The organism is Phenylobacterium terrae (genome assembly GCF_042681205.1).
Classification (GTDB): domain Bacteria; phylum Pseudomonadota; class Alphaproteobacteria; order Caulobacterales; family Caulobacteraceae; genus Phenylobacterium; species Phenylobacterium terrae.
The window spans coordinates 1710112-1766307 of the sequence record NZ_JBHUEY010000001.1 but is presented as its reverse complement, the minus strand read 5'-3'; the positions used below and the strand labels follow the sequence as shown (position 1 = coordinate 1766307).

Sequence of the window (56196 nt, the reverse complement as noted above, 5' to 3'; positions counted from 1 at the left end):
GGCGTCCCAGCCGCGGCTGCGCGCCGCCTTCGCCCAGCTGCTGCAGACCTACGCCACCGGCTTGCCGCCCGGCGCGCCGCCCAACGCCGACACCCTCAGCCGCGAGATGCAGCGCGAAACCGACCGCGTCCTCGGCCGCGCCGGCGCCCGGCTGCTGCTCGGGACGGTGATGGTGAACTGAGCAAGGGGACAGGTCGTCCTGTCGGACGCTTCCATTCTCGGCCTGGCGCCGCGCCGGGACAGGACAACCCGTCGCCGGCGGACTTTGGTGACTGGTTGCGGCGGCGAAGCCGGCGCTACCTGTCACCCCAACCTCACATCGCCGAGATGCCGCCGTCGAGCTTGAGTTCGGCGCCGGTCATGAAGCGGCTCTCGTCGCTGGCCAGGTAGAGGACGGCGTTGGCGATGTCGGACGGATCGCCGATCCGGCCGATCGGGATCTGCCGGGCCAGCTTGGCCTCGGCCTCCGCCTTGCCGAACTGCTGGCGGATCGGGTCGAGGATCGGCGTGTCGATGAAGGTCGGGTGGATGGAGTTCGACCGGATGTCGAGGCCCTGCTTGGCGCAGTGCAGGGCGATGCCCTTCGACAGCAGCCAGACCGCCGCCTTGGACGCGTTGTAGGCCGGGCTGTTGTGGGCCGCGATCAGGCCGGCGATCGAGGAGACGTTGATGATCGAACCCGGCTGGTTCTGGCGCATGTAGCGCAGGGCGTGCTTGGTCCCGAGGAACACCGAGTCGACGTTGACGCTCATCACCAGCTTCCAGTCGTCGAGGGTGAGCTGCTCGATGTCGCCGCCGCGGCTGATGCCGGCGTTGTTGATCAGCACCGAGATCCCGCCCATGGCCACGTCGGCCTCCTCGAGCGCGTAGATCCACTGGTCCTCCTTGGTGACGTCCAGGGGGAAGGCGAAGGCGTTCCCCTCGCCGAAGCCGAGGTTGATCTCGGCCGCCAGGTCCTGGACCCCGCCGTGGTTGATGTCCGCCAGGCTGACCACGGCGCCTTCGGCGACGAGCGCCCGGGCCATGGCCGAGCCGAGGCCGCCCGCGGCTCCGGTGATGAAGACCTTCTTGCCCGCCACGCGCCCGGTCATTTCGCCGCCTCCTTCGCGCACGCGTCCATGAACCTGGCGAGCTTCACGTCGAGCTCGGTCACCCCATCGGCGTCATGGGTGGCGAGAGTGACCTCGACCCGGTTGTAGACGTTGAACCACTCCGGATGGTGGTCGAGCTTTTCGGCCATCAGGGCGACGCGGGTCATGAAGCCGAAGGCTGCGTTGAAGTCGGCGAAGCGGAAGGTGCGGGCGATGGCGTCGCGGCCGCCCTCCACCGCGGTCCAGTCGGGCAGCTGCCTGAGCGCCGCCTCGGCCCCGATCTTCGCCGGCCGGGTCATGCGCCCGCGGGCTCCTCTGTGGGGAAGGACAGGCCGGTGGCGTCGGCGAGCTCGGCCAGGGTCTGGTCGACGTCCACGACCTTGATGGCCCGCATGCCGAGTTGGGCGGCCGGTTTGCAGTTGACCCCCAGGTCGTCGAGGTAGACGCAGGCCGCCGGCTCCACCGCCAGCAGCTCGCACATCATCTGGTAGATCTTGGGGTCCGGCTTGCGCACGCCCGCCTTGGAGCTTTCCAGGATGGCGTCGAACAGCGGCATGATCTCGCCGAAGGTCGAAGTCGAGCGGCTGGCCGCGCGGTCGCCCGGCGAATGGCTGGAGACCATGTTGTTGGTGATGCAGCCGACCTTGAAGTGCTGCTTGCAGATCTTCAGCGCCTCGACCATCCGCGGCCGCACGCGGCCGGCCAGCAGGGGCAGCACGTCGCGGCCCGGGATGGGGAAGCCCAGCGCGGTGGACTCCTCCAGGAACAGCTGGTCGAACCTCGCCGCGTCGATCTCGTTGCGCTCGAACAACGCCCAGGCGTTGTCGTGATGGTTGGTGGCGTTGACCCGGCGGATGATGTCCTTGGGCGCGCCCTTCTCCTGCTCGTAGCGGGCGAAGGCCTCGAACGGCGAGGAGGTGAAGACCCCGCCGAAATCCCAGATAACCGCCTCGACCGCCATGGACTGCTCCGACTTTCCGATAGCGGCGGACGCTAGTGAGCGGGCGGACGGGGCGCAAGCCGGGGCGATCTGCTAATTCACGCCGATGCTCTACCTGTTCCTGAAGGCCGCGCTGTCGGGGGTGATCGTGGCGGCGGCGTCGGAGGTGGCCCGGCGCAACGCCGGCCTCGGCGGGCTGATCGCCTCCCTGCCGCTGGTCTCGGTGCTGGGGATGATCTGGCTGTGGCGGGACACCCGCGAGACCGCGCGGCTCGCCGCCCACGCCGAGGCGACCTTCTGGTACGTGCTGCCCTCGCTGCCGATGTTCCTGCTGATCCCGCTCCTGCTCCGGCGGGGGGTTCCGTTCTGGGCCGCGCTGGGCGCCGGCTGCGCGCTGACGATGGTCCTCTACGTGCTGATGACCTGGCTCGGCCCCAAGGCGGGCCTGAAGGTCTGACCGTGGCGCTGCGCCACGCCCCCTGGGAGGACGGCGCCGACTTCGCCATCGGCCTTGCGCCCGTCGACGAGGGCGGCTGGCTGGAGGGCGGCGAGGCCGACCCGGCCGCCCGCAAGGACCCGCTCACGGCCGCCCACCGCGACCTCGTCTGGGCCGAGACGGAGGGCTCGCGCCCCGGACAGCAGGAGGCGCTGGAGCTCGTCGAGCGGGCCACCGGCCTTGCGGGCCAGCCCGACCTGCCGCCGCTCCTGGCCGCCGCGCGGCTCGTCCCCGACGACCTGGTGCTGATGGAGAAGGCGGACCGCGAGTGGCGGCTGACCGCCCTCAGCCTCACGGCCCCCACCTTCTTCTCGGCCGGCGAGGTGATCGGCCGGAGCCTCGCCGAGCTGCACGGGCCGGTCGCCGGCTTCGAGACCCGTTTCCTGCGCCGCGTGCAGCGGATCTTCGACGGGTTGCGGCCGGACCTCATCCTGCAGCGGCGCAACTGGACGCTGGTCAATTCGTCCGAGAGCTTCACGCCCCAGGCCGGCCCGATCCGCGCCCGCATCGGCGAGATCGCGCCGGAGGCGGCGGGCGAGGCCCTGTTCCTGCGCGTCGAGCGCCAGTCGCTGAGGCGGCTGCCGCGGACCGGCGGCGCCCTCTTCACCATCCGTGTCTGGCTCACCCCGCTCGGCGAGCTGGCCGCCGAGCCGGCGCGGCTGGCGGCCTTCGCCCGGGCCTGGCGAGGGGCGGGCGAGGATTTCCGCGCCTACAAGCAGCTGCACCTTTACGACGAGCTGGTGGAGGCGTTTCTTCGCGCGGCGGGTGAATCCGGCGCCCATGGCCGAGCTCCTTCCCCACACTAGGCGGCCAACAAGGACGTGTCCGAGATGCGCATCAGCTGGTTGATCCCCCTCGCCGCCCTGGCGCTCGCAGGCTGCCAGGCCCGCGAGCCGCAGGCTCCGGGCCGCCCCGGAAGCCAGGCCGCCGCCCCGCCGGCCGCCACCGCGCCGGTCCCGCCGCCGCCGACGCTCGAGCCGGCGCCGCAGACCGCCGCCGCGCCGGCCTGCCCGCCCGCCAAGGTCCAGCCCGCCTGCCCGCCCGCCGCCCGGCCGGCCGCCCGCAAAGCCCGCGCCGTTCGCCCGGCCCGGTCGGCGCCGGCCCGTGCGCAGCCGGTCGCCCAGCGCCGCGAGCGCAGCGGCCAGGTCCGACGCGAGGTCGATATCCCGCCCTACGGCGGCTACCGCTACGAGGAGCTGGAGGATCGCGAGATCCAGCGCCGCTACGCCGAGCGCCGTTACGAGGCCGAACGGCGCGCCGAGCGCCGCGAGCATGAGACGTACGGCTATCGCGAGCGCTCCGAGCCGGCGCCCTATGCGCGCAAGCCGCTTCCGCCGCCGCCGCCGCCGCGCCAGGACGACTACGAGCGGCCGCCGCACTATGAAGACCGCTACCGCGAGGACCGCTACGGCGGCGGCCAGGCGCGGCGCGAGCGCCAGGACGGCTACGCCGAGGGCGGCTACGTGCGCCGCGAGGGATATGTCGAGCGCAGGCCGGTCAAACCCGAGGTGCGGCGGGAGGCGCGCATCTACGGCGGCGTGCGGCGCTACGAAGAGCGCAGCTACGAGGAGAGCAGCCGCTTCCGGGAAAGCTATCGCGAGAGCGGCGGGTCGTATCGCGAGGGCGGCCGCGGCCCCTGCTGCGTCTCGCCCAGCGTCGAGGCGGCGGGACGGGACGCCAACGGCTTCCTGACCTGGCCCGGCAAGGTGCCGGCGATCCCCTAGGGGCTTTTCCGCCGCCCCGGCCCGGCCCATAGGAGCGGCATGCCCGCGGACGCGCCGTCGATCTTCCTCGCCACCCCCTGCTACGGCGGGGAGGTCACGATCGAGTACATGAAGAGCGTCATGGCCCTGCAGGCGGCCTGCGACGCCCGAGGGATACGCCTGCACGTGGAGCTGCACGGCGGCGACTCGTTGATCCCCCGGGCCCGGGGCACGCTCGCCACCCGCTTCCTCGCCAGCGGCTACAGCCACCTGTTCTTCTGCGACGCCGACATCGGCTTTGCGCCCGAGGCGGTGTTCCGGCTGCTGGACGCCGGCAAGGACCTGATCGGCGGGATCTACCCCCTGAAGCGCACCGAGTGGGAGAAGGTCCGCAAGGCGGCGCTGGCCGGCGCGGCCGACCTGCAGACGGCCTCCCTCGGCTTCGTGGTCCGCTTCATCCCCAATGCGCGCAACGAGGTGGAGGTGGAGGACGGGCTGGCGCGGGTCGCCTATGTGGGCACCGGCTTCATGATGGTCGCCCGGCAGGTGGTCGAACGGCTCGCCGCCGCGCACCCGGAGCTCAAGGTCAGGATGGGCGACATGTCCTCGGCCGAGGAGACGCACATGCTGTTCGAGACCATGGTCGAGCCCGAGACCCGGGAGTACCTCTCCGAGGACTACGCCTTCTGCCGCCGCTGGCGCGACCTGGGCGGGGAGGTCTGGGCGGACCTGTCTCCTGTACTGGTCCACGTGGGCCGGGCGTCCTACGCCGGCAGCCTGCTCTCGGCGCTGGGCGGGACGCCCTGAGGCGGCGCTAACCTTCTGTAACGACGTTTGGTTTTAGGCTCTCCTGGGCTCCAAGCGCGCTCAGTCGCGCATCCGGGGGGAAAACGAGACCATGGCGCCATCCAGCCGCCCGAAGAGGCGCGCGAAACCGGCCTCCGATCGGCGACAGAGCGCGCCGGAGACGGTGCTCGACGCGCGGCGCATCAACGCCAGCCTGATCTATTCCGAGACCGTCGCGCTGTGCATCACCGACCTGGAGATGCGGATCATCGACGCCAGCCCCCGCTGGCGGGCCGAGCGGCGCCTGGAAGACGTCGAGATCATCGGCCGCCGCCTCTACGACGTCGTGCCCAACACCATCCGCTGGAAGGACGTCTACGAGAACAACCTGCGCGGCGAGGTGCTGCGCGAGGACCGGGTGCGGCTGATCCTGCCGGACGGCGCCCACCGCTGGGTGCGGCCGGAGATCACCCCCTGGCGGGATGCGGACGGGAAGATCGGCGGGCTGCTGATCCTGACCACCGACATCACCGAGATGGTCGAGGCGCTGGAGGAGGCCAAGCGCTCCGAGGAGCGGCTGAAGCTGGCGCTCGAGATCGGCCAGATGCGGATGTGGGCGCTGGACTTCCAGCGCCGCGAAGCCGCCTTCAGCGGTCAACCGCGGTCCGGCGAGCCGACGACCTACAAGGACCTGAACGCCAACATCTGGAACGCGGTCCATCCGCAGGACCAGCCGGCCGCCCGCGAGGCCTGGCGCCGGCACCTGGAGGAGGGCGCGCCCTACCGCCAGATCTACCGCGAGCTGCAGATCGACGGCCCTCACCGCTGGGTCGACACCTCCGTCGAGGCGGTGCAGGACGAGGCCGGCAAGCTGCTGCGCGTGGTGGGCGTGATCCGCGACATCGACGACCAGAAGCGCGCCGAGCTGGAGCTCGTGAAGGCCAAGGAGGCCGCCGAGGCCGCCAACAAGGCCAAGAGCGAGTTCCTGGCCAACATGAGCCATGAGATCCGCACGCCGCTGAACGGGGTGATGGGCGTCGCCGGAGCGCTGGCCCGGACCCGGCTGGACGCCCAGCAGGCCGAGATGGTCCAGCTGATCGAGACCTCGGCGAAAACCCTGGAGGCGCTGCTCAGCGACGTGCTGGACCTGGCCCGCATCGAGGCCGGCCACTTGGACATCAAGCCCGAGCCGTTCGACCTGACGGCCTCGGTCAACGCCTGCGCGGCGCTGTTCGAGCCCTCGGCCGAGGCCAAGGGCCTGCACTTCCAGGTGGCCGTGGCGCCGGCCGCCGAGGGCGCCTACCTGGGCGATGCGCCCCGCCTGCGGCAGATCCTCTCCAACCTGCTGGGCAACGCGGTGAAGTTCACCGACCAGGGGCATGTGCGCCTGTCGGTCGACGCCGAGCCGTCCGAGGGCGGGCGGCGGCTGGTCTTCCGCGTCGCCGACAGCGGCATCGGCTTCGACGAGGAGACGGCCTCACGCCTGTTCGGCCGCTTCCAGCAGGCCGACGGCTCGATCACCCGCAAGTACGGCGGCTCGGGCCTGGGCCTGGCCATCTCCCGCTCGCTGGCCGAGGCGATGGGCGGCGCGCTGACGGCCGAGGGGGCGCCGGGCGCGGGGGCGATCTTCACCCTGACGCTGGAGCTGCCGCGGGTGGACCCGGTCCAGACCGGCCGGACGGAGACGGTCGCCCGCCCCGGGACCGCCGAAATCGGCGCCATGCGGGTGCTGCTGGCCGAGGATCACCCGACCAACCGCCGGCTCGTCGAGATGATCCTGGGCGCGGCCGGCGTCGAGCTGACCTGCGTCGAGAACGGGGCGCAGGCCGTCGAGACGGCGGAGCTGACCGAGTTCGACCTGATCCTGATGGACATGCAGATGCCGGTCATGGACGGGCTGACCGCGATCCGGCGGATCCGCGCCCTGGAGGCCCGGACCGGACGGGTGCGCACGCCGATCTTCAGCTTGACCGCCAACGCCATGCCCGAACACACGCGCGCCTCGAAGGAGGCGGGCGCCGACGGTCACCTGTCCAAGCCGATCACCGCCGACGCTCTGCTCGCCAAGGCCGAAGAGGGCTGGGCGCTGTCGCTGGCGCGCCGGGGCGCCGGGCCTGCCGAGCACGCCGCGAGCGCCTGAGGCATCCACTCGCCATCGCCGGGTTCATCCCGGCGACCCAGCGGCCGAAGCCTGCTCGGCGAGGGACTCCGTCAAGTCGGGCGCCCGACTTATTGACGCAAAAAAGCGTGACGTCCGGCTGTCGCAATCCGGGGCTATAGTCCTGGCTAGAGGGGGCGCTGCGAGGACGTCGCATAGACCGGGAGAGCCCCATGACCCAGTTGATCACGGTGAAGCCGGTTCAAGGCGGTTGGGCGGTCGAGGCCGGCCTGAACGCCTACCCGCTGGTCTTCCTCTCCGGCGGGCACGCGGAACGCAAGGCGCGCCAGCTGGCCCAGGTGGTCGCCGCCCAGGGCCACGACGCCGAAGTGCGCATCCATGACCGTCTCAGCGCGCCGGTCGGCTCCTTCCTCTACCGGGCGGACCTCAACTAGCGCCGCCGCCACCTGGGCGTGAAATCGCAAGCGGGACGGCAACCCTGAGAGCCGTGTAGAGGTTGCCCCCGCGAGGCGGCGGACGCGCCGCCGCGCGTCCCATCTGTGCTTAAGGAGACCGCCGTGGCCATTCAACTCCCTCCCCTGCCCTATGAGCCCCACGAGCTGGAGCCGCACGTCTCGGCGGACACGCTGGGCTTCCATCACGGCAAGCACCACAAGGCCTACGTCGACAAGACCAACCAGCTGATCGCCGGCACGGACCTGGAAAACGCCGACCTGGAGACGATCATCGTGCGCGCCCGGCAGAAGGGCGACCAGACGCTGCTGAACCAGTCCGGCCAGGTGTGGAACCACGACTTCTTCTGGCGCTGCATGACGCCCGAGAAGGCGCAGCCGGAGGGCCGCCTGGCCGAGATGATCCAGCGCGACTTCGGCGGGCTCGACGGCTTCAAGGACGCCTTCAAGAAGGAAGGCGTCGGCCACTTCGCCTCGGGCTGGGCCTGGCTGGTGGTCAAGGACGGCAAGCTGGTCGTCACCAGCTACCATGACGGCGATGCGCCCGTGGGCAAGGACGTCCAGCCGCTGCTCACCTGCGATGTCTGGGAGCACGCCTATTACCTGGACTACCAGAACGACCGCGCCGGCTTCCTCGACGCCTTCCTCAATCACCTGGCGAACTGGAAGTTCGCGGCCCGGATGCTGGAGAAGGCGCAGGCGACTCAGGCGGCGTGACGCCCCTCTAGCCGTTCCACTCGGCGAGCACCGCCCCTGTCGCCGCATCGACGAAGGCCACCCGGTCGAACGTCACGGCGACAAGGCAGGCCGGCGGCTCGCCGGGTGGGGTTCGGCAACGGATCGCCGGTCCCTCCTCGAACAGGGCCACCCGGCCGGACAGCACCAGGTTGTAGGGCGCCGGGCCGGTGGGCGGCGGCGCCTTGCGCGTCACCCGGTACGGCCGGTCGCGACGCTGGGCCGCCCGCGAGCCGCCCGGCTCGAAGAAGGTCGCCAGGGCGACTTGCGGCGGCGGCGGCGCCGGCTCGCTCTCCGCGGCCGCCTCTTCCTTCTCCGCGCCGGCGGCCTTGCCGGGTTCGGCCTGAGCGCCCTCGGGCGGCTCGGCGGCCTGCGCCGGCGGACTCGGCGCCCGGGCGCAGACCGGCGCAGCCAGCGGCAGCGGATTGATCCAGAACCCCTCGACGGCCTCGAAGGCCTCTGCGGGCGCAAGGGCCGCCAGCAGCGCCGTGCCCTGCCAGCTCTGCGGCCGGGCGGTGAGGGTCACCGCCGACTGAACGGTGTCGTAGGTGTAGGTGAGGTTGGCGCCGGTCGCCGCGCCGAGCGCTTCGGGGCAGCGCACCGGCAGGGTCACCTCGAACCGCTGGCCGGGGATCGACGGCGGCCGCACGCCGCCATCGTCGGTGAGGGGCGGCAGGAGCGCGGTCTCGACGGCCTGCACAATGTCCTCGCGCGTCAGGGCTTCGGTGACGGGCGCCGGAGCCGCCGGCGGCGGCGCGGGGGGCGGCGCGGGAACAGGCGCCGGGTCGTCCGGACGCGCAAGCCAGATCGCAAGGCCGGCGAGGGCCAGCAGGGCGAAGGAGGCGGCGAGCCAGGCGAGACGACGGCGCAGCGCACTGCGGTCGGGTAGGGCCATCGGCGCACGATAGCAGATGAATCTGCGCGCGGCGCCCCACTGCGACACTTGACGCGAATAACTTTCGCCGTTCGATGGCGCGATGAGCTTCGACCAGATCGCCGCACTCCTCGTGCTGGTCGCGGTGATCGCGGCCCTGGTCTGGGGCAAGATGCGCTCGGACATCATCGCGCTCACCGGCGCGGCCGTCCTGCTCGCCACCGGCACGATCCGACCTGTGGAGGTGCAGTCCGCGTTCGCCAGCCCGGCGCTGATCGCGCTCGCCTCGCTGTTCGTGATCGCCTACGCGATGGAGCTGTCGGGCCTGCTCGACCTGTTCATCCGCAGCGGAACGGCGCTGTGCCGGCGGCTCGGGGCCGCGGGCCTGTGGATCGTCATCTTCCTCTGCGGCGGCGCCTCCGCCTTCCTGAACAACACGCCCATCGTGGTGCTCTCCGCGCCGGTGGTCCGCGATGTGGCGACCTCGATGAACCTGTCGCCGCGCCGGTTCCTCATCCCGCTGTCCTACGCCGCGGTGCTGGGGGGCTGCTGCACCCTGATCGGCACCTCGACGAACCTGCTGGTCAACGACATGGCGCGGGCGGCCGGCCAGCCGACCTTCGGAGTCTTCGAGATCTCCGGCGTGGGCCTGGCGGTCGCGCTGGCCGGCGGCGCCTTCCTGTTCCTGGTCGGCGGCCGCATGCTCGACAACCGCAAGAACCAGCCGGGACCGGGGCCGGAGATCGACGCCAGCCTGCTGGAGGCCGCCGACACCGGCACCGTGGGGCACGCGGAGGTGTTCACCAAGAGCCGGCCGCTCAGCCCGATCAAGGCGGTGGTCTCGCTGCTGGTCTTTGTGGGCGTGGTGACGGCGGCGGGCCTCGGCTGGGCCCCGATCGCCGCCGCGGCCTTCGCCGGCGCGGTCATCCTGATCCTGGCCAGGGTGATCAGCCCGGAAGAGGCCTACGCCGGCCTGCGCCCGGAGATCCTGCTGTTGATCGCGGGGATGGTGGTCATCGGCCTGTCTTTGGAAGTCACCGGCCTGGCGGCGGCGGCGACCAACGGACTGGTTTCCTGGGTGCAGCCGCTCGGCCCGCTTGGCGCGCTGGTGATCCTCTACGGCGTCACCCTGTTCCTGACGGAGGCGCTGTCCAACGCCACCGTCGCAGTGCTCGTCACGCCCGTCGCCGTGGCGCTCGGCGAGAGCCTCGGGGTCGACCCCCGGCCCTTCCTGGTCGCGGTGATGATGGCCGCCAGCGCGGCCTTCGCCACCCCGTTCGGCTACCAGACCAATGTGCTCGTCTACCAGTTGGGCGGCTACAACTACACGGACTTCCTGAAGGTCGGCCTGCCCCTCAACCTCGTCACCTGGGCCGCCGCCGCCATCGCCATCCCGGTGTTCTTTCCGTTCTAGCCGGACCAGCCCGGCGATGACGACTTAGGGGGATAGGGCTGCCGGTCACCCTTCCCAGATGCCCCGCTCCCCGTCCGTCCGCTCGAGCCATTCGTCGAGGACCTGCAGGATCTGCTCGGCCGGAGCGCAGCCACGGGTGACGACGCCGTAGACGCCGGCCTCGTTGGGGCCGCCGACCAGAGTCGGAAAGCCGGTCACCCCGGCGTTCTGGCTGAGCGCATAGTCGCCCCAGGTCTCGCGCATCAGCGCCGGGTCCGCGAGCGCCTGCAGGAACCCCTCGCGCGGCAGGCCGAATTCGGCGGCGAGGTCGGCCAGCACCGGGTAGGAGGTCACATCCCGCGCCTCGGCGTAGAAGGCCCGCTGCACCCGGTGCAGGAAGGCGAGCGCCCGGCCGGGCTGAAGCCGGCGGACCAGCACCACCGCCCGCGCGGCCGGGTCGGTGTCGTAGATGAACCGCTCGGTCAGCACCTGCTCGTCGAACGGCTGTCCGGTCGCCTCGCGCACGTGGGCCCAGTGCTGCAGGATCTCGGTGCGGGCCTGCTCCGTCATCGGCCGGTCCGTGCCCGGGCGCAGGCCGCCCATCACCAGCTGGATCGGCAGCCGCTCGCCGAACCTGGCCGCCACCTCTTCCATCACCGGCGCGAAGCCGTAGCACCACGAGCACATCGGGTCCGAGAAGTAGATGAGATGGCGCCCTTGCATGCTAGGCTCCTGGCCAACCGGAACCGCATTCTAGCGCCGATGCGGCCGCAGTCCGAAGCCGAAGGAGGGGGCCATGCACGCCGGCCAGACGCGGCGGGCCGTGTTCGCCGCAGGATTTGCGCTGACAGCCGCCGCCGCATCCGACGCCGCCGCGCAATCGGCCGAGGCCGCAGGGGCCGGCCCGCGCAGCGATCTCTACGCCGTGCTCTCCCGCCCCGGCCCCGCCTGGCGCGCCGGCCGGCCGATGCAGGAGCAGGATTTGAAAGGCCACGTGGCCTACATGCAAAAGCTCGCCGATGCGGGCGTGCTGCTGGCGGCGGGCCCGCTCGCCAGCCTGGACGGGGGGCTGATCGTGCTGAGCGCGGTGTCCCTGGAGGCCGCGCAGGCGATCATGCGCTGGGATCCCGCCGTGGAGGCGGGCGTATTCTTAGGAGAGGTCAGCGCCTGGCTGCCGGTGTTCGACCCGGGCGGCCGCTACCGGACGCCGACGTAAGGAGCTGCCGATGGGCCGATGGGTGCTGATCCTGCTGGCGGTGATGGTGGTCGCCGCCATCGTCGGCTTCGTGGTCGACGCGGTGCGGGTCCTGGCGGGCTTCGCCTTCGTGGTCGCCCTGGCGCTGCTGGTCGGCCAGTGGCTGATGAAGAAGCTGCGCCGCTAGCCCTCGACGAGGATCAGGAACACCGCGTCCTGCACCTGCGCCGCCGCGTTCTGGCCGGGCGCCACCGACCACTCGCCGGCGTGGCCGCCCAGGTCCGGCAGGTCGGCCATCAGGGTGCGGACATAGGCCGCCTTCAGCGCGAAGTTGACGTTCTGCGGCAGCTCATCGCCCAGGCCGGTCAGGCCGCTGGTGACGATGCCCACCACCTTGCCGGCCTGGTCGACCACCGGACCGCCGCTGTTCCCGCCGTGCACCGGGGTGGAGATCTGCAGGAAGCGCGGATCGTCCGGCCGCCCGTCGATGCGCCCGGCGAGGGCGTTCACCTCTCCGCCGGTGGCCTTGATCGCCAGGCCCAGACGGTCGGGCGCGGGATAGCCCAGCGCGACGACGCCGGCGCCCAGCGGCGCCGGCTGGGCGGCCAGGCCCAGGATGCGGCGCGGCGCGCCGTCCAGCTTCGGCCTCAGGACCGCCACGTCGTTGGCCGGGTCGGCGGCCACGAGCTCGGCCGTGCCGACCCGCTCGCCGTTCTGCAGCAGCACGAACCGGGCGCCGCCCTCCACCACGTGGGCGGCGGTGACGAGATAGCCCTTCGGCCCCAGCCAGGCCGTGCCGCTTCCCCGCGCCTGCGCCTCGCGCTGCATCGGCTGGGCCAGGCCCGGCGCACAGGCGGCGGCCAGCAGAGAGGCGGCGGTCGAGCCGGCCAGCGCAGGCGTCGGCCGCAGCTTCTCCCGCGGCGTCGTCTCGGTGCTGATCAGCTTGCCCTCGATGTCGTAGTAGTCGGTGGCGAGCACCGCCCACTGCCGGCCCCCGCAGTCGTAGATGTGGGAGGCGATGGTCTGGGTGTAGGCCTCGCCGGTAGGCAGCGGCTCCAGGGCCGTCCCCACCCGCTTGACCAGGGCCATGACCAACCCCGGCCGCATCAGCACCACGCCCTCCTCCAGCAGGTAGTGGTCGGCCTGCGAGCCGGCCGGCCCGATCCGGCCCCACTCCGCCCCGTCCGACAGGCCCACCGGGTTGGCCGCGACCAGCGCCGCCCGCCTGGCCGCCACCGCGCAGACGATGTTGCGGTGAGCCTCTCCCATCGTCCCGGAGACGACCGGCCCCGGCACGGGCGGAAACTCGTCCACGGACACGGTGCGCCCGGCCGCATCCACGCGAACGGCGGAGATGTAGTGGAAGGTGTCGGTGCGGCAGTCGTCGACGCGCCGGAAGCGGACTTCGATCCAGCGGACGCCGTCGTCCACCTGGGTCTTCGGCCACGCGTGCCGGCTGACGGAATAGATCTTGCCGTCGTCGCGCACGACGATGCTGGCCATGTCGATATCCATCCGGTCGCCGGCGACGCCCGTCGCCACGTGCCGCCAGGACTCGTTTCCGGTGACGCGCGCCGGGGCCGCCTCCCGGGCGGCGGCCGGGCTGCAGAGCCCGAGCGCCAGGGCCAGGAAGAGCAGCACCCGCCGCATCAGCCTTCCTCCGCGTCCGCTTCGGCCACGAGCAGGAAGACCGACCCCTGCAGCAGCTCGGCCGCGTTCTGCCCGGGGACGAGCGCCCACTCGCCGCCGTGGCCGCCGACGTCCGGCAGCTCGACCAGCATGTTGCGCACGTATCCGGCCTTGAGGGCGTAGTTGACGTTCTGCGCCGGCTCGTCTTCGGCCAGCAGGTCCATCTTGGTGACCACGATGCCGACCACCTGGCCGGCCCGGTTGATCACCGGCCCGCCGCTGTTGCCCGAGTGGGTCTGGGCCGAGATCTGCAGCAGGCGCGGATCGGTCCGCTGGTTGTCGGACGCGCCGGCCAGGGCGTTCACCTCGCCGGCGGTGGCCTTGATGGAAAGCCCCAGCACGTCCGGCGCGGGATAGCCCAGCGACAGGATCGGCTCGCCCAGGATCGCCGGCCCGGAAGCCAGCCCCAGCACCCGCCGCGGCGGCCCCTCAAGCTTCGGCTTCAGCACCGCCACGTCGTTGGCGGGATCGTTCAGCACCAGCTCGGCCGTCCCGACGGGCTTGCCGCCCTGGTAGAGGGTGAAACGGCTCGCCCCCTCGACCACGTGGCTGGCGGTGACGAGATAGCCCTTCGGGCCGAGCCAGGCCGTGCCGGTGCTGATCGCGGCCTGGCGCCGGTCGCCGACCGCGCGTGCGACACCCGGCTGGCAGCTGTTGCGCCACAGGACGTCCGCGGCCGAGGTCGGCGCGCCCTTGGAGGCCTTCAGGGTCTCAGGCGGCGAAGTGAAGGTGAAGATCAGCTGTCCGTGGCGGTCGTAGTAGTCGGACGACAGGATCACATACTCGCCCGACTGGCAGTCCACGGCGAAGGCGCTGACGACCGAGCGGTACGGCTCGCCGGAGGCCAGCGGCGGGGCGGTCAGCGAGTCCTGGCGGACAATCGCCAGCACCGTGCCCTCGCCGGCGTCGATCACCGCGCCATCGAGGCTGAAGTGGTCGGTCCCGGCCTTCTCGTCGTGGGCGAGCAGCGTCCAGGAGATCTCGCCGGCCTCCGGCAGCGGCACGGCCGGCTTCATCGCCGCGCGCCGAACGTCGATGGCGCAGACCGTGTCGTGGTACTGGGCCGCGGCCGTGCCGGGCTTGATGTCCATCGTCCGCGGCCGGTCCGAGCCGTCCGCCCGCCCGACCACCGCGCCCCTGGCGTCATAGCTGGCGACCGCGACCAGGGTCATCACCCCGTTCGCACAGTCGTCCAGGCGCTGCATGCGCAGCTCGACCCAGGTCTTGCCGTCGGTCTTCTGCGGCTTCTTCGGGACCATGCGCATGGTCGAGGCGACATGGGCGCCCTCGCGCTTCACGCTGCCCAGGTCGATGTCATGGCGCGCGCCTTCGATCTCGCCGACGGTCTTCCACGCCTGGGCCTGCGCGCCGCCCGCCAGGCCCAGCGCCATGGCCAGTGCGCATACGAACGCGCGCATCCTGAACACCCCCCAATGTCCTTCGCGCCATAGTAGGCCGCTGAAAGCAAAGCACAACTCAAGGACAAGCCTGGGGCGAGCCGGCGCTCAACGGGCAGGCGATCCGGATATGGCGCGATCTCGCGCGGGTTTTTTGCGGGGCGGGCGGTTGCGTTGTGCGATGCTTCGCCCCAGTTGGAGAGCTTCGCCACATCGTGAAGACGGAGACCGGATGCCGCACGCCGACAGCCTGATCATGACGCTCGTCGGCGGCTTCGTGCTCGCCTTCATCTTCGGCATGGTCGCCAACCGGCTGAGGCTCTCGCCCCTGGTGGGCTACCTGCTGGCCGGCGTGGCCGTGGGCCCCTTCACGCCGGGCTATGTGGCCGACACCGAGCTCGCGCCCCAGCTCGCCGAGGTGGGGGTGATCCTGCTGATGTTCGGGGTCGGGCTGCACTTCTCGCCGCAGGACCTGATGAAGGTGCGCAAGCTCGCCCTGCCCGGCGCGCTGGTGCAGATCGGGGCGGCCACCCTGCTCGGCTGGGGCCTCGGCCGGCTGATGGGCCTGCCGGACGTGGAGGCGGCGCTGCTCGGCTTCGCCCTCTCCGTGGCCTCCACCGTGGTGCTGATCCGCGCCCTGGAGGAGCGCAAGCAGATCAAGTCCGAGGCCGGCAAGATCGCCGTCGGCTGGCTGATCGTCGAGGACCTGGTGATCGTCGTCGCCCTGGTGCTGCTGCCGCTGCTGGCCGGGGCCGGGCAGGCCAGCGGCGGGGGCCTGGCGGTCCAGCTCGGCTGGACGCTGATCAAGGTCGCCGCCTTCGTCGGGCTGATGCTGGTGGTCGGCGGCCGCGTCCTGCCGTGGATCCTGGTGCGCATCGCCCACACCCGCTCGCGCGAGCTCTTCACCCTCGGCGTGCTGGCCATCGCGCTGGGCATCGCCTGGCTGGCCTACGAGGTGTTCGGCGCCTCGTTCGCGCTGGGCGCTTTCGTCGCCGGCCTGGTGCTCAACGGCTCGCCCCTGGGCCACAACGCCGCCGAGCGGGCCATCCCGCTGCGCGACGCCTTCGCGGTGCTGTTCTTCGTCTCGGTGGGGATGCTGTTCGACCCGACCATCCTGTGGCGCGAGCCGCTGGCGGTGACGGCCGTGCTGGCCATCGTGCTGCTCGGCAAGTCGTTGGCGGCCCTGGCCATCACCGCGGCCTTCCGGCTCGAGCGGGGGGCCAGCCTGACGGTCGCCGCCAGCCTGGCGCAGGTGGGCGAGTTCTCCTTCATCCTCGCCGGCCTCTCGGTCGCCCTGGGCGCCATGAGCCGCGAGACCCACGACCTGATCCTGGCCGCCGCCCTGCTCTCCATCAGCCTCAACCCGCTGGTGTTCGCCCTGGCCGACCGGCTGGGCGGGGCGCCGAGGCAGAACGCCGCCGCCCCAAGCTGAGCCGTCGACAGGGGCGGCGGATCACCCGACAACCGGCGCACGAATCGCTGCGTCGGATCTGCGCCACATGCTCAACTGGATCTATTCGGCCGTGGGCGAGGCCTGGGGGCCGCTGCGGCTCTTCAACTCCTTCTTCTTCCTGGCCGGCATCGGCTTCGCCGCCTGCGCCCTGGTCACCTGGATGGTGCTGCCGAAGCTGTGGAGCCGGCTGCCCACCGACCGCGGCCGGGCCTTCGCGGTGAACGCCGAACTCAGCGTCGGCAAGCCGGTCAGCGCCGGGCTGATCTTCATCTCCATCTTCTGCATCGCGGCGGTGATCTTCGTGCCGCTGACCTCACGGGCCCTGCTGACCGTGCCGTTCGTGCTGGCCGCCATGGTCGTGGGGTACCTCGACGACCGACGCGGCGGCTTTTCGGAGTACCAGTTGGCGGTGATGGACGCGGCCATCGCCGTCGGCGCGGCGATGGTGATCTACGGCATGCAGCCGGCCACCCTGTGGCTGCCCCTCTGGAAGGATCCCATCGTCCTTTCGCCCTGGCTGGCGACGCCGCTGGCCACCGGCGTCATCTGGCTGGCGATCAACGCCACCAACTGCTCGGACGGGGTGGACGCCGTCTCCGGCAGCCTGACCGGCACGGCCATCATGCTGCTGGGCGGCCTGCTCTACGCGGTGATCGGCAACGAGGTGGTGGCCGGCCACCTGCAGGTGCCGTTCAACCGCGAAGGCGCCAGCTGGGCGATCATGGCCTTCCTGATGGTCGGCTGCATCGCCGGCTACCTCTGGTACAACGCCCCGCCGAGCCTCGTCCTCATGGGCGATGCGGGCTCGCGGCCGATCGGGCTGATGATCGGCATGCTGGTGGTGGCCACCAACAACCCCCTCTTCCTGGTGCTGGTCGGCTCGATGCTGCTGCTGAACGGCGCCACCGGTCTGATGAAGGTCGCCCTGATGCGCTTCTTCGGCCTGAAGATCCTCTCCGGCGTTCGCTTCCCCCTCCACGACCACTGCCGCAAGGAGCTCGGCTGGTCCAACAGCCAGGTCCTCGTGCGCTTCATGCTGGTGCACCTGGGGGTGTCGGCGCTGCTGGTGATCCTGGCGCTGAAGGTGAGGTAGGGCGGGCGGGGCCAATCGCATGCGAGGCGGCGCCGCATCGCGCCTAATCTACCTTATGACGCGCGCACCGAGATGCGCGGGCGATGCGGGGCTACACCTGCACAGCAAGCACGTAAGTGATGCAGGGGTGACATGACGAAAGCGAAGTTGGGAGAAAACATTGTCGCGCGGCTGGCAGATATACAGGGCCTGTCGCCACAAGGCATCTCGCACGGTGATGACTTCCAGCTGCCGCGGCTCATTGGTGTGGGTGATGGGCGAACGCTCCAGATCACGAAAGAGATTGATGAATTGATTTCAGCGCTCGCGGCAGAGCTAAAACTGGCCCGGCCCGCCTCAAGAAAGGTGGTCAAGCAGCGCGAGTGGCGCAGTTGGGTGCGTAGCGCGACGGGTCCAGTGCTGGCGCGACTAGATCTTTCACGGCCGTTCGCTGAAACCGGTGCCGAATTGGTTGCAGCCGTAGAAGCAGCAGTCGATGAGCAACTCGCTGGCTTGCCCGGTCGGGAGCACGCCTTTGGAGTCACTCTCTTCGGAGATCCCGGAGTTCCGCCATTCACGATCGGGCCCGTGACGTTCGAAGACACGAATGACTGGCTGACCCGCAAAACTGAGGAGCGTGATCTCACACCCGTGACCGCCAGGCGCCTCCGCAAGACATTCCGCGGCGGTAGCGTGGCAAAACGGAAGCCCGGTGCCTCGTCGGTTCACGAGCTTAGCATCGTCAGCGCCATCGCCCGAGCGCCGTACGTGGCGAGCGTAAGGATCGAAGGCTTTGGCTCAGACGCTGGTTTGGAAGCCGCAGCCACAGCGGCGCGCCTAGCGCTGGTCGTCGTCGCGCTCCAATGGCCCGTAGCATCTCGCGCTTTGGAGGGCATGCGGCTGCGCTTCGATGCAAAGCACTACTTGCAGCAGGCGATCACTTTCATCCCCGGCCGCTTAGTAATCGGTGGTTCGAGGCTGCGCGGGACGCCGTTCGGGCCCTCTATCAATGTTGAGGATTGGGTTGCTGAATTGCCGACCGCCGCGCCGGTGTTCGGCGCTGCAGGTGAAGCAATTGGCTTGCTGACCAGCATTGGCGACGCCTCGCCCCGACTCAATTTGCTTCGGGCCCTAGTTCAGGCGCTTCAGTGGTTCTACGCCGGATGCCGTGAGGAGAGCGACGCAATCGCAGTGGTTAACTTCATGGCGAGTCTTGATGCATTGGCTGGCGGAACCCGCGCCAAAGGCATCTTAGAGTTGCTAGAGGCGCGGTTCCGTTTGAAGCGCGTGGATCCCATTCACCCCGGCGGTCCAAGTTTCAAATCGACTGTCGAAGAACTATACAATTCAGGACGTAGCCGGCTCGTACATGGTACCAGTGAATGGATCGGCCATGACTTTACAGAGAGACGGGCCCTTGCCGAGGAGCTAGCGCGATTGGCACTCTTGGAATGTCTTTACGTGGCAGGATCGAACCCGCACGTAATTCTGGCGTCGCAACTGAAGAAGTAAAAGCAAGCTTCTGGCCCGGCAGGTGAGATCTGCCCGCGGGACGTAAGGGCGGAATGCCGCTGGCGCACCCGACACGATTCGAACGTGGTGACCTTTGCGTGCGAGGATGGAGGCTGGGTTTAGGCCGTCTCGGGTCAAGCGCCTCGCTCTCCTGACGCATGACGCGCCGCACGCGCCACAGCGTTCTCGAACAACGTCTTGTGGGTGATCTCATTCAACCCCAGAAGCGTTAGCGCGGAGGTTAAGCTATTCACGGTTGGATATGCGGCGGGCGGCCCATCCTCTTCGCCCCGCGCATATGCAAAGAGGTCATTGCATCGCGCAAACACCTCCGCCGTTCGAAGCTGATAGGAATCGAGATCAAACGTAGTGAGGGATGTATGAAACGGGGTAACTCTCTTAGGTATTGTCCGCAGATTTGCGTCTAGCACCTGAAAGTCGCGAATGACCTGCGCGACCCGTTCACCTATTTCCTTCGAGGCGCCCTCGATTACATCCCTAAGCGCGCCTATTATCTCTGCGTCCAACTTAGGCGCGGCAAAGGGCGGGACTGTTCCGCCCCTTACACGATGACCCGCCGCGGTCGCCCGGAGCGCCTCGAGCTCGACGGTCGCTTGCTCGACGTATTCGACCATCCCGCTCAGGGCCAGTGGCAGAACGGCACGCGCGGCGGCGTGGTGGCGAGTCACCCGTTCCTTTTCCTGCCGCCTTGCAACGGCCGTCTGGTTATAGACAAAGCTGCCGCCCACGACGGCAGCGACGATTGCCAACACACCGCCTACCAAGGTCTGCCAATCCTTGAGCGTTTGTACGCCGGCCGTTTTCAGCGGGAGCCACAGCGCGAAGACGCCAAGCGCCAATGGCACAGTCAGGGCGTAAATCGCGAAGAACACTTGCGGCGAGAAACACCCGCGTCCGCCGTCCTTGTTACCATCTGACTCAGCCATGCCTTTCGATAGGCTTCGGATTGCGGGCGAAGCAATGGTCGAGATACTTCGACACGATCAGGGGAGAGGCTGAGCCGGCCGCTTGCGCATTCAGATCGTGTCGAGAAGCTGCACTCTGCCGAAGGGTGCCGAGAGCGCCCCCCCTAAGCCGCACCTCCTAACATCAGTGGATCGGTTTCGGCGATGACTCCCCGCCGCTCTCTGCGCACTATTGCACCGGGAGGCCGACGCTACGCGCTGCGCCGGTAGCGTCCGACTAGCTCATCTGGGGTTCGGTGGGCGTTGCCAGGCCGCATGCACCTGTCTTTGCTGGCAAAACGCTGGCGCACCCGACACGATTCGAACGTGTGACCTTTGCCTTCGGAGGGCAACGCTCTATCCAGCTGAGCTACGGGTGCGTCTTCAGCGGAGGGCTCACATAGCCGAAAGGGGCGGCGGCCGCAAACGCCCGGTTGGGGTCAGATCGCCGCCGCGTCTTCGGCCTGGTAGGTGAGGGCCAGGAAGACGTCCTCCAGGTCCGGATCCTCGGTGGCGATGTCCTTGATGTGCAGGCCCGAGGCGCGGATGGCGGCCAGCACCTGTTCGACGCTGGACTCGCCGGTCTTGTAGCTGACCGAGAAGCCGCCGGCCGGGCGCAGGGCCACCTCGAAGCCGGGCAGGTCGGGGGCGCGCTCCACCGGCTCCAGGGGCGTGACGATCACGTGGCGGGTGTCGAGGCGCGAGAGGAGGGTCGTGGTCGGCTCGTTGGCCACCACCTGGCCGCGGCTGATGATGGCGATCTGGTCGCAGAGCTCCTGGGCCTCTTCCAGGTAGTGGGTGGTAAGCACGATGGTCACGCCCTTGCGGTTCAGCTCGAGCACATAGCTCCACAGCTGGCGGCGCAGCTCCACGTCGACGCCGGCGGTGGGCTCGTCGAGGATCAGCACCGGCGGGTTGTGGACCATGGCCTTGGCGACCATCAGCCGCCGCTTCATGCCGCCGGAGAGCTGGCGCACATAGGCCTGGGCCTTGTCGGAAAGGCCGAGGGCGGCCAGCAGCTCGGCGGTGCGCCGCTCGTTCGGGGGCACGCCGTACATGCCGGCCTGGACGTCCAGGCTCTCCTTGGGCGTGAAGAAGGGGTCGGCGGCGATCTCCTGGGGCACCACGCCGATGGCCGCGCGGGCGTCTCTCGGCCGCTCGTCGATGTCGCGGCCCCAGATGCGGACCGTGCCGCTCGTCTTGCGGCAGAGGCCCGCCAGGATGTTGATGAAGGTCGACTTGCCCGCCCCGTTGGGCCCCAGCAGGCCGAAGATCGACCCGCGGGGGATCTTCAGGTCGACGCCCTTCAGCGCCCGCATCTCAGGCGCGGTCTTGGTGGCCGGATAGGTCTTGATGAGGCCCTCGGCCTCGATGGCGAAATCGGGTAGGTCCATGAGGCCTTTGCGCGAATTGACGGCGAAAGCCGTGCTCGCATACCTAGTGCGCGCAAGGGCCAAGTGGAAGCCGGTTGCCCGTCCGGCGCGCTCTATGCTCTTGGACTTCGAGCCTGTCTGATCGGCTCAGGCGTTCCGCCTGAACCGGACAGGCTCGGGGGCGCGCCCGGCCGGGGCGCCAAGCTTGCCCGGCCGCGATGAGGAAGATGGCCCGATGGCTCGACGCGTACGCAACCTGGGATCCGAGGCGCAGAAGCGGCCCGAGCCAGCCCCGCAGCGGCCGGCGCTGACGCCCGACCTGCCGCCCCCCGAGGTGATCACCGTCCGCTCGGGCCGGGTGGCCTGCGACGGGGTCGGCGGGGCGCTGGGCCATCCGCGCGTCTGGCTGGAGATGGGCGAGGCGCGGTTCGTCGAATGCCCCTACTGCGACCGCCGCTTCGTGCTGGCGGCCGACGCCGGCGAGGGCGCCGAGGACGAACGGCTGGCGCCGGGCGTCTACGAGGGCCCGCACGGGCACTGAGGGCGGGGCGCGCGCCCTCCGTCATCGCCGGGCTTGTCCCGGCGACCCAGCCGTTGGCGCGGTTCGGACTCAACGGGATGGGTGGCCGGCATGAAGCCGGCCATGACGAGTTGGAGAGCGTGCGCCTTAGCGCGCCGCCAGCCGCGGCGAGGTGCGCTCGAGCTGGGCGAGGGCGGCGTCGCGGCCGGCGTCGACGCAGCGGCCGAAGGCGTCGAGCTTGAGGGTCTGGCCCTCGATCTCGCGCAGGCAGACCCGGCGCACCGCCGCGTTCAGTTCGGCCTCGACCTGGGCCCGGCTCTTGCCGGCCACGGAGACGCGGATGTCGCCCGCGAAGGCGGGCGCGGCGACGGCGGCGGCCAGGGCCGCCACGGCGATGATCTTCATCATGATGTCTATCCCCTGAAAGTCAGTCGGCCGGGCGCGGCGAAGGTTGGGAGGGGCCGCGCCTGGACGGCCGGAATGATGCACCGCAAGGCTTGCGGTATTGCGTCGCAACATTGCGCCGGCGCCACGGGCGCGACGCCGGACGCCGACAGCAAAGAGGGCCGCCGCTCCCCCGAGCGCCGGCCCTCTCCGGTCCGCCGAAGCGGCGAAACTCAGCGCTGGGCGAGTTGCTGCAGCTGCGGCTGCATGCTCTCCAGGGTGTCCTTCATGCAGCGGCTGAAGGCGTACAGGCGGAAGCTCTCGTCCTGGACTTCCTTCACGCAGACGGTGCGGGCGGCGTAGGCGACTTCGGCCTGCAGCTGCTCTTGAGACTTGCCGGCGACCGAGATGCGGATTTCCTGCGCGAAGGCCGGAGCGGCGGCGAAGGTGGCGGCCAGGGCGGCGGCGGCGATCAGCTTGTTCATGTCTATCCCCTTCTGGAAAGTGACGGCGCCGCGGCCGCGAGATGAGGCCTTGGCGAAATGGGTACGCTTCAATGCGCGCCCTATTGCCGCCACCTCGGTTAAGGGGGGGTGAGGCGATGTGGTTAAAGTTTTGCACTGCAGCATGCGGGCGCTCAGGGTGACCCGGCGGCGTGCGCGCCTTATGTTGGGCCGATGAGCGACGTCCTGGATCCCGCCCCCGAAACCCTCGCCGAGATCCCCCGCGAGCCGACGCAGGACGGGCCCAAGGTCCGGCTCTACCTGGTCGACGGCTCGGGCTACATCTTCCGCGCCTACCACGCCCTTCCGCCGCTGACCCGCAAGAGCGACGGCCTGCCGGTCGGCGCGGTCGCCGGCTTCTGCAACATGCTGTGGAAGCTGCTGGTGGACATGCGCAAGGAGGCCGACGCGCCGACCCACCTGGCGGTGGTGTTCGACCACTCCGAGAAGACGTTCCGCAACGACCTCTACGACCAGTACAAGGCGCACCGTCCGCCGGCGCCGGAGGACTTGGTCCCGCAGTTCCCGCTGGTGCGCGAGGCGACCAAGGCGTTCGGCGTCCCCTGCCTGGAGCTGCCCGGCTACGAGGCCGACGACCTGATCGCCGCCTACGCCTGCAAGGTGCGCGACGGCGGCGGCGAGGTGGTGATCGTCTCCTCCGACAAGGACCTGATGCAGCTGGTCGGGCCGAACGTGTCGATGCTCGACACGATGAAGAACGTGAAGATCGGCCCCGAGCAGGTGCTCGAGAAGTTCGGCGTGCCGCCGGAGAAGGTGGTCGACGTCCAGGCCCTGTGCGGCGATAGCGTCGACAACGTGCCGGGCGCTCCGGGCATCGGCATCAAGACCGCCGCCCAGCTGATCCAGGAATACGGCGACCTCGACACGCTGCTGGCGCGGGCCGGCGAGATCAAGCAGCCCAAGCGGCGCGAGACGCTGATCGCCTTCGCCGACCAGATCCGCCTCTCGCGGGAGCTGGTGAAGCTGGACTGCGACACCCCCCTCCCGGCCCCGATCGACGAGCTGGCGGTGGAGGACCCGGGCCCGCCGCTGGCCGAGTTCCTGGAGAAGATGGAGTTCCGGACGCTGGCTCGCCGGGTCGCCGAAGGGTTCGGGGGCGCCGAGGCCCGCGCCCCCTCGCCCGCGCCGGAGATGCGGGCGCCGCCGAAGCCGCAGCACGGGCCGATCGACGTCGAGGCCTACCAGTGCGTGCGAGACATCCCCACGCTGGAGGCCTGGATCGCCCGGGCCCGCGAGGCCGGGATCGTCGCCTTCGACACCGAGACCGACGCCCTGTCCTCGGCCAGCGCGGCGCTGTGCGGCGTCTCGCTGGCGGTCGCGCCGGGCGAGGCCTGCTACATCCCCGTCGGCCATGAGCACGACGGCGACGGCGGGCTTGAGTTCGAACGCAAGGAGGACCTGGCCCAAATCCCCTGCGAGGAGGTGATCGCCCGGCTGAAGCCGCTGCTGGAGGACCCGTCCGTCCTCAAGGTGGCGCAGAACGCCAAGTACGACCTGGCCGTCCTGCTGCGACACGGCATCGACGTCGCGCCGATCGACGACACCATGCTGGTCAGCTTCGCCCTGGAGGGCGGGCTGCGGAAGAGCCACGGCATGGACGAGCTCTCCAAGCAGTGGCTGGAGCACGAGCCGATCAGCTTCAAGAAGGTGGCCGGGACCGGCAAGACGCAGAAGAGCTTCAAGCACGTCGATCTCGCGGCCGCGACCTGCTACGCGGCCGAGGACGCCGACGTCACCCTGCGCCTTTACGAGCACCTGCGGCCGCGCCTGGCCGCCGAAGGCCTGCTGACCGTCTACGAGACCCTCGAGCGGCCGATGCCGAAGGTGCTGGTCGAGATGGAGCTGGCCGGGGTCAAGGTCGACCCGGAGCAGCTGCGCCTGCTGTCCAACGACTTCTCGGTGCGCATGGCCGAGCTGGAGGCCGAGGCCCACCGGCTGGCGGGCCGGCCGTTCAACCTGGGCAGCCCCAAGCAGATCGGCGACATCCTGTTCAAGGAGATGGGGCTGGCCTCCGGCCGGACGACCGCCACCGGGGCTGCGTCCACCGACGCCTCGATGCTGGAGGACCTGGCGGCCCAGGGCCACGAGCTGCCGCGGGTGCTGCTCGACTGGCGCCAGCTCTCCAAGCTCAAGGGCACCTACACCGACGCCCTGGTCGAGGCGATCTCGCCGGCCACCGGCCGGGTCCACACCTCGTTCCAGCTGGCCGCCGCCAGCACCGGGCGGCTGGCCTCCACCGATCCCAACCTGCAGAACATCCCGATCCGCACGGAGGAGGGCCGCAAGATCCGCCGCGCCTTCATCGCCGAGCCGGGCAATGTGCTGATCAGCGCCGACTACAGCCAGATCGAGCTGCGCCTCCTGGCCCACATCGGCGACATCCCGCAGCTGAAGAAGGCCTTCCAGGAGGGCCTGGACATCCACGCCATGACCGCTTCGGAGATGTTCGGCGTGCCGGTGGAGGGGATGCCGGCCGAGACCCGCCGGCGGGCCAAGGCGATCAACTTCGGGATCGTCTACGGCATCTCGGCCTTCGGGCTGGCCAACCAGCTCAACATCCCGCGCGAGGAGGCCGGGGCCTACATCAAGACCTACTTCGAGCGCTTCCCCGGCATCCGCACCTACATGGACCGCCAGCAGCGGCAGGTGCGGGCCGAAGGCTTCGTCACCACCATCTTCGGCCGCAAGGTCCATATCCCCGCCGCCCGCGGCAAGAGCCAGGCCGAGCGCAGCTTCGCCGACCGGGCGGCGATCAACGCCCCGATCCAGGGGGCGGCGGCCGACGTCATGCGCCGGGCGATGATCCGCATGCCGGGCGCGCTGAAGGCCGCGGGGCTGAAGGCCAGAATGCTGCTGCAGGTGCACGACGAACTGGTCTTCGAGGCCCCCGAGGCCGAGGCCGACGAGGTGATCCGCATCGCCTGTCAGGTGATGGAGAAGGCCGCCGAGCCGGTCGTCTCGCTCAGCGTGCCGCTGGTCGTCGAAGCCCGCGCCGCCGCCAACTGGGACGAGGCGCACTAGGCGCCGGCCGAACGGGGCTCCGCTAGCGCGCGCAAGGACCACGCCGGCGGGTTGAGCCGCACCTCGAAACGAGCCCGTTTAGGTTGATTCGACGGCCGTCGCACGACCGAAAATACGATTTCGCCGTTCTCCGACGCAACTTCGGCCGCCGATTCCGGTTTGAGACCGCCGAGCAAAAAGAGGGGGCCGGCGCGTAGCCCCCGCTTGCGCAGTGTGATTCGGGGGACGAGCTGGATGGCCACCTACAACGTCATGGACTTCGGCGCGGTCGGTAACGGCCTCGTCAACGACCGAGCCGCGATCCAGGCCGCGCTGGACAAGGCCTACCAAGACGGTGGCGGCGTGGTCTACATCCCGGCCGGGGTCTACGCCATCGACGGCGGCGCGGCGACGCGCACCTACGCCGGCCTGCAGGTCCGCGACAACGTCACCATCATCGGCGACGGCATGGGCGAGACCATCATCAAGGCGATGGACGGCAACACGGTCGGCTTCACCGGCCTGATCCGCACGCCGGTCGGGGAAGAGACCCACAACGTCACGATCAAGGACCTCACGCTCGACGGGAACCGGGCGAACACCAGCGGCAAGGTCGACGGCTTCTTCTGCGGCACCGAACCCGGCAGCCCGGAGAAGTGCTACGACATCACCCTGCTGAACGTCGAAGCGATGAATTGCTCCGGGTACGGCATCGACCCGCACGAGCAGACCGTCCGGATGTGGATCGAGAACTGCGTCAGCCATGGCAACGGGCTGGACGGGTTCACCCTCGACTTCCTGATCGACTCCACGATCAAGAACAACGTCAGCTACGGCAACGACCGCCACGGCTTCAACGTCGTCACCCAGACCCACAACACGGTGCTGGAAGGCAACATCGCCTACGACAACGGCTCGTCCGGCATCGTCATCCAGCGCGGCAGCGAGAACGTCCCCTCCCCGCAGGGCATCACCATCAAGGGCGGGGCGATCTACGGCAACCTCGACGGCATCCTGGTCAAGATGTCCCACGACATCATCATCGACGGCGTGCACGTCTATGAGAACGACCGCGAGGGCATCAAGGTCTACGGCTCGCGGGACGTGACGATCACCGGCTCGACGATCGAGAACAACAGCCAGCTGGGCTCGAACCTCTACGCCGAGATCTACCTCAACCAGTACGTCGACGACCTGACCAGCTCCACCTTCTGGGTCAGCGACGTCACCATCACCAACAACACCATCGGCTCGACCAACGCCTCGTACGGCATCCGCGAGGCGGTGGAGGTGGTCGGCAGCCACATCGACGGCAACGTCTTCGAGGGCAGCTTCGTCCGCGCCCAGACCCTCACCGGTCCGCAGGTGCGGGTGGAGATGCCCGACCTCGTGGCGCCCAGCGACGACTTCTACTTCCAGATCCCGAACGCGGCGTACGTGGACATCGACTCCGGCGACGCGGTGAGCCTGAGCCTCAAGCTGGTCGATGCGAACGGCCAGCCGGTGGGCGGCGGCGCGCTGCCCTCGTGGCTGAGCTTCGACACCGTGCGCAAGATGATCGTCGGCGACCCGCCGTCCGAGGGGACCTTCTGGCTGCAGGTCGAGGCCAAGGACAAGTCCGGCAACACCGAGGTCGACCTCTTCAAGCTGACCGTCAGCGACAGCGGCACGCCGAACGTGACGCTGGGCGCCCCGCCCCCGCCGCCCGCCCCGGGCACCTACAACGTCAAGGACTACGGCGCGGTCGGCGACGGCGTCGCCAACGACCGGGCGGCCATTCAGGCGGCGGTGGACGCGGCCGCGCAAAACGGAGGCGGGATCGTCTACCTGCCGGCCGGCACCTACGGCATCGGCAACGACGGCCTGGGCAAGACCTACGCCGGCATCCAGCTGACCGACGGCGTGACCCTGAAGGGCGCCGGCATGGGCGTCTCCACCATCAAGGTGCTGGACGGGGCCAACATCGACATCACCGGGGTGGTGCGCACGCCGTTCAACGTGCCGACCACCCAGGTCAAGATGGAAGACTTCACCATCGACGGGAACCGGGCCAACACCACCGGCAAGGTGGACGGGATCTTCGTCGGCACCGCGCCGGGCTCGACCCAGCGCGACAGCGACATCACCATCAGCCGCGTCGAGGTGAAGAACGCCTCCGGCTACGGCTTCGACCCGCACGAGCAGACCATCCGGCTGACCATCGAGGACAGCGTCGCCCACCACAACGGCTTGGACGGCTTCACCCTCGACTTCCTGATCGACTCCACGATCCGCAACAACGTCAGCTACGCCAACGACCGGCACGGCTTCAACGTGGTGACCACCACCCAGAACACCGTGCTGCAGAACAACCAGGCCTACGACAACGGCGGCAACGGGATCACGGTCCAACGCGGCAGCGAACTGATCGCATCGCCGTTCGACATCACCATCACCGGCGGCGAGGTTTACGGCAACGCCCTGGCCGGCGTGCTGGTGAAGTACTCGCACGACGTCACCATCGACGGCGTCAACATCCACAACAACGGCCGCGAGGGCGTGAAGATCGACGGCTCCGACAACGTCTCGGTGCTGAACTCGACCATCGCCAACAACTCGCAGGCGGGGTCGGATCTCTACAGCGAGATCTACGTCACGCCGTCCCTGGACCCGACCTCGAACACGACGCTGATCCCGGAAGGCTTCGAGATCAGCGGCAACACGATCAGCACGACGAACGGCTCGTGGCTGATCCGCGAGCATGCGGCGGCCAGCGGCGGCATCGTCAGCAACAACACGCTGAACGGCGTCGGGACCGACGGGGTCTCGCGCACCGGCCCGCAGCTCCGCCAGGCGACGCCGGACCTGGTCGCGCCCGTCTCGGCCTTCCACTACATCGTGCCGCAGACGGCCATCGTCGATGTGGATCCGGGCGATGCGCTCACCCTGTCGCTGCAGTTGGTCAACGCGAGCGGCGAGCCCGTCAACGGCGGCACGCTCCCGGCCTGGCTGACGTTCAATCCGTCCACCTGGACGCTGAACGGCACGCCGACCACGGCTCAGACGATCTATCTGAAGCTCGTGGCCCAGGACGCCAGCGGCGACCAGACGAGCGACGTCTTCCAGCTCACCGTCGCGGCGAGCGGCCCGTACAACGTGCAGAGCGGCGCGGGCCAAGGACCGCCTGTCGACCCGGGCGCCGGCACGGCCGGCGACGACTCGCTGCTGGGCGGCGCGGGCAACGACACGCTGAACGGGCTTGGCGGCAAGGACACGCTGGACGGTGCGGCGGGCGCCGACCGGCTGGTCGGCGGCGACGGCGACGACGTCTACTATGTGGACAACGCCGGCGACGTGGTCGTCGAGGCCGACAACCTGGGCGCCGGCGGGGTCGACACGGTCTACGCCAGCGTCAGCCTGACGCTTTGGGACAACGTCGAGAACGCGATCCTGACCGGGACGGCGGACCTGTCGGTCACCGGCAACGGCAAGGGCAACCACCTGACCGGCAACGGCGGGGCCAACCTGATCGACGGCGGCCTGGGCAGCGACACCATGCAGGGCGGGGCGGGCGACGACACCTATGTCGTCAACGTCACCTCCGACGTGGTGATCGAAGGCGCCGGGGCCGGGATCGACACCGTCCGCAGCGCGGCCAGCTACATCCTGGGCGCCAACCTCGAGAAGCTCGTGCTGCTCGACGGGGCCGTCAACGGCACGGGCAACGGGCTCGACAACGAACTCACCGGCAACGCCGCCGCCAACCGGCTGACCGGCGACGCCGGGAACGACACCCTGTTCGGCATGGAGGGCGACGACTCCCTGGTCGGCGGCCAGGGCGCGGACTCTCTGGTCGGCGGGGCCGGCCTCGACACCATGGCCGGCGGCGACGGCGACGACGTCTATCGGATCGACGACGTCGGCGACGTGGTGAACGAGGCCGACAACGTCGGCGCCGGCGGCGTGGACCGGGTCGAGACCACCGTCTCGATCGCGGCGCTGTGGAACGAGGTGGAGAACGTGGTGCTCCTGGGGAGCGCCAACCTCAACGTCACCGGCAACTCCGGCTTCAACCGCATCGTCGGCAACGCCGGGAACAACGTCCTGGACGGCGGCGGCGGCGACGACACGCTGATCGGCGGGCTCGGCGACGACACCTATGTGGTCAACGTCACCAAGGACGTGGTCGAGGAGCTGGCCGGGGGCGGGAACGACACCGTGCGCAGTTCGGTGAGCTACACGCTCGGCGCCAACGTCGAGAACCTGGTGCTCACCGGCGCCGCGCTGCTCGGGACCGGCAACGAGCTCGCCAACCGGATCATCGGCAACGAACTTGCCAACAAGCTGTCCGGCGAGGCCGGCGCCGATCGCCTGGAAGGCGGCCTCGGCGACGACTCGCTGTCGGGCGGGGCGGACGCCGACGCCCTGTTGGGCGGCGACGGCGCCGACACCATCCTGGGCGGCGACGGTCACGACAACGTCTGGGGCGGCCACGGCGGCGACAAGCTGGATGGCGGCGCGGGCTTCGACTACGTCCGCTTCGACGACCAGGCCTACGCCGGCTTCACCGCCTCGCTCGCCAATCCGGCCCTCAACACCGGCCCGGCGGCTGGCGACACCTACGTCGGGTTCGAAGGCCTGATCCTCGGGTCCGGCAACGACTACGGCTTCGGCGACGCCGGCGACAACTACATCTACGGCATGGGCGGGCACGACCAGCTGTTCGGCGGAGCCGGCGCGGACTACCTGCACGGCGGCGCCGGCTTCGACTACGCCCGCTACGACGACCAGGCCTACGCCGGCTTCACCGCCTCGCTGGCCAACCCCGCCGTCAACACCGGGGTCGCGGCCGGAGACGTCTATGTGGAGATCGAGGGCCTCATCCTGGGCTCGGGCAACGATGTCGCCTACGGCGACGCCGGGGCCAACTACATCTACGGCATGGGCGGCGCCGACCAGCTGTTCGGCGGCGCCGGCGGGGATTACCTGCATGGCGGCGCCGGCTTCGACTACGCCCGCTACGACGACACGAGCGTCGGCGTCACGGCCTCGCTGGCCAACTCGGCGGCCAACGCCGGCGGGGCGGCGGGCGACGTCTTCGTCGAAATCGAAGGGCTGATCCTCAGCAACGGCGCCGACAGCGGCCAGGGCGACTCCGGCGCGAACTACCTCTACGGCATGATGGGGAACGACACCCTCGACGGCGGCGCCGGGCAGGACCACCTGCACGGCGGCCCGGGCGCCGACCGGTTCGTGTTCAGCAACGCGGCCCACTCCACCGCCGCCGCGCCGGACCGGATCCTGGACTTCACGCCGGGCGGCGGCGACATCATCGACGTCTCGATGGTCGACGCCAACGTGGGCGTGGCCGGCGACCAGGCCTTCGCCTGGGTGACCAGCTTCACCAACACCGCCGGCCAGGTCCGCGCCGTCTACGACGCCGGCCAGAACCGCACCGTGCTGGAGTTCGACACCGACGGCGACGGACAAGGCGACGACATGGTCATCCACGTCGTCGGCCAGGTCACCTCGTCGGCCGGCTTCGTGCTCTAGCCTCCCTTTCCGCGGGGCGCGCCGCCGCGCGCCCCGCGGCCCTTGGGAATTATTCGTTAACCCTACGCAACTCTGGTCGCCGAACCCTGGTTTGGGGCGCCGCGTTGGGGTGCGGCTGATCGCCCCGGCGCGCACGCACGCCGCCAGCTGGGGTAAGCGCGATGGCCACCTACAACGTCATGGACTACGGCGCGGTCGGCAACGGCCTCGTCAACGACCGCGCGGCGATCCAGGCCGCACTCGACGCAGCGCACGCCGCCGGCGGCGGCGTCGTCTACATCCCGGCCGGGACCTACGCCATCGACGGCGGGGCCGCGACGCGCACCTACGCCGGCCTGCAGGTCCGCGACAACGTCACCATCGTCGGCGACGGCATGGGCCAGACCATTATCCAGGCGATGGCCGGCAATTCGGTCGGCTTCACCGGCCTGATCCGCACCCCGGTCGGCGAAGAGACCACCAACGTCACCATCCGGGACCTGACCCTCGACGGCAACCGCGACGCCACCACCGGCAAGGTCGACGGCTTCTTCTGCGGCACCTCGCCCGGAAGCGCCGCCCACTGCGCGGACATCACCCTGCTCAACGTCGAGGCCAAGGACTGCTCGGGCTACGGCATCGACCCGCACGAGCAGACGATCCGGATGTGGATCGAGGGCTGCGTCAGCCACGGCAACGGCCTGGACGGGTTCACCCTCGACTTCCTGATCGACTCCACGATCAAGAACAACGTCAGCTACGGCAACGACCGCCACGGCTTCAATATCGTCACCCAGACCCGCAACACGGTCCTGGAAGGCAACGTCGCCTACGACAACGGCTCGGCCGGCATCGTCATCCAGCGCGGCAGCGAGGACGTCCCCTCCCCGCACGGCATCACCATCATCGGCGGCCAGGTCTACGGCAACGTCGACGGCATCCTGGTCAAGATGTCCAACGACGTGGATATCCAGGGCGTGTGGGTCCACCACAACGACCGCGAGGGCATCAAGGTCTACGGCTCGCGTGACGTGACGATCACCGGCTCGACGATCGAGAACAACAGCCAGCTGGGCTCGAACCTCTACGCCGAGATCTACCTCAACCAGTACGTCGACGACCTGACCAGCTCCACCTTCTGGGTCAGCGACGTCACGATCACCAACAACACCATCGGCTCGACCAACGCCTCGTACGGCATCCGCGAGGCGCTGGAGGTGGTCGGCAGCCTGATCGACAACAACACCTTCGTCGGGACCTTCATCCGCGCCCAGACCCTCACCGGTCCGCAGGTGCGGGTGGAGATGCCGGACCTGGTCGCGCCCAGCGACGACTTCTACTTCCAGATCCCGCCGGCGGCCTATGTGGACATCGACTCCGGAGATGCGGTGACGCTGAGCCTTCGGCTGGTCGATGCGAACGGCCAGCCGGTGAACGGCGGCGCGCTGCCGTCGTGGATGAGCTTCGATCCGCTACGGAAGATGATCGTCGGCGATCCGCCGTCCGAGGGGACCTTCTGGCTGCAGGTGGTGGCCAAGGACAAGTCCGGCAACACCGAGACCGACCTCTTCAAGCTGACCGTCAGCGACAGCGGCACGCCGAACGTGACGCTCGGCGCCCCGCCCCCTCCCCCGCCGCCGGGGACCTACAACGTCATGGATTACGGCGCGGTCGGCGACGGCGTCGCCAACGACCGGGCGGCCATCCAGGCGGCGGTGGACGCCGCGGGCCAGGCCGGCGGCGGGATCGTCTACATGCCGGCCGGGACCTACGGCATCGGCGCCGAGGGTCTGGGCAAGACCTACGCCGGCATCCAGCTGCCCGACGGGGTGACCCTGAAGGGCGCCGGCATGGGCGTCAGCATCATCAAGGTGCTCAGCGGCTCGAACATCGACATCACCGGGGTCGTGCGCACGCCGTTCAACGTGCCGACCACCCAGGTCACGATGGAAGACTTCACCATCGACGGGAACCGGGCGGGCAACCCGACCGGCAAGGTGGACGGCATCTTCGTCGGCACCGCGCCGGGCTCGACCCAGCAGGACAGCGACATCGCCATCCGACGGGTCGAGGTGATGAACGCCTCCGGCTACGGCTTCGACCCGCACGAGCAGACCATCCGGCTGACCATCGAGGACAGCGTCGCCCACCACAACGGGTTGGACGGCTTCACCCTCGACTTCCTGATCGACTCCACGATCCGCAACAACGTCAGCTACGCCAACGACCGGCACGGCTTCAACATCGTCACCACGACCCAGAACACGGTCCTGGAGAACAACGACGCCTTCAGCAACGGCGGCAACGGCATCACCGTCCAGCGCGGCTCCGAGCTGATCCCCTCGCCCTACGACGTGACCATCACCGGCGGCGAGGTCTACGGCAACAGCCTGGCCGGCGTGCTGGTGAAGTACTCGCGCGACATCACCATCGACGGCGTCAACATCCACGGCAACGGCCGCGAGGGCGTGAAGATCGACGGCTCCGACAACGTGTCGGTGCTGAACTCGACCATCGCCAACAATTCGCAGGCCGGCCCGGACCTCTACAGCGAGGTCTACGTGGCCCACTCGACCGATGCGGCCTCCAGCTCGGTGATGACCTCGGAAGGCTTCGTCATCAGCGGCAACACCATCAGCACGGTGAACGGCTCGTGGCTGATCCGTGAGACGCCGCAGTCGAGCGACGGCCTGGTCGAGGACAACATCCTGAACGGAACCGGCGTCGACGGGGTCTCACGCACCGGACCTCAGGTGCGCACCGAGACGCCGAACCTCGACGCCCCTATCGCGGCCTTCCACTACATCGTCCCGCAGACCGCCATCGTCGATGTCGATCCGGGCGACGCCCTGAGCCTGAGCCTGCAGCTGGTGGACGCAGGCGGGAACCTTGTGAACGGCGGCGCCCTGCCCGGCTGGCTGACCTTCAACGCGGCCACCTGGACGATCAACGGCAATCCGACCTCGGCGCAGACCGTCCATCTGAAGCTGGTGGCGAGCGACGCCAGCGGGGACGTCGAGGGCGACCTCTTCACCCTGACGGTCAAGGCCGCGGGTCCCTACAACGTCCAGAACGGAAACAGCAGCGGCCCGCCGCCGCCGCCGCCCCCGCCCGGTACGGGCACGGCCGGGAACGACACCCTGCTGGGCACGGCCGGCGACGACACCCTGAGCGGCCTGGGCGGGAACGACTCGCTGGACGGCGGGGCGGGCGCCGACACCATGACCGGCGGCGACGGCGACGACGTCTTCGCGGTCGACAACGTCGGCGACAAGGTCGTCGAGACCTACAGCGCGGGGGCCGGCGGGATCGACCGGGTGGAATCCTCGGTGAGCATTCTGGCCCTGTGGGACGAGGTCGAGAACCTCACCCTGCTGGGCGCGGCGGACCTGATCGGCGTCGGCAACGGCAGCCACAACCGCATCGTGGGCAACGCCGGGCACAACCTGATCGACGGCGGGCTGGGCAACGACACCCTGCTGGGCGGGCTCGGGAACGACACCTACGTCGTCAACGTCACCGGCGACGTCGTCACCGAGAACCCCGGGGAGGGAATCGACACCGTCCACGCCGCCTTCAGCTACACCCTGGGCGCCAACCTCGAGAACCTGGTGCTCACCGGCTCGGCTGCGAACGGGACCGGCAACGGGCTCAACAACCTCATCCTGGGCAACGGCTCGGCGAACAAGCTCATCGGCAACGGCGGCGACGACACCCTGGACGGAGGCGCCGGCGACGACACCCTCGAGGGCGGCGCGGGCAACGACACCTACTACATCAGCGCCGGCGACAAGATCGTCGAAAGCTCCGGCGCCGGCACGGACACGGCCTATTCCGACGCCACCGTCACGCTGGCCTCCAACGTCGAGAACCTGGTCCTGACCGGCGCGGCGGCGATCAACGGCACGGGCAACGGGTCCGACAACCAGCTGGTCGGCAACGCCGGCAACAACAGCCTGTCGGGGACCGGCGGGAACGACACCCTGGCCGGCGCCGGGGGGGCGGACACCCTGTCCGGCGGCAGCGGCGCCGACCGCTTCGTCTACCTCGGCGCCTCCGACTCGACTGCGGCCGCGCCGGACCTGATCGTCGACTTCAAGAAGGGCGACAACGACCGGCTGGACCTCTCCGCCGTGGACGCCGACGTGAACACCGACGGCGACCAGGCCTTCTTCTGGGCGGCGGCGTTCACGGGCGTGGCCGGCCAGATGACGGCCAGCTACGACGCGGGAACCAACCGGACGACCCTGCGCATGGACACCGATGGCGACGGCGTCGGCGACGACATGGTCATCCTGCTGACCGGCAACGTGAATTCGACATTCCTGTTCACGCTCTAGGGGGCCGGAACCGGGGGCGAGAGCGTCACGTTCCTCTCCACGGCGCCGCTTGGGCGCCGCTGGAGAGGGCCGTTGGCGGACCAAGCGCATCCCCCGATGAGATCCTGGCGCGAGGTGCGCGGATGGCTGGCGCAGGCGCCGCTGGGCGCCCTGGCCGAGCTCGCCTGCCGGGCCGGCTTCGTCTCGCGCGGGATGGTCTACGTCAGCGTCGGCGCCATCGCGCTGCTGGCCGCGGCGGGCCGCGCGCCCGGAGCGGCAGGCGCGGTGGAGGCGCTGCAGGCCTGGGCCGACTGGCCGGCCGGGACGCTGCTCCTGTGGCTCGCCGGCCTCGGCCTCTACGGCTTCGCCGGCTGGCGGCTGCTGCAGTCGGTGTTCGACGCCGACCGGCAGGGGACGGCGCCGGCGGCGCTGGCGACCCGGGCCGGGCAGGCGATCAGCGGCTTGGTGCACGCCGCCCTCGCGGTCGGCGTGTTCGGCCTGATCGACGCCCTGGCCGAGGCGCGCGAGGTGGACGACCTGGCCTCGACCCGCCAGACCGTGCAGCAGGTGCTGGACTGGCCCGGCGGCGCGCTGGCGATCGCCGCCTGCGGCCTGTTCATCGTCGGGGTCGGGCTGGGCAACCTCGTGCAGGCGGCCGGCCGGCCGCACAAGAAGCTCGTCTGTCCCCGCCGGGTGGCGCGCCTGGCGGCCGGGCTGGGGCGGCTGGGTCACCTGGGCCGGGGCGTCGCCTTCCTGCCGCTGGGCCTGGCCATGCTGCGGGCCGGCCAGCAGGCCTCCGCCGGTCCTGCGCAGGGCCTGGGCGGGGCGCTGGACGCGCTGCGCGGCTATCCGTTCGGCGAGGCTCTGCTGGCGCTGGCGGGGCTCGGCCTCGTCGCCTTCGGCCTGTTCGCCTTCCTGGAGGCCCGCTACCGCACGCTCGGGGCCGCGGAGACCGTCGAGGCCATCGCCTCCTCGCCCGCGCCGGCCTAGAGCGGCCGCAGGATCCGCGCACAGTTTCGCGCGCGTGCTCCAGAGATTTCGTCCCTGCTTGGGGCCAAACCCCCTGGCGTCTTGCGCCGGGGAGTTGCTAGGGAAGGTGTTTCGCGACCCCTTGGGGCCCCGCCCGTCCCTGCCGAAGACCCGAGGTTCGATGCCGATGACGTGGCTTGCCGACGATGTGCGCCTCCTAACGCCCACCCTCGGCGCGGATCCGCCGCCGCAGTCCTCGCCCGGCGGCGATCCGCACGCCGGGCTCGAGGACCTGAAGGTGATGATCGTCGACGACGAGTTCCTGGCCGCCTGGCACCTGCAGGCGCTGCTGGAGGACATGGGGGTCGTCCAGAGCGAGCTGGCGCACGATGGGCCGAGCGCCCTGGAGGTGGCCGCCCGCTTCCAGCCCGACCTCGTCCTGATGGACATGAACCTGGGCCCGGGCATCGACGGCGCCGAGACGGCCCGCCAGCTGCTCGCCGAGCGCCCGCTGCGGCTGATCTTCATCACCGCCTACGGCGACGCCACCACCATCGGCCGCATCCAGGAGGCCGCCCCCGGCGCCGCCGTGCTGATCAAGCCGGCCAACCCCGCCCGGCTGCGCGACCTGGTGATCGGCGCCCAGCCGCACTGAGCCGCGCCGGCCCCTGACGGGCCGCCTGTCTCTGGAAATCTGTCCTGGGCCCTCCTTCGCCCGAAGGCTTCGGAGGGCACCCTGCGTTGCGCTTACGCGCGGAGCAGGATGGTGGAGCCGAGGGGAGTCGAACCCCTGACCTCCTCATTGCGAACGAGGCGCTCTACCAACTGAGCTACGGCCCCAGGAAGGCGCGGAATAAGGCGGGTCGGAGCGCTGGTGTCAAGGGCGAGGTGCGGCGCCAGATGTCGCGTGCGCTTGCCAGGGGCTTGGCCGCCCCGCTAGATGCGCCGGCCCCTGCAACCGGACCCGGAAATGGCCGCCCTTCTCCAGTTCCTCTATTTCATCCTGAACGGCCTGATGACCCTGCTGGTCTGGGCGATCATCATCAGCGCCGTGCTGTCCTGGCTGGTGGCGTTCGACGTCATCAACCTGCGCAACCAGTTCGCCTACAACATCGTGCGCTTCCTCGACGCGGTGACACGGCCGGTGCTGCGGCCGTTCCAGAGGATCATTCCGCCGCTGGGCGGCGTCGACATCAGCCCGATCATCGTCATCCTGGTGCTGACCGGCATCCAGCAGTACCTGCTGCCGGCCCTGTTCAACTTCCTCCTGCGCACCCTCGCCTTCTGACCATGCGCCTGGCCGTGCGGGTGACGCCCCGCGGCGGGCGGGACGCCGTCGAAGGCTGGACGCGGGACGAGGCCGGGCGGGCGGTGCTGAAGGTGCGGGTGGCCGCCGCGCCCGCCGACGGATCGGCCAACGCGGCGGTGCTCGCGCTGCTCGCCAAGGCGCTGAAGCGGCCCAAGTCGTCCCTCAGCCTGGTCTCCGGCGAGACGGCGCGGCTGAAGCTGGTCGAGGCCGAAGGGGTCGACCAGGCGGCGCTGGAAGCCGCCTTCGGGCCTGCGCCCTAGGGGTTGAACGCCCGCTCGCCGTGGTCGTGCATGTCGAGGCCCTCCTCGATCGCCTCGTCGCGATGGCGCAGGCCGACGGTGAACTTCACCGCCAGGACGATGAGCACGCTGGCGATCGCCGACCAGACGACGGTGACGGCCACGCCAAGCGCCTGGACGCCCGCCTGGCGGCCCATGGTCATGCCCTCGCCGAGTCCGGCGCCGCCGAGCTCGGGCGCCGCCAGCAGGGCCAGCATCAGCGTCCCCAGGATGCCGCCGACGCCGTGCACGGCGAAGACGTCGAGGGAGTCGTCGATGCGGATCCTGTTCCGGATCAGGTCGACGGCGAAGAAGCAGACCACGGCCCCGGCCGCGCCCAGGATCACGCCGCCGACCGGGCCGACGAAGCCCGAGGCGGGCGTAACGGTCGCCAGGCCGGCGATGACGCCGGTGACCAGGCCGACCATGCTGGCCCGCTTGAAGCGCATCTTCTCGATCGCCGCCCAGGTGAGGCCGGCGGCGGCGGCGGACAGGTGGGTGGCCGCCAGGGCCGACCCTGCCGCCCCGTCGGCCGCCAGCGCGCTGCCGCCGTTGAAGCCGTACCAGCCGACCCAGAGCATGGCCGCGCCCATCATGGTCATGCCGGGGTTGTGCGGCGGCGACAGGTCAAAGGGGTAGCCGTCGCGCGGGCCCAGCATCCTGGCCAGCACCAGCGCCGAGACGCCCGCCGTGGCGTGCACCACTAGCCCGCCGGCGAAGTCCTTCACCCCCATGTCGGCCAGGAAGCCGCCGCCCCACACCCAATGGGCGACCGGGGCGTAGACGAGGTAGAGCCACAGGCCGCTGAACAGCAGCACCGCGCCGAATTTGATCCGCTCCACATAGGCCCCGACGATCAGCGCCGGGGTGATGATCGCGAAGGTCATCTGGAACATGAAGAAGACGCTCTCCGGCAGCGCGCCGGAGAGGTCCTCGCGGCCGACGGACAGCAGGGCGAACTTGGCGAGGTCGCCGAGGAAGGCGCCGTCGCCGGAGAAGGCCAGGCTGTAGCCGCCGAACAGCCAGAGCACCGACATCAGACAGGCGATGGCCACGCAGTGCATCATCACCGAGAGCACGTTCTTCACCCGCACGAGGCCGGCGTAGAACAGGGCCAGGCCCGGCAGGGTCATGAACAGCACCAGCGCGGTGGCGGTGAGGATCCAGGCGGTGGCGGCGCCGTCCAGCGCCGGCTCCTGGGCCGCGGCGGGGCCGGCCCAGAGGGCGATCCCGGCCGCCAGAGCGGCGGCGCAGCCGCGCGTAAAACGAGCCTTCATCTGATCGCCCTCCCCCTGGCGACGGCCGACCTGCCTGAGCCGTAGGCAGCCCTGGCTATAACGTTGTTCGCCGTCGGTCGTAAATCAGGCGCCCGGCGGCCGACGAGGACGGAACACAGGGCCTCGCCGCCGGCTTCTCCCCGCGAGCCCAAAGGGAGAGACCACCATGCCCGAGAACCAGAGCCAGCCCCGCACCGGCGGCCACGGCAATCCCGGCGGCGAGCCCAGGCTCTCGCCCCAGCCCGACAAGCCGGCGCCCGAGCGCCCGTCCGACACCGAGGCCGCCCATGCGCCGGAGGAAGGGCGCTCGGTGCGCGATCCACGGCTGACCACGCCCGAACAGCGCGACAGCCGCGCCGACCAGAACTTCGGCAGCCTCGAGGGTCACCCGCAGCGCGACAAGCGCGGCGACTACGGCGCGCAAGGGATGAAGGGCACGGACGCGGGGACCGCCGGGGCCGAGTTCGCCGACCGGATGGACCCCGACGCGGTGCGGACCCAGACCGATTCCGAGGGCCGCAGAAATCCGCACTGAGCCGTAGGAACCTCTCATTTGACAGGCCGTTCAACGGTCGCTGTTCGGCGACTTGCCTGTCGAGAAGAGCAGCGGCGATCGGCCCGGCGCACCCCTAGGCACCCCCCCGACCACGGCCGGGCCGATCGCACCCCCTTCCCATCCGGCGATCCGCACCCGACCTTAGGGCCGGAAGCTCGAGCGGAGGCGCGACACCTTGGTGGAGACGGGAGCCGGATACAGCCTGGCCACTCGGATCGCGCGGCTGCGCATCCGACTTAGCCACCTCTACCATGGCCACACGCCGCAGGCGGTCCGCTTCCGCCTGGCGGTGATCGGGGTGGACCTGGCGCTGATCGCCTTCTTCATCGCCGCCCCCTTCCTTCGGAAGACCCCGGCCTTTCTGGTCGTCGACTATCTGGTCGCCTTCATCCTGGCGGTGGACCTGGGCGCCCGCGCCCTGGCCGCGCGCAAGGCCAGCGAGTGGATCCGGCGGCCGATCGTCTGGGTCGACATCTTCGTCCTGCTGACCCTGCTGTTCCCGCAGTGGCTGTTCAACCTGGCCTTCCTGCGGGTGCTGCGGATCTGGACCCTGTTCAACTCGGACTTCTTCTGGGACACGGTCGGCCGGCGCTACGACGACACCCGGTTCGAGGAGATCATCCGCACCCTGGCGGGCCTGGTCACCTTCGTCTTCGTGGCGACCGGCTTCGTCTACACCAGCTTCATCGGCCAGGGCGCCGGCATCGCCGGCTACCTGGATGCGCTCTATTTCACCGTCACCAGCCTGACGACCACCGGCTACGGCGACATCACCCTGCCGGGGTCCTGGGGCAAGGTGCTGTCGATCGCCATCATGGTCAGCGGCATCGGCTTCTTCGCCCGGCTGGCCACCTCGCTGTTCCGGCCCGGCAAGGTGCGCTTCCGCTGCCCGACCTGCGGCCTGCTGCGGCACGAGCCGGACGCGGTCCACTGCAAGGCCTGCGGGACCCTGCTGAACATCCCCAACGACGAGTAGGTCGACGCGGGGTGACTGGTTGGGCCTGGACGGCCCTACCTGTCACCCCTCGACCGCGGCCCGGGCCGTGGCCTGCGCCTGCGGCGTGTCCCAGCCGCCGCCGAGGGCCTTGAAGAGGACGATCTGGCCGTCGGCCGCGGCGGCCTGGGACTGGGCGAGCTGCAGCTCCAGCTGGGCGACGCGCTGCTCGGCGATCAGCACGGCCAGCAGGCTGTCGGCGCCGGCCTCGTAGCGCATCCGCGACAGGCGGGCGGCCTCGCGTCCGGCCTCCAGGGCGCGCTCCAGGGCCGCGCGCCGGTCGAGCTCGCGCGCGTAGCGGACCAGGGCCGTCTCGGTCTCCTGCAGAGCCGACAGCGTCGTCTGCTCGAACTGGGCCAGGGCCGCATCGGCGCCGGCGCTGGCCTGCCGCACGCGGGCGCGGGCGGCGGCGACGTTCGGGAACGACCACTGGATCAAGGGGCCGATGCTGAAGCTGAAGTCGTCGCCGAAGCTTCCCCCCGCATCGTTGGTCGAGAGGGCCCCGCCCAGGGTGACGCGCGGGTAGAGATCGGCGGTGGCGACGCCGATGCGGGCGGTCGCCGCGGCGAGCCGGCGCTCGGCCTCGCGCACGTCCGGCCGGCGGCGGAGGAGCTGGGTCCCGTCGCCGACCGGGATCGGTCGGGCGAGCGTCGGCACCGTCGGACAGTCCCGCACGGCGGCCGGGGCCTCGGCGGGCGGGCGGCCGGTCAGCACCGCCAGCCGGAACAGCGCCGCCTCGCGCGCGGCCCGGAAGGGCGGCAGGGCCGCGCGGGTGGTCTCCAGCTCCGAGGCCGCGGAGGCCACGTCCAGGCCGTTGCCGCGCCCGACGTCCAGCTGCCGGCGGGTGAGGTCGTAGGTGTCCTGCTGCAGCTTCACGGCCCGCTCGCCGGCGGCGATCTGCATGTTGGCCGCGCAGGCGTCGGCGTAGGCCCGGGCCGTCTCGCCGGCCACCGTGATCCGCACCGCGTCCAGCACCGCCTGGGCGGCGCCGGCGTCGGCCTGGGCGGCCTCCACCGACCGGCCGATGCGGCCGAAAAGGTCGACTTCGTACGAGACGTCGATGCCCGCCGACGAGACGGTGTCCTCAACCCCCTCGCCGGTGAACGGGTCCGGCTGGCGGACCCGCTGGGCCGAGCCGCTGACCAGCGTGCCGGGCAGACGCGCCGCGCGGGTTTCCCCGAGCACCGCCCGCACCCGCTCGAGGTTGGCCCGCGCGACGGCGATCTCGCGGTTGTTGGCCAGGGCCTCGGCCACCAGGGTCTCCAGCGCCGGGTCCTGGTAGAGCCGCCACCAGTCGGCGGGCGGCGCCTCGGGCGTGAACACCGGCTCGGCCGAGGCGACGAAGGCGCCGCCCGCGGACGGCGGGGTCCCCGGGGCCTGGTAGTCGGGCCCGGCGGCGCAGCCGGCCAGCACGGCGGCCGCGGCCAGGGTGGAGAGCAGACGCGTTCTCATCTCGGCTACTCCGCCGCTTCGAGCTGGGGCGCCGGCGGCGGCGGCGCGGTCTTGCGCCGCAGGGCGCCCCGGAGGCGGTCGCCGAGGTCGCGGCAGACCACGTAGAACACCGGCGTGAACACCAGGCCGAAGGCGGTCACCCCGATCATCCCGAAGAACACCGCGGTGCCCAGCGCCTGGCGCATTTCCGCGCCCGGGCCATGGGCGAAGGCCAGCGGCACGACGCCCGAGATGAAGGCCACCGAGGTCATCAGGATCGGCCGCAGCCGGACGCGCGCGGCGTCGACGGCCGCCTGGAACCGGTCGAGGCCGTGATCCTCGCCCTGCTTGGCGAACTCGACGATCAGGATGGCGTTCTTGGCCGCCAGGGCCATCAGGACGAGCAGGCCCACCTGGGTCAGGATGTTGTTGTCCTGACCGCGCAGGTTGACGCCCAGGAAGGCCGCCAGCAGGCACATCGGCACGATCAGGATCACCGCCAGCGGCAGACTCAGCGCCTCGTACTGGGCGGCCAGCACCAGGAACACCAGCACCGCCGCGAGCACGAAGATGATCGTCCCGCTGCCGGTGGACCGCTCCTGCAGCGCAAGCTCGGTCCATTCGAAGCCGAAGCCCTGGGGCAGCGCCTGGTCCGCGATCTTCTCCATGGCCACCAACGCATCGCCCGAGGAGACGCCCGGCGAAGCCGCGCCCTGCACCTCGGCGGCGGGGTAGAGGTTGAAGCGCACCACCCGCACGGGGCCGGTCTCCTCGCGCAAGGTGGCGAGGGAGCCGATCGGCGTCATCTCGCCCGAGGGGCCGCGGACGCGCAGGTTGGCGACGTCGGCCGGATCGTCACGCTCGCTGGCTTCGGCCTGGGCCGTGACCCGGAAGGTCCGGCCGAGCAGGTTGAAGTCGTTGACGTAGGTCGAGCCGAGGTAGGAGCCGAGCGCGCCGTAGACCTGGCTGGGGTCGATGCCGAGCATCAGCGCCTTCTCGCGGTCCACGTCGGCGACGAGGCGGGGCGAGCCGGTGTTGAAGCCGGAGAAGACCCCGGTCACCGCCGGCTCCTGCATGGCGCCGCCCATCACCGCGTTGGCCGCCGCCTCGAGCTGGCGGTAGCCCGCGCCGGAGCGGTCCTGGACCATCATCTTGAAGCCGCCGGCGTTGCCCATGCCTTCCACGGGCGGGGGCGGCAGGAAGAAGACGCTGGCCTCCTCGATGGCCCCGACCTTGCCCATCAGCTGGCCGGCCAGCTCCTGGGCGGACGGCCGCGTGCCGTATTCGTCGAGGGCGACGAAGAAGACGCCCGCGTTGGAGCTGGCCGAGAAGCTCGCCCCGTCCATGCCGGCGAAGGCCGCCACGGTCTCGACGCCCTCGGTGTCGAGCGCCGCCTGCCAGGCCTTGCGCATGGCCGCTTCCGTGCGGTCGAGCGAGGCGCCGGGCGGCAGCTGGACGACGCCGATCAGGAAGCCCTGGTCCTGCTCCGGGATGAAGCCGGTGGGGGTCTCGGCCATCCGCCAGCCGGCCATCACGATGAGCCCGGCGTAGACCGCCAGCACGACCACCGTGGTGCGCACCAGCCGGCCGGTGAGCCGGCCGTAGCGGGTGCTCAGCCAGTCGAAGCCGGCGTTGAACTTGCGGCCGGCGGCGCCGAGGGCCCGCAGCCAGGCCGGACCCGTGGGCGCGCCGTGGCCGTGCGGCTTGAGCAGAATGGCGGCCAGCGCCGGCGACAGGGTCAGCGAGACCAGCAGCGACAGGGCCGTGGCGGCCGAGATGGTCACCGCGAACTGCCGGTAGAACTGGCCCGGGATGCCCGGCATGAAGGCGGCCGGCACGAACACCGCCATCAGCACCAGGCCGATGGCGATCAGCGCCCCGGAGACCTCGTCCATGGTCTTGTAGGCCGCCTCGCGCGGACTGAGCCCCTCGCGGATGTGCCGCTCGACGCTCTCCACCACCACGATGGCGTCGTCGACGACGATCCCGACGGCCAGCACCAGGCCGAACAGCGACAGCGAGTTGATCGAAAAGCCCAGCGCCAGCAGCACCGCGAAGGTGCCGATCAGGGCCACGGGAATGGCCACGATGGGGATGATCGCCGCCCGCCAGGTCTGCAGGAAGACGACCACCACGATGACCACCAGGAAGCAGGCCTCGATCAGGGTGCGCTGCACCTCGTTCACGGACGCCTGGACGAACTCGGTCGGGTTGTACGGCACGCGGATCCGCGCGTCGGCCGGCAGGTCGGCCTTGGACTCTTCGAGCACCTTGAGCACGGCGTCGGCCGTGGCCAGGGCGTTGGATCCGGGCTGCTGCAGGATGGCCATCGCCACGCCGGGCTCGCCGTCGAAGAAGGCGCGCATGTTGTAGTCCTGCGCGCCGAGCTCCACGCGCGCCACGTCGCGCAGGTGGATCACCCGCCCGTCGGCGTCGGTGCGCACGACGATGTCGCCGAACTCCTCCGGGCTGGAGAGGCGGCCCTCGACCTGCACCGGCAGCTGGTGGGCCGGGCTGACGCCGTCGTGCGGCGCCTGGCCGATCATGCCGCCGGCGGCCTGGATGTTCTGCCGCCGCAGGGCCTGGATGACGTCCTCGGCGGTGAGGCCGCGGGCGGCCGCCTTGGCCGGGTCGATCCACACCCGCATCGAGTAGATGCCGCTGAACAGCTGCACCCCGCCGACGCCCTCGACCCGCAGCAGCCGGTCGCGAAGGGTGGTGTAGGCGTAGTTGCCGATGTGGCCGAGATCGGCGTCCGGAGTCTTCGCCGAGAGCGCCACGACCATCAGGAAGCCGGTGAGCTGCTTGTTCACGGTCACGCCGACCTGGCGCACCTGCTCGGGCAGGCGCGGCTCGGCGACCGAGACGCGGTTCTGGACCAGCACCTGGGCGTCGTCGAGATCGGTCCCCTGGCGGAAGGTGACCATGATCTGGGCCATGCCGTCGGCGGTGGAGGACGAGGTCATGTAGAGCATGCCCTCGACCCCGTTGATCTCCTGCTCGATCGGGGCGGCGACCGTCTCGGCCACCGTCTCGGCCGACGCGCCCGGATAGACCGCCGTGATGGCGATCGTCGGCGGGGCGATGTCGGGATACTGGGCCAGCGGCAGCACCCGGAAGGCGAAGGCGCCCACCAGGGTGATGACGATCGAGATCACGGCCGCGAAGATCGGCCGGTCGATGAAGAACCGCGAGAAGCGCATCTCAGGCTCCGGTGGCGGGGGTGGCCACCGAAGCGGCCGGCGGCGGCGAGGCGCGGGCGGCCTCGGCCGGGGCGGAGGCGGGCGTCAGCTTGACGGTGCGGACCTGGACCTTCTGGCCCGGCATGATCCGCTGCACGCCGCCGACGACCACCTGATCGGTGGGCTTCAGGCCCGCCCGGATGACCCGCAGGTCGCCGCGCAGCGGCCCGAGCGTCACCGGACGCAGGCTGGTCGAGCCGTCCTGCGCCACGACGTGCACGGCGCGCCGGGCGCCGTCGGTGACGACGGCGGTGTCGGGCACCAGCAGCGCATCGTACGCGGCGCCGCTCTCGACGCGGGCCCGACCGAACATCCCCGGGCGCAGGAACCCGCCGGGGTTCTGCACCACGGCGCGCATGCGCACGGCGCCGGAGCGGCCGTCCACGGCGTTGTCCAGGAAGTCGACCCGGCCGACCCAGCGGTGGTCGGCCTCGTCCTGCAGGCGGATCTGCACCCGGCCCTGGCCGGCGCCGTTCCGCAGCCGCTCGAGAAGCTGGCCCTCGGAGGCGTCGAAGACGAAGTGGATGGGGGAAACCGAGACGACCGTCGTCAGCACGTCGGCCTGCGACGAGCCGCCGGCGATGACGTTGCCCGGGTCGACCTTGCGGTCGGAGACCACGCCGGACACCGGCGCCGTCACGCGGGTGAACTCCAGGTCCAGCGCGCGCGAGCGCACCGCCGCCTCGGCGACGGCGAAGGCGGCCCGACGGTTCTCGTATTCCTCCTGGCTGATCGCCTGGGCCTTCAGCAGCTCCTCAGCGCGCTGCAGCTCGCGGCGGGCGAGGTCCGCCTGGGCGCGGGCGGCGGCGAGCTGGGCCTGGGCGGGCCGGGGATCGAGGGTGAAGAGCAGCTGGCCCTTCTTCACGAAGCTGCCTTCGGTGAAGTGGGCGCTCTGCAGGAAGCCGCCCGTGCGGGCGCGGACCTCCACCTGCTCGGGCGCTTCGAAGCGGCCGGGGAACTCCTGCCAGTCCACCACCGTCTGCTTGAGCGGGACGGCGACGGAGACCTGGGGCGGGGGCGGCGCCGGCGCGGCCTGCCCCTGTGCGTTGCAGGATGCGAGCAGGATCGCGGACGCACCCGCCGCCGCAACCGACGCGAGCTTGTACAACATGGATTATCCCCTAGGCTCCCGGGGAGAGGAGCCAAGTCAACGAGCGATGACTTCTATAAAGTGACGCCACGTACCCTGCGCAAGTCGGCTAGCCGCCAAAACCGGAAAAAAGCCACATGATCCCGCCCGGCGTCCTGCGCGCTCGCAACGCCATGGTGACCCGCCAGGCGATCCTCGACTGCGCGCGGGTGCGCCTGCGCGAAGAGGGCTACGACGCGGCCAGCCTGCGCGAGATCGCCGCCTGCGCCGGGGTCGATGCGGCGCTCGTCTCCCGCTACTTCGGCTCGAAGGAAGATCTGCTGGTCGAGGTGCTGCAGACCGGCCGCCCGCCGGTGGAGCTGTTCACCGGCCCACGCGAGGGGTTCGGCGAGCGGGTCGCGGACCTCCTGGTCTGCACCCCGCCGGACGACAGCAAGCTCGACTGTCTGATCATCATCCTCCGCTCGCTCTCCTCGCAGGCCGCCGCGGAGGCGATCCGCCAGTCGAGCCGGGCGAACTTCTACGCCCCGTTCGTCGAGTGGCTGGGCGGCGGCCCCGAGGCCGAGGTCAAGGCGGCGCTTCTCGCCGCGATCATGAAGGGGGTGACTTTGTCCCGCTTCATGGACGAGGGCTTCGGCTTCTCGGAAGGCGAGACCACCTGCTTCCGCGACCGTCTGGCCGAGACCCTGCAGCGGGTCGTGGACGGCGGTTAAGCGCTGAGCCCTACCTCCCCCGCGCAGCGGCGGGAGGTAGAAACTAAGCGGGGACGTTCGCCTCCAGCTCGTCGAGCCAAAGCCGGGCCGAGGAGTCCGAGGGCGCGCGCCAGTCGCCCCGCGGCGAAAGGTTGCCGCCGGAGACCACCTTGGGCCCGTTGGGCATCGCCGAGCGCTTGAACTGCTGGGTGAAGAAGCGCTGCAGGAACACCCGCAGCCAGCTCTTGATGGTCGCCAGGTCGTACTCGTTGCGCGCCTCGTCCGGGTAGTGGGCGGGCCAGTCGCCGGCCGTGCGGTCGCGCCAGGCGTGCCAGGCGAGGAAGGCGATCTTCGAGGGGCGCAGGCCGAACCGGCTCAGGTGGAAGAGGTTGAAGTCCTGCAGCTCGTAGGGGCCGACGATGGCCTGGGTGCTCTGGATCTTGGCCCCCGGCTCGGCCGGCACCAGCTCGGGCGAGATCTCGGTGTCGAGCACCGACAGCAGGACCTGCGAGGCCTGCTCGTCGAACTGGCCGGTCTTGGCGACCCAGCGGATCAGGTGCTGGATCAGCGTCTTCGCCACCGAGCCGTTGACGTTGTAGTGGCTCATCTGGTCGCCGACGCCGTAGGTGCACCAGCCGAGCGCCAGCTCCGACAGGTCGCCGGTGCCGAGCACGAAGGCCCGCCGCTGGTTGGCCAGGCGGAACAGGTAGTCGGTGCGCAGCCCCGCCTGCACGTTCTCGAACGTCACGTCATAGACCGGCTCGCCCTTGGCGAAGGGGTGGCCCATGTCGCCCAGCATCTGCCGGGCGGCCGGACGGATGTCGATCTCCTCGGCGGTGACGCCGAGCGCGCGCATCAGCGCCCAGGCGTTGGACTTGGTCCCCTCGCTGGTGGCGAAGCCCGGCATGGTGAAGGCCTGGATGCCGGTGCGCGGCAGGCCCAGGGCGTCGAACGCCTTGCAGGCCACGATCAGGGCGTGGGTGGAATCCAGGCCGCCGGAGACGCCGATGACGATCCGCTCGCCGTTTGTCGACTGCAGCCGCTTGATCAGCCCCTGCACCTGGATGTTGAAGGCCTCGTAGCAGTCCTGGTCCAGGCGGGCGGGATCGTTCGGCACGAAGGGGAAGCGGTCGTTCGGCCGGATCAGCCCGACGTCCGCGAAGGCCGGCTGATGGGCGAAGCGCACCCGGCGGAACTCGAACTCCGGATGGCCGGCGGCGACGGCGGCGTCGTTGAAGGTCATGGTGCGCATGCGGTCGAGCCGCAGCCGCTCCACGTCGATGTCGGCGACCACCATCTGGCTCCTGGCCGGGAACCGCTCGGAGGCGGCCAGAAGCTGGCCGAGCTCGTAGATCATCGCCTGGCCGTCCCAGGCCAGGTCCGTCGTGCTCTCGCCCGGGCCCGCGGCGGCGAAGACGTAGGCCGCCTGGCAGCGCATCGACTGGCTGGCGCAGAGCATCGCCCGCTCCTCGGCCTTGCCGACCAGCACGTTGGAGGCCGACAGGTTCAGGAGGATGAGCGCGCCGGCCAGAGCCCCGTTGATCGACGGCGGGGCGGCAAACCAGAAGTCCTCGCAGATCTCCGCGTGGAAGACGAAGTCGCGCAGGTCCTCGGCCTCGAACACCAGGTCGACGCCGAACGGGACGGTCTGGCCGGCGAAGGCGACGTCCAGCCCCTTCAGTCCGATGCCGGAGGCGAACCAGCGCTTCTCGTAGTACTCGCGATAGTTCGGCAGGAACGACTTGGGCACGACGCCCAGCAGCCGGCCGCGCGAGATCGCCAGGGCGCAGTTGTAGAGCCGCCCGTTGCGCCGCACCGGCGCGCCGACGACCAGCACAGGCGCGAGCTTGCGGCTCGCCTCGATCAGGCTCGCGACGGCGGCCTCGACGTCGTCCAGCAGGGCGTCCTGCAGGTGCAGGTCGTCGATGGCGTAGGCGCTGATCCCCAGCTCCGGGAACAGCATCAGGTCGACGCCATTCTCATGTCCCTCGCGGGCCAGGGCCAGGGTCTCCTCGGCGTTGGCCCTGGGGTCGGCGACCGTCACCCTCGGCGTGCAGGCGGCCGTCCGCACGAAGCCCTGGCGGTGGATGGAGAAGAAGCGGTCGGTCCTGGCCATGATCTCTACTTAAGCTGAGAGGGGTTAAGACCCAAGGTCCGCTCGATTTCCTCGCCCCTTGTGGGCGCCGAGCCAAACCACCACCGCTCATCTCGGCGGAGGCCGGGACCCACAATGGCGGACTCAGACGTGGGTTCCAGAAACGCAGCGCCCTTCCAGCCAAGGCTGCGCCTTGGATCTGGGTCCCGGCCTTCGCCCGGATGAGCGGATATCTTGTGGGATGGGTGACAGGTAGGGCTGCGCCCAACCAGTCACCGACGCTCTCCGGTGACAGGTAGCGCCTTGTCGGCGCGACCTGTCACCCCGCTCTCAATTTAGCGCCTATCGGCCTCCGCGCCTCACCCCAACCCCGCCCGATACCTGCGGCTGCCGGCCAGACGGGCGCCGTCGCGCAGCACCGCCTCGAAATCGCCGGAGGGCTTGGTCTCGATCTCGGCCACGTGGGCGCGGCTGACCAGGCGCGAGCGGTGGATGCGGACGAAGCCCGCCGGGGCGAGGTCCTGCTCCAGGCGCGACAGCGGCGCGCGGTGGAGCACCGTCTTGCCCCCCGCGTGCACCTCCACATAGTTGCCGGCCGCCTCCAGCCAGCCGATGTCGGCAAGCGGGATCAGGTGGCGGCGGGCGCCGTCGCGAACCTCCAGCACCGTGGGCCCTGCCGGCGCGGGCGCGGGGGCGATCTGCACCCGGTTCCACAGCCAGTAGAGGCTGACGATGGCGGCGTAGACCAGCAGGTCCTTGCGCAGCTCGTACGGCCACTCCGAAAGCGGGCCGAGCGGGTCGTAGCGGTCGCCCAGCAGCCGGTAGGCGGCCCAGCGGATCGCCCCCATGGCCGACACATGCACCAGTGAAAAGACCAGCGCCGCCGGCAGGTGGACCGCAATGCGGGGCCAGCTCAGGCCCGGCCGCAGCAGCGTGCGGCGTGCGAGCCACAGCACCGCCGGGGCCATGGCCAGGATCACCGCCACGCTGGAGACCTCCCAGACCGCCGGCTCCCAGAGCGGGACGGGCGCGCCGACGCGGGCGCGGTCGTGAGCGACGTTCAGCACGTCGAACACCACGACCACGGCCATGACGGCGACCATCGCGGCCCAGAACAGCATCTCGCTGCGGCCGCCGCTCGTCACGGAAGGCCCGCCGCTCGTCCCAGACGGGTCCGGGCTCGTCACGGCCGGACCGCCGCCGGAACCGCGGCGCTCGCCCGGAGCCGGCGCGCGGCGGCAGGGATGGGGTGCAATCCGTCAGAGGAAGCCGCCATGTCCACCCGCCGCCACGACCTCGACGCCCTGCGCGTCGGCGCCTTCATGCTGTTGATCCTCTACCACCTGGGCATGTTCTACGTGCCCTGGGGCTGGCACGTGAAGAGCAGCCACATCGTTCCCGAGCTCCAGCCGCTGATGGAGGTGGTGAACCCCTGGCGGCTGACCCTGCTGTTCGTCATCTCCGGCGCGGCGACGCGGTTCATGGCCGACAGGCTCGCCACCGGGCGGATGTTCAAGGAGCGCTCGGCCCGCCTGCTGGTCCCCCTCCTCTTCGGCATGGCGGTGATCGTCGCTCCGCAGAGCTGGGCCGAGGTGGTGGAGAAGAACGGCTATGCCGGCTCCTTCCTCGACTTCTGGCCACGCTACCTGTCGTTCGACCAGAGCTTCGGCATCATCCTGCCGACCTACAACCACCTGTGGTTCGTGGCCTACCTGTGGGTCTACACCGCCGCCGCCCTGGCGCTGCGGCCCTGGTGGGACCGGCTGGACGCCGTGATCGCCCGCATCGGCGGCTTCCCCGCGCTGCTGATCGTCGCCGCCGCGGTCTTCGCGCTCATCGAGGCCACGGCCGGCCGCGCCTGGGGCGAGACCCACATCGTCTTCGCCGACGGCTACGGCCACCTGCACTACGGCCTGGCCTTCTTCATCGGCCTCTCCATGGCCCGCCTCGACGCCGCCTGGGAAGGCCTGGAGCGGGGCCGCTGGATCTCGCTGGCGCTGGCCGCCGCCGTCGCCGCGCCGGGGCTCTACATCGGCCTTTCCGGCCTGGACGAGCGCCACGCCGCCGCCCGCCTCGCCGACGACCTGATCCACGCCACCTACGCCTGGGCGGTGATCTGCGCCCTGTTCGGCTTCGCCCGCCGCCACATCCGCCGCGGATCGAAGACCCTGACGATGCTGACCGAGGCGGTCTTCCCCTTCTACATCGTCCATCAGACGACCATCGTCATGGCCGGCCACGTCCTGAAGCCCTACGGTCTGCCGGTCCTCGCGGAGGCGGGGCTGATCCTGGCCGCCACCGCCGCCAGTTGCTGGCTGGCCTACGACCTGGCCCGCCGCATCCCCCTCCTGCGGCTGCCGATGGGGCTGAAGCCCATTCCCCGCGCCCGCCCGGAACGAGACGCCGCCAAGCTTGTTACTCCGGCATAGATCGGAGGCGCCCGTGGCCGAGTTCCGCCCGCAAGACCCCATGTCGACCGCCAATGCGCAGAACCCGTCGACCGCCAGTCCCGAGCCGCGCAGCTTCGCCGCCGCCGGCCCGGGCGCCGCGCCGGCCAGGGACGCGCTGGAGCTGCTCGCCGACGACCACCGCGAGGTCGATCGGCTGATCGGCGAGTACGAGACCTGCTCGAGCCTGCTGGACAAGGTCTCGATCGTCGAGCGGCTGTGCCTGTCGCTGACCATCCACGCCCAGATCGAGGAGGAGCTGTTCTACCCCGCCCTGCGCCAGGCCGGCGTCGACCGGCGCGACCTGGACGAGGCGGTGGTCGAGCACATGACCCTTCGGCAGTTCGTCGCCGACCTGGAGAGCGCCAGCGTCGACGATGCGCTGATGGACGCCAAGGTCCGGGTGCTGGGCGAATACGTCCGCCGCCACGTCGAGGAGGAGGAGGCCGAAATGTTCGAGGCCGCCCGCACCAACCTCGACCTTGGCCTGCTCGGCCAGCGCCTGGCCGCCCGCAAGACCGAGCTCTGCCGCGAGGCCGCCCTCAACCTGAAGTCCCGCCTGCGCGCCTCCGGCGGCCCCGCCGCCCAGCTCGCCGGCGACCACCCCACCAGCTCCATGCGCGCCATCCCCACCCCCTTCCGCGCCGCCTCGGCCCTCGCCGACCTGGCGCTGACGGTGCTGCCGGGCGGCGGACGGCTCAGGCGCGTGATGCGGCCGTGGGAGGAGCGGCGGCCGCGGGGGTAGAATGCGGCTCGAGCTCCTGAGGCGAAGGGCGGGCGGTGATCTAAGCGATCGCAGTCACTGGCGCTGCCGCGCGAAGATCCTCGGCACTGCGAACGAAGTCCACTCGGCCCTCCGCACTGACCAGCGCGATCTCCAGGCCAGCTGCCGCGCACCGAGGCATCAACCTGTTGGCAATCCGCAGGACTTCATCGGTGAACGGCAGCACCGCCACTTGCCGGCTTCCGTCTAGGGGCAACAACATCAACTGGCCCACCAGCTCAGAGAGGCCCTTTCGCAGCCGAGACTTCTGCCCAGCGTGGTTAGAGTTGATAACTCCCCCCTTGCACTCCGCCACCACTCTCCGCCCGGCGACTACTCCAACGACATCACCGAGGCCCGACGCAGGACGTACGATGATGTTGGCGTCCTCTCGAACATAGCGCCCACCGTATGCCGTGGTCCCCAGCGCCTCCACGCGTTCGAATCCGAGGTTCAACAGGAACGCGGAGATGTCGAAGATCTTCGCGTGTTCACCGTCTGGGTGGATGTAGACCGTTCCAGTCCCCTCCGTCTGTTCCAGGAGGTGCAAGGCGAAAGCAAGCATCACCGCGGCCTCTGTGAGGCGCAGCTCCACGCCACCGCTCGCGAACGCACGCCGCCTTTCAGGCGGCTCATACTCCGTGAGGAACATCGGTCAGTCCAACTCTCGAAAGGCCGTGGCGCGTCAGCAAATGCTACGGAGCAGCATAGCCGTTGGAAAGCGGCCAACATCGAGCGAGGGTGGTGCCGCCTGCGTGACTCGAACACGCGACCTACGCATTACGAATGCGCCGCTCTACCGGCTGAGCTAAGGCGGCCTAGGGCCCGGCTAGGGGAGGGCCTATTTAGCGGCCCTTGGGGCGTTCGCCAAGCGGCGGCGCGCGGTGGAGAGGCGGGAACTCCGCGCGGAGCGTTCGGCGGGCGCCGGCGGCGGAGGTTCGGGGGCCTCTTCGTCGTAGCCGTCGTAGGCGCCGGGATAGAGCAGCGACTCCAGGTCGGCCGCCCCCAGCAGGGGCGCGGAGTCGGCGTAGAGGGCGGGAAGCTCCGGCAGCTCGGTCATGGTCCGCTCGCGCCGCTCCAGGCGCGGGTGGATGAGCTCGCCGCTCTCGGCGAAGGCGGAGACCAGGCGGGCCCAGTCGCCGGGCTGGTAGGCGAAGGCGCGGCCCTCAGGGTCGAGGTCGGACCAGTCGGCCTCCTGCGGGGCGGCGAGGCCCCGGGTGGTCCACATGCGCGCCTCGTCCGGGTCGCGGGCGGCGTAGGCGAGGCGCGCGAACAGGCCGGCGGTGCGGGCGGTGATCGGCTCGGCCTGCAGGGCCTTGGCGGACTCGCGCGCGGCCTGCGGGTCGCCGGCGATCAGCGCCTGCTCGACGGCCAGGATGCGGCTTTCGCGATGGTGCGGGTTGAGGGCGACGAGGCCCGCCAGCCGCTCGGCCCGCTGACGCGGCGTCTCGTCGGTTCGCAGGTCGCGGTAGGCGAGCCACAGGGCCGGGTGGGGCGCGGCCTTCCAGGCGCCTTCGATGAGGCCGGCGGCGCGCTGGGCCTTGCCGTCGCGGGCCAGCAGGCGAGCGGCCATGACCACGCCGGGGGCGAAGCCGGGCTGCAGCTTGGCGGCCTCGCCGGCCCGGTCGAGCGCCTGAGCGCGGGCCTTGGGATCGGCGTCGGCCTCCAGCCGGGCGGCGGAGGCGGCGAGCAGGGCCGCCCGGGCGCGCTCGGCGACCAGCGGCGAGACCACCTTGCGGTCGACGCCGGAGCGGACGAGGTCCAGCGCCCCGTCCCAGTCGCCGGCCTCGAGCCTGGCCTCGAGCAGCGCGCGCCAGGCCCAGCGGGCGGTGCGCGGCAGGGCGTAGGCGGCCTCGGCATGGGCCAGGGCCGAGTCGCGCTGGCCGGCGTCGGCGGCCAGCATCATCAGCCCCTTGTGGCCGGCCAGCCGCATCTCCGGGAAGCTGAGCATGGCGGTGTAGGCGGAATGCGCGGCGGCGGAGTCGCCGGCCACGTCCGCGGCCAGGGCGGCCAGCACCCGCACCAGGCCGGGGGTGTCGTCGGCCAGGTCGGCGGCCTTGGCGGCCAGGCGCCGGGCCTCCGAGCCGTCGGCGGCGGCGACGGCCAGGAAGCCGCGGGTCAGCACCTCGTTGGCCTGGCGGCGGCGGATCTCGGCGCGCACGCGGGCGGCTCGGCGGGGCGATTCGATGATCCACAGAGCCAGCCGCCAGACGATGGTCGCCGCCAGCGAGAAGCCGAGGATCAGCAGGGCGGCGGTGGCCGCCGTCATGTCGGCGCGCCAGCCGAGCCAGATCAGGCTCGCCCGGCCCGGCTCGCCGGTGACCGCCAGGATGGCGACGATCATGCCGGCCACCAGGACGAAGGCGAGGGCGGCGCGGATCACGAGGCCGCTCCCGCCGGCGGCGGGCGGGCGGCGGCGGCGAGCTGGGCGAGGGCCTGGGCGCGCAGGGCGGCCACGCGACGGTCGATCTCGGCCCGCCGCTCGGCCCGGGCCAGCCAGGGCCCCAGGGCTTCCCGTCCGGCGGACGGCAGGCCGTAGAGGGTGCGGACCGCGCGGTCGACCTGACCGTCCTCGAGCTGGCGCTCGGCGCGGGCGATCAGCGCGTCGGGCCCCTCGCCGGGAACCTCGCCGACCCGGCGCAGGGTGACGATGCGCGAGAAGGCGTGGCCGACGCGCTCCAGCAGGCTGGCGCCCTCGCCCGGGGCGCGGCTGGCGACGGCGGCCCGGGCGGCATAGTCGGGGAAGCTGTCGGCCAGGGCCGAGCGGCTCGGCGCGCCGGCGCGGGCCAGCGGCTCCAGCGCCGCCAGCTCCGGCAGGTTGGGGGCGAGCGTGCGCAGCGCCGCCAGCTCGTCGGCGAAACCGCCCGTGCCGCGGGAGGCCTCCATGAGGGCGGCGGCGGCGAGCGCCGCGGCGGCGGCCCCGGACGTGCGGGCCTGTTCCTGCTCAAGCGCGGCGAGCCGCTCGCCCACGGCGCCGAGCTCGGCGGGGGCGGGCTGCGCAGCGGACGGCGCGGGCTCGGCGGGCGCGGCGGCCAGCGGGGGCGATATCGCCGGGGCCGGCTCGGCGGCGGGCGCCGGCTCGGGGGCCTCCGCGCGCATCGTGAACGGCTTGGGGCCCAGCACCCCCAGCAGCCAGCCCACGAGCACCGCCAGAACCACCAGCGCGACGAAGGCGGCGCGGCCCAGTCCCGGGCGCCGCGGCCGGGCGTAGCTCGCCGGGTCGCGGGGGGCGGTCATCTCGGCCTCGTCAGCGGCGCTCATGGCGTGTCGATCAGCCTCAACAGGTCCGTTTCGGCCGGACGCTGGGGAAAGAGCTTGGCCGAGAGGGAGAGTCCCGCCAAGGGGGCCAGCACCGCTTGCGACAATCCGAGCGCGCGAAGTTGCGGCAGGGGGCTTTCGCGCAACAGGTCGGCCAGGGCCCCGGCGGCCTTGGCCGAGTGGAGCAGCACGTCGTCCATCCGCTTCAGGCGGTTCAGGTCCCGCTTGCCGAGCTTCACCGGCAGGCTCTCGTAGACGTCCAGCCGCCGCGCCTCGAGGCCGTGGGCGGTCA

48 protein-coding genes and 3 tRNA genes (2 of these 51 cut by a window edge) are annotated in these 56196 nt (G+C 70.7%); 27 read left to right on the top strand and 24 right to left on the bottom strand.

Features of this window, described 5'->3' with window-relative positions; translation table 11 throughout:
- Positions 1–181, top strand: the 3' end of a protein-coding gene (locus tag ACFSC0_RS08845; RefSeq protein ID WP_377283308.1) for a Tat pathway signal protein. It extends 221 nt beyond the left edge of the window; only the last 181 of its 402 coding nucleotides appear in the window; the start codon falls outside the window, past its left edge; its stop codon occupies positions 179–181.
- A 133-nt stretch (positions 182–314) separates the two neighbouring features.
- Here ACFSC0_RS08845 and ACFSC0_RS08840 read toward each other — a convergent pair whose 3' ends face one another.
- The 3 genes from ACFSC0_RS08840 to ACFSC0_RS08830 are packed head-to-tail and all read right to left on the bottom strand — an operon-like array spanning position 315 to position 2052.
- Positions 315–1091 (bottom strand): SDR family oxidoreductase, encoded by a 777-nt coding sequence (locus tag ACFSC0_RS08840; protein WP_377283309.1) that lies wholly within the window; start codon positions 1089–1091, stop codon positions 315–317.
- The gene (locus tag ACFSC0_RS08835; protein ID WP_377283310.1) at positions 1088–1390 is read right to left on the bottom strand and encodes a 4a-hydroxytetrahydrobiopterin dehydratase; all 303 of its coding nucleotides are present in this window, start codon (positions 1388–1390) and stop codon (positions 1088–1090) included. The genes ACFSC0_RS08840 and ACFSC0_RS08835 overlap by 4 nt, the downstream gene beginning before the upstream one ends.
- Positions 1387–2052 carry an HAD-IA family hydrolase gene (locus tag ACFSC0_RS08830; protein ID WP_377283311.1) on the bottom strand — a complete coding sequence of 222 codons (666 nt, stop codon included), beginning with the start codon at positions 2050–2052 and terminating at the stop codon, positions 1387–1389. Before ACFSC0_RS08830 ends, ACFSC0_RS08835 begins: the two co-directional genes overlap by 4 nt.
- An 85-nt stretch (positions 2053–2137) precedes the next feature.
- On the opposite strand from ACFSC0_RS08830, the gene ACFSC0_RS08825 reads away from it, so the two are divergent.
- The 7 genes from ACFSC0_RS08825 (at position 2138) to ACFSC0_RS08795 (ending at position 8304) form a co-directional block, all read left to right on the top strand.
- Positions 2138–2488, top strand: a complete 351-nt coding sequence (locus ACFSC0_RS08825) for a DUF3147 family protein (protein WP_377283312.1) — start codon at positions 2138–2140, stop codon at positions 2486–2488.
- A 2-nt stretch (positions 2489–2490) separates the two neighbouring features.
- The gene (locus ACFSC0_RS08820; RefSeq protein WP_377283313.1) at positions 2491–3333 is read left to right on the top strand and encodes a heme-dependent oxidative N-demethylase family protein; all 843 of its coding nucleotides are present in this window, start codon (positions 2491–2493) and stop codon (positions 3331–3333) included.
- 15 nt (positions 3334–3348) lie between these two features.
- Positions 3349–4251: a hypothetical protein gene (locus ACFSC0_RS08815; protein ID WP_377355134.1), complete on the top strand. Its 903-nt coding sequence runs from the start codon at positions 3349–3351 to the stop codon at positions 4249–4251.
- A gap of 39 nt (positions 4252–4290) precedes the next feature.
- The gene (locus ACFSC0_RS08810; protein WP_377283968.1) at positions 4291–5037 is read left to right on the top strand and encodes a hypothetical protein; all 747 of its coding nucleotides are present in this window, start codon (positions 4291–4293) and stop codon (positions 5035–5037) included.
- A gap of 163 nt (positions 5038–5200) precedes the next feature.
- Positions 5201–7156: a hybrid sensor histidine kinase/response regulator gene (locus tag ACFSC0_RS08805; RefSeq protein WP_377283969.1), complete on the top strand. Its 1956-nt coding sequence runs from the start codon at positions 5201–5203 to the stop codon at positions 7154–7156.
- A 191-nt stretch (positions 7157–7347) separates the two neighbouring features.
- On the top strand, positions 7348–7569 hold the full coding sequence (locus ACFSC0_RS08800; RefSeq protein WP_377283970.1) for a hypothetical protein: 222 nt from the start codon (positions 7348–7350) through the stop codon (positions 7567–7569).
- Between the two features lie 123 nt (positions 7570–7692).
- Positions 7693–8304, top strand: a complete 612-nt coding sequence (locus tag ACFSC0_RS08795; RefSeq protein WP_377283971.1) for a superoxide dismutase — start codon at positions 7693–7695, stop codon at positions 8302–8304.
- A 7-nt stretch (positions 8305–8311) separates the two neighbouring features.
- Here ACFSC0_RS08795 and ACFSC0_RS08790 read toward each other — a convergent pair whose 3' ends face one another.
- Positions 8312–9217, bottom strand: a complete 906-nt coding sequence (locus ACFSC0_RS08790) for a hypothetical protein (protein ID WP_377283972.1) — start codon at positions 9215–9217, stop codon at positions 8312–8314.
- 82 nt (positions 9218–9299) lie between these two features.
- Between ACFSC0_RS08790 and ACFSC0_RS08785 the strand changes: the two genes are divergently transcribed.
- A complete protein-coding gene (locus tag ACFSC0_RS08785; RefSeq protein WP_377283973.1) occupies positions 9300–10610 on the top strand; it encodes an SLC13 family permease in 1311 nt (436 codons plus the stop codon).
- A gap of 45 nt (positions 10611–10655) precedes the next feature.
- On the opposite strand, the gene ACFSC0_RS08780 is transcribed toward ACFSC0_RS08785, so the two are convergent.
- Positions 10656–11312 carry a DsbA family protein gene (locus ACFSC0_RS08780; RefSeq protein WP_377283974.1) on the bottom strand — a complete coding sequence of 219 codons (657 nt, stop codon included), beginning with the start codon at positions 11310–11312 and terminating at the stop codon, positions 10656–10658.
- Between the two features lie 73 nt (positions 11313–11385).
- Between ACFSC0_RS08780 and ACFSC0_RS08775 the strand changes: the two genes are divergently transcribed.
- Together ACFSC0_RS08775 and ACFSC0_RS08770 are read left to right on the top strand one after the other, a co-directional pair.
- Positions 11386–11805 (top strand): YciI family protein, encoded by a 420-nt coding sequence (locus ACFSC0_RS08775; protein ID WP_377283975.1) that lies wholly within the window; start codon positions 11386–11388, stop codon positions 11803–11805.
- 10 nt (positions 11806–11815) lie between these two features.
- Entirely contained in the window at positions 11816–11971 is a 156-nt protein-coding gene (locus ACFSC0_RS08770) for a hypothetical protein (RefSeq protein ID WP_377283976.1), read from the top strand.
- Here ACFSC0_RS08770 and ACFSC0_RS08765 read toward each other — a convergent pair.
- Together ACFSC0_RS08765 and ACFSC0_RS08760 are read right to left on the bottom strand one after the other, a co-directional pair.
- Positions 11968–13434, bottom strand: a complete 1467-nt coding sequence (locus tag ACFSC0_RS08765) for a S1C family serine protease (RefSeq protein WP_377283977.1) — start codon at positions 13432–13434, stop codon at positions 11968–11970. The genes ACFSC0_RS08770 and ACFSC0_RS08765 overlap by 4 nt on opposite strands.
- On the bottom strand, positions 13434–14891 hold the full coding sequence (locus ACFSC0_RS08760; protein WP_377283978.1) for a S1C family serine protease: 1458 nt from the start codon (positions 14889–14891) through the stop codon (positions 13434–13436). Before ACFSC0_RS08760 ends, ACFSC0_RS08765 begins: the two co-directional genes overlap by 1 nt.
- A 211-nt stretch (positions 14892–15102) precedes the next feature.
- Here ACFSC0_RS08760 and ACFSC0_RS08755 point away from each other — a divergent pair, with 211 nt between their 5' ends.
- From ACFSC0_RS08755 to ACFSC0_RS08745, 3 genes are all read left to right on the top strand, one after another.
- On the top strand, positions 15103–16302 hold the full coding sequence (locus ACFSC0_RS08755) for a cation:proton antiporter domain-containing protein (RefSeq protein ID WP_377283979.1): 1200 nt from the start codon (positions 15103–15105) through the stop codon (positions 16300–16302).
- 67 nt (positions 16303–16369) lie between these two features.
- Positions 16370–17416, top strand: a complete 1047-nt coding sequence (locus ACFSC0_RS08750; RefSeq protein ID WP_377283980.1) for an MraY family glycosyltransferase — start codon at positions 16370–16372, stop codon at positions 17414–17416.
- 132 nt (positions 17417–17548) lie between these two features.
- Positions 17549–18907, top strand: coding sequence for a hypothetical protein (locus tag ACFSC0_RS08745; protein ID WP_377283981.1), 1359 nt, complete (start codon positions 17549–17551; stop codon positions 18905–18907).
- A gap of 134 nt (positions 18908–19041) precedes the next feature.
- On the opposite strand, the gene ACFSC0_RS08740 is transcribed toward ACFSC0_RS08745, so the two are convergent.
- From ACFSC0_RS08740 to ACFSC0_RS08730, 3 genes are all read right to left on the bottom strand, one after another.
- The gene (locus ACFSC0_RS08740) at positions 19042–19854 is read right to left on the bottom strand and encodes a hypothetical protein (RefSeq protein WP_377283982.1); all 813 of its coding nucleotides are present in this window, start codon (positions 19852–19854) and stop codon (positions 19042–19044) included.
- A 321-nt stretch (positions 19855–20175) separates the two neighbouring features.
- Positions 20176–20252, bottom strand: a tRNA-Arg gene (locus tag ACFSC0_RS08735).
- 60 nt (positions 20253–20312) lie between these two features.
- A complete protein-coding gene (locus tag ACFSC0_RS08730) occupies positions 20313–21266 on the bottom strand; it encodes an ABC transporter ATP-binding protein (RefSeq protein ID WP_377283983.1) in 954 nt (317 codons plus the stop codon).
- Positions 21267–21480: 214 nt separating this feature from the next.
- On the opposite strand from ACFSC0_RS08730, the gene ACFSC0_RS08725 reads away from it, so the two are divergent.
- Positions 21481–21786 (top strand): zinc-finger domain-containing protein, encoded by a 306-nt coding sequence (locus tag ACFSC0_RS08725; RefSeq protein ID WP_377283984.1) that lies wholly within the window; start codon positions 21481–21483, stop codon positions 21784–21786.
- 126 nt (positions 21787–21912) lie between these two features.
- On the opposite strand, the gene ACFSC0_RS08720 is transcribed toward ACFSC0_RS08725, so the two are convergent.
- On the bottom strand, positions 21913–22173 hold the full coding sequence (locus ACFSC0_RS08720; protein WP_377283985.1) for a hypothetical protein: 261 nt from the start codon (positions 22171–22173) through the stop codon (positions 21913–21915).
- A 209-nt stretch (positions 22174–22382) separates the two neighbouring features.
- Positions 22383–22706, bottom strand: a complete 324-nt coding sequence (locus tag ACFSC0_RS08715) for a hypothetical protein (protein WP_377355133.1) — start codon at positions 22704–22706, stop codon at positions 22383–22385.
- A 120-nt stretch (positions 22707–22826) separates the two neighbouring features.
- Here ACFSC0_RS08715 and polA point away from each other — a divergent pair, with 120 nt between their 5' ends.
- From polA to ACFSC0_RS08690, 5 genes are all read left to right on the top strand, one after another.
- Positions 22827–25694 (top strand): DNA polymerase I, encoded by a 2868-nt coding sequence (gene polA / locus ACFSC0_RS08710; RefSeq protein ID WP_377283987.1) that lies wholly within the window; start codon positions 22827–22829, stop codon positions 25692–25694.
- A gap of 234 nt (positions 25695–25928) precedes the next feature.
- The gene (locus tag ACFSC0_RS08705) at positions 25929–31205 is read left to right on the top strand and encodes a glycosyl hydrolase family 28-related protein (RefSeq protein ID WP_377283988.1); all 5277 of its coding nucleotides are present in this window, start codon (positions 25929–25931) and stop codon (positions 31203–31205) included.
- Positions 31206–31366: 161 nt separating this feature from the next.
- Complete coding sequence (locus ACFSC0_RS08700) at positions 31367–35524, top strand: glycosyl hydrolase family 28-related protein (RefSeq protein ID WP_377283989.1); 4158 nt, start codon at positions 31367–31369, stop codon at positions 35522–35524.
- Positions 35525–35620: 96 nt separating this feature from the next.
- Positions 35621–36493, top strand: coding sequence for a DUF1206 domain-containing protein (locus tag ACFSC0_RS08695; RefSeq protein ID WP_377283990.1), 873 nt, complete (start codon positions 35621–35623; stop codon positions 36491–36493).
- Positions 36494–36659: 166 nt separating this feature from the next.
- Positions 36660–37127 (top strand): response regulator, encoded by a 468-nt coding sequence (locus ACFSC0_RS08690; RefSeq protein ID WP_377283991.1) that lies wholly within the window; start codon positions 36660–36662, stop codon positions 37125–37127.
- A gap of 109 nt (positions 37128–37236) precedes the next feature.
- Here the strand turns inward: ACFSC0_RS08690 and ACFSC0_RS08685 are convergent.
- A tRNA-Ala gene (locus ACFSC0_RS08685) sits at positions 37237–37312 on the bottom strand.
- Positions 37313–37442: 130 nt separating this feature from the next.
- Here ACFSC0_RS08685 and ACFSC0_RS08680 point away from each other — a divergent pair.
- On the top strand, positions 37443–37760 hold the full coding sequence (locus ACFSC0_RS08680; RefSeq protein WP_377283992.1) for a YggT family protein: 318 nt from the start codon (positions 37443–37445) through the stop codon (positions 37758–37760).
- A 2-nt stretch (positions 37761–37762) separates the two neighbouring features.
- Positions 37763–38041, top strand: coding sequence for a DUF167 family protein (locus ACFSC0_RS08675; RefSeq protein WP_377283993.1), 279 nt, complete (start codon positions 37763–37765; stop codon positions 38039–38041).
- On the opposite strand, the gene ACFSC0_RS08670 is transcribed toward ACFSC0_RS08675, so the two are convergent.
- Complete coding sequence (locus tag ACFSC0_RS08670; RefSeq protein ID WP_377283994.1) at positions 38038–39336, bottom strand: ammonium transporter; 1299 nt, start codon at positions 39334–39336, stop codon at positions 38038–38040. The genes ACFSC0_RS08675 and ACFSC0_RS08670 overlap by 4 nt on opposite strands.
- A gap of 166 nt (positions 39337–39502) precedes the next feature.
- Between ACFSC0_RS08670 and ACFSC0_RS08665 the strand changes: the two genes are divergently transcribed.
- Both ACFSC0_RS08665 and ACFSC0_RS08660 read left to right on the top strand, forming a co-directional pair.
- Positions 39503–39871 carry a hypothetical protein gene (locus ACFSC0_RS08665; RefSeq protein WP_377283995.1) on the top strand — a complete coding sequence of 123 codons (369 nt, stop codon included), beginning with the start codon at positions 39503–39505 and terminating at the stop codon, positions 39869–39871.
- Positions 39872–40067: 196 nt separating this feature from the next.
- Complete coding sequence (locus ACFSC0_RS08660; RefSeq protein WP_377283996.1) at positions 40068–40868, top strand: potassium channel family protein; 801 nt, start codon at positions 40068–40070, stop codon at positions 40866–40868.
- Between the two features lie 42 nt (positions 40869–40910).
- On the opposite strand, the gene ACFSC0_RS08655 is transcribed toward ACFSC0_RS08660, so the two are convergent.
- From ACFSC0_RS08655 to ACFSC0_RS08645, 3 genes are read right to left on the bottom strand one after another with little or no spacing between them, the layout of a single operon-like run.
- Complete coding sequence (locus ACFSC0_RS08655) at positions 40911–42338, bottom strand: efflux transporter outer membrane subunit (RefSeq protein WP_377283997.1); 1428 nt, start codon at positions 42336–42338, stop codon at positions 40911–40913.
- A gap of 5 nt (positions 42339–42343) precedes the next feature.
- Positions 42344–45520 (bottom strand): efflux RND transporter permease subunit, encoded by a 3177-nt coding sequence (locus ACFSC0_RS08650; protein ID WP_377355132.1) that lies wholly within the window; start codon positions 45518–45520, stop codon positions 42344–42346.
- A gap of 1 nt (position 45521) precedes the next feature.
- Positions 45522–46670: an efflux RND transporter periplasmic adaptor subunit gene (locus ACFSC0_RS08645; RefSeq protein WP_377283999.1), complete on the bottom strand. Its 1149-nt coding sequence runs from the start codon at positions 46668–46670 to the stop codon at positions 45522–45524.
- Positions 46671–46786: 116 nt separating this feature from the next.
- Here ACFSC0_RS08645 and ACFSC0_RS08640 point away from each other — a divergent pair, with 116 nt between their 5' ends.
- Positions 46787–47362: a TetR family transcriptional regulator gene (locus ACFSC0_RS08640; RefSeq protein WP_377284000.1), complete on the top strand. Its 576-nt coding sequence runs from the start codon at positions 46787–46789 to the stop codon at positions 47360–47362.
- 43 nt (positions 47363–47405) lie between these two features.
- Here the strand turns inward: ACFSC0_RS08640 and ACFSC0_RS08635 are convergent, their stop codons facing one another.
- Positions 47406–49457 (bottom strand): NAD(+) synthase, encoded by a 2052-nt coding sequence (locus ACFSC0_RS08635; RefSeq protein WP_377284001.1) that lies wholly within the window; start codon positions 49455–49457, stop codon positions 47406–47408.
- A gap of 338 nt (positions 49458–49795) precedes the next feature.
- Positions 49796–50557 carry a LytTR family DNA-binding domain-containing protein gene (locus ACFSC0_RS08630; RefSeq protein ID WP_377355130.1) on the bottom strand — a complete coding sequence of 254 codons (762 nt, stop codon included), beginning with the start codon at positions 50555–50557 and terminating at the stop codon, positions 49796–49798.
- Positions 50558–50710: 153 nt separating this feature from the next.
- On the opposite strand from ACFSC0_RS08630, the gene ACFSC0_RS08625 reads away from it, so the two are divergent.
- A complete protein-coding gene (locus ACFSC0_RS08625; RefSeq protein ID WP_377284003.1) occupies positions 50711–51865 on the top strand; it encodes an acyltransferase family protein in 1155 nt (384 codons plus the stop codon).
- 13 nt (positions 51866–51878) lie between these two features.
- Entirely contained in the window at positions 51879–52628 is a 750-nt protein-coding gene (locus tag ACFSC0_RS08620) for a hemerythrin domain-containing protein (RefSeq protein ID WP_377284004.1), read from the top strand.
- 40 nt (positions 52629–52668) lie between these two features.
- Here ACFSC0_RS08620 and ACFSC0_RS08615 read toward each other — a convergent pair whose 3' ends face one another.
- The 5 genes from ACFSC0_RS08615 to ACFSC0_RS08595 all read right to left on the bottom strand — a co-directional run.
- Positions 52669–53298: a hypothetical protein gene (locus ACFSC0_RS08615; RefSeq protein ID WP_377284005.1), complete on the bottom strand. Its 630-nt coding sequence runs from the start codon at positions 53296–53298 to the stop codon at positions 52669–52671.
- A 90-nt stretch (positions 53299–53388) separates the two neighbouring features.
- Positions 53389–53464: transfer RNA gene (locus ACFSC0_RS08610), tRNA-Thr, on the bottom strand.
- Positions 53465–53487: 23 nt separating this feature from the next.
- Entirely contained in the window at positions 53488–55029 is a 1542-nt protein-coding gene (locus tag ACFSC0_RS08605) for a heme biosynthesis protein HemY (RefSeq protein ID WP_377284006.1), read from the bottom strand.
- Positions 55026–55907: a COG4223 family protein gene (locus tag ACFSC0_RS08600; protein WP_377355128.1), complete on the bottom strand. Its 882-nt coding sequence runs from the start codon at positions 55905–55907 to the stop codon at positions 55026–55028. The genes ACFSC0_RS08605 and ACFSC0_RS08600 overlap by 4 nt, the downstream gene beginning before the upstream one ends.
- On the bottom strand, positions 55904–56196 hold the 3' portion of the coding sequence (locus tag ACFSC0_RS08595; RefSeq protein ID WP_377284008.1) for a uroporphyrinogen-III synthase. The gene runs 412 nt beyond the window's last position; the window shows 293 of its 705 coding nt (coding positions 413–705); its start codon lies off the right edge, out of view; the stop codon is at positions 55904–55906. The genes ACFSC0_RS08600 and ACFSC0_RS08595 overlap by 4 nt, the downstream gene beginning before the upstream one ends.

Coding starts and splice junctions, on each gene's coding strand:
- ACFSC0_RS08840 (WP_377283309.1), bottom strand. CDS start 1,091: ATGACCGGGCGCGTGGCGGGCAAGAAGGTCTTCATCACCGGAGCCGCG.
- ACFSC0_RS08835 (WP_377283310.1), bottom strand. CDS start 1,390: ATGACCCGGCCGGCGAAGATCGGGGCCGAGGCGGCGCTCAGGCAGCTG.
- ACFSC0_RS08830 (WP_377283311.1), bottom strand. CDS start 2,052: ATGGCGGTCGAGGCGGTTATCTGGGATTTCGGCGGGGTCTTCACCTCC.
- ACFSC0_RS08825 (WP_377283312.1), top strand. CDS start 2,138: ATGCTCTACCTGTTCCTGAAGGCCGCGCTGTCGGGGGTGATCGTGGCG.
- ACFSC0_RS08810 (WP_377283968.1), top strand. CDS start 4,291: ATGCCCGCGGACGCGCCGTCGATCTTCCTCGCCACCCCCTGCTACGGC.
- ACFSC0_RS08800 (WP_377283970.1), top strand. CDS start 7,348: ATGACCCAGTTGATCACGGTGAAGCCGGTTCAAGGCGGTTGGGCGGTC.
- ACFSC0_RS08790 (WP_377283972.1), bottom strand. CDS start 9,217: ATGGCCCTACCCGACCGCAGTGCGCTGCGCCGTCGTCTCGCCTGGCTC.
- ACFSC0_RS08785 (WP_377283973.1), top strand. CDS start 9,300: ATGAGCTTCGACCAGATCGCCGCACTCCTCGTGCTGGTCGCGGTGATC.
- ACFSC0_RS08780 (WP_377283974.1), bottom strand. CDS start 11,312: ATGCAAGGGCGCCATCTCATCTACTTCTCGGACCCGATGTGCTCGTGG.
- ACFSC0_RS08775 (WP_377283975.1), top strand. CDS start 11,386: ATGCACGCCGGCCAGACGCGGCGGGCCGTGTTCGCCGCAGGATTTGCG.
- ACFSC0_RS08770 (WP_377283976.1), top strand. CDS start 11,816: ATGGGCCGATGGGTGCTGATCCTGCTGGCGGTGATGGTGGTCGCCGCC.
- ACFSC0_RS08765 (WP_377283977.1), bottom strand. CDS start 13,434: ATGCGGCGGGTGCTGCTCTTCCTGGCCCTGGCGCTCGGGCTCTGCAGC.
- ACFSC0_RS08760 (WP_377283978.1), bottom strand. CDS start 14,891: ATGCGCGCGTTCGTATGCGCACTGGCCATGGCGCTGGGCCTGGCGGGC.
- ACFSC0_RS08755 (WP_377283979.1), top strand. CDS start 15,103: ATGCCGCACGCCGACAGCCTGATCATGACGCTCGTCGGCGGCTTCGTG.
- ACFSC0_RS08750 (WP_377283980.1), top strand. CDS start 16,370: ATGCTCAACTGGATCTATTCGGCCGTGGGCGAGGCCTGGGGGCCGCTG.
- ACFSC0_RS08745 (WP_377283981.1), top strand. CDS start 17,549: ATGACGAAAGCGAAGTTGGGAGAAAACATTGTCGCGCGGCTGGCAGAT.
- ACFSC0_RS08740 (WP_377283982.1), bottom strand. CDS start 19,854: ATGGCTGAGTCAGATGGTAACAAGGACGGCGGACGCGGGTGTTTCTCG.
- ACFSC0_RS08730 (WP_377283983.1), bottom strand. CDS start 21,266: ATGGACCTACCCGATTTCGCCATCGAGGCCGAGGGCCTCATCAAGACC.
- ACFSC0_RS08725 (WP_377283984.1), top strand. CDS start 21,481: ATGGCTCGACGCGTACGCAACCTGGGATCCGAGGCGCAGAAGCGGCCC.
- ACFSC0_RS08720 (WP_377283985.1), bottom strand. CDS start 22,173: ATGATGAAGATCATCGCCGTGGCGGCCCTGGCCGCCGCCGTCGCCGCG.
- polA (WP_377283987.1), top strand. CDS start 22,827: ATGAGCGACGTCCTGGATCCCGCCCCCGAAACCCTCGCCGAGATCCCC.
- ACFSC0_RS08705 (WP_377283988.1), top strand. CDS start 25,929: ATGGCCACCTACAACGTCATGGACTTCGGCGCGGTCGGTAACGGCCTC.
- ACFSC0_RS08700 (WP_377283989.1), top strand. CDS start 31,367: ATGGCCACCTACAACGTCATGGACTACGGCGCGGTCGGCAACGGCCTC.
- ACFSC0_RS08695 (WP_377283990.1), top strand. CDS start 35,621: ATGAGATCCTGGCGCGAGGTGCGCGGATGGCTGGCGCAGGCGCCGCTG.
- ACFSC0_RS08690 (WP_377283991.1), top strand. CDS start 36,660: ATGACGTGGCTTGCCGACGATGTGCGCCTCCTAACGCCCACCCTCGGC.
- ACFSC0_RS08680 (WP_377283992.1), top strand. CDS start 37,443: ATGGCCGCCCTTCTCCAGTTCCTCTATTTCATCCTGAACGGCCTGATG.
- ACFSC0_RS08675 (WP_377283993.1), top strand. CDS start 37,763: ATGCGCCTGGCCGTGCGGGTGACGCCCCGCGGCGGGCGGGACGCCGTC.
- ACFSC0_RS08670 (WP_377283994.1), bottom strand. CDS start 39,336: ATGAAGGCTCGTTTTACGCGCGGCTGCGCCGCCGCTCTGGCGGCCGGG.
- ACFSC0_RS08665 (WP_377283995.1), top strand. CDS start 39,503: ATGCCCGAGAACCAGAGCCAGCCCCGCACCGGCGGCCACGGCAATCCC.
- ACFSC0_RS08655 (WP_377283997.1), bottom strand. CDS start 42,338: ATGAGAACGCGTCTGCTCTCCACCCTGGCCGCGGCCGCCGTGCTGGCC.
- ACFSC0_RS08650 (WP_377355132.1), bottom strand. CDS start 45,520: ATGCGCTTCTCGCGGTTCTTCATCGACCGGCCGATCTTCGCGGCCGTG.
- ACFSC0_RS08645 (WP_377283999.1), bottom strand. CDS start 46,670: ATGTTGTACAAGCTCGCGTCGGTTGCGGCGGCGGGTGCGTCCGCGATC.
- ACFSC0_RS08640 (WP_377284000.1), top strand. CDS start 46,787: ATGATCCCGCCCGGCGTCCTGCGCGCTCGCAACGCCATGGTGACCCGC.
- ACFSC0_RS08635 (WP_377284001.1), bottom strand. CDS start 49,457: ATGGCCAGGACCGACCGCTTCTTCTCCATCCACCGCCAGGGCTTCGTG.
- ACFSC0_RS08630 (WP_377355130.1), bottom strand. CDS start 50,557: ATGCTGTTCTGGGCCGCGATGGTCGCCGTCATGGCCGTGGTCGTGGTG.
- ACFSC0_RS08625 (WP_377284003.1), top strand. CDS start 50,711: ATGTCCACCCGCCGCCACGACCTCGACGCCCTGCGCGTCGGCGCCTTC.
- ACFSC0_RS08615 (WP_377284005.1), bottom strand. CDS start 53,298: ATGTTCCTCACGGAGTATGAGCCGCCTGAAAGGCGGCGTGCGTTCGCG.
- ACFSC0_RS08600 (WP_377355128.1), bottom strand. CDS start 55,907: ATGAGCGCCGCTGACGAGGCCGAGATGACCGCCCCCCGCGACCCGGCG.